At 39.4% G+C, this 57671-nt stretch carries 49 protein-coding genes (2 of these 49 cut by a window edge); 21 read left to right on the top strand and 28 right to left on the bottom strand.

The window, feature by feature from the left end; translation table 11 throughout:
• The 7 genes from IEE83_RS11510 to IEE83_RS11480 form a co-directional block, all read left to right on the top strand.
• Positions 1 to 621: the final stretch of a hybrid sensor histidine kinase/response regulator gene (locus IEE83_RS11510; protein ID WP_194120720.1), read on the top strand. 987 nt of this gene lie to the left of the window's left edge; 621 of the gene's 1608 nt are visible here — the last part of the coding sequence; the start codon falls outside the window, past its left edge; its stop codon occupies positions 619 to 621.
• Positions 622 to 625: 4 nt separating this feature from the next.
• On the top strand, positions 626 to 4234 hold the full coding sequence (locus IEE83_RS11505; RefSeq protein ID WP_194120719.1) for a response regulator: 3609 nt from the start codon (positions 626 to 628) through the stop codon (positions 4232 to 4234).
• A 46-nt stretch (positions 4235 to 4280) separates the two neighbouring features.
• The gene (locus IEE83_RS11500; protein ID WP_194120718.1) at positions 4281 to 4646 is read left to right on the top strand and encodes a response regulator; all 366 of its coding nucleotides are present in this window, start codon (positions 4281 to 4283) and stop codon (positions 4644 to 4646) included.
• Positions 4647 to 4654: 8 nt separating this feature from the next.
• Complete coding sequence (locus IEE83_RS11495) at positions 4655 to 5464, top strand: CheR family methyltransferase (protein ID WP_194123378.1); 810 nt, start codon at positions 4655 to 4657, stop codon at positions 5462 to 5464.
• Entirely contained in the window at positions 5446 to 6030 is a 585-nt protein-coding gene (locus tag IEE83_RS11490) for a chemotaxis protein CheB (RefSeq protein ID WP_194120717.1), read from the top strand. The genes IEE83_RS11495 and IEE83_RS11490 overlap by 19 nt, the downstream gene beginning before the upstream one ends.
• A gap of 305 nt (positions 6031 to 6335) precedes the next feature.
• Positions 6336 to 7961 (top strand): NADP-dependent glyceraldehyde-3-phosphate dehydrogenase, encoded by a 1626-nt coding sequence (locus tag IEE83_RS11485; protein WP_194120716.1) that lies wholly within the window; start codon positions 6336 to 6338, stop codon positions 7959 to 7961.
• Between the two features lie 426 nt (positions 7962 to 8387).
• Positions 8388 to 8810, top strand: a complete 423-nt coding sequence (locus IEE83_RS11480; protein ID WP_228101774.1) for a hypothetical protein — start codon at positions 8388 to 8390, stop codon at positions 8808 to 8810.
• Between the two features lie 59 nt (positions 8811 to 8869).
• Here IEE83_RS11480 and IEE83_RS11475 read toward each other — a convergent pair whose 3' ends face one another.
• Positions 8870 to 9166: a hypothetical protein gene (locus IEE83_RS11475; RefSeq protein WP_194120715.1), complete on the bottom strand. Its 297-nt coding sequence runs from the start codon at positions 9164 to 9166 to the stop codon at positions 8870 to 8872.
• Positions 9167 to 9371: 205 nt separating this feature from the next.
• On the opposite strand from IEE83_RS11475, the gene IEE83_RS11470 reads away from it, so the two are divergent.
• Positions 9372 to 10790 carry an SDR family oxidoreductase gene (locus IEE83_RS11470; RefSeq protein ID WP_194120714.1) on the top strand — a complete coding sequence of 473 codons (1419 nt, stop codon included), beginning with the start codon at positions 9372 to 9374 and terminating at the stop codon, positions 10788 to 10790.
• 58 nt (positions 10791 to 10848) lie between these two features.
• On the opposite strand, the gene IEE83_RS11465 is transcribed toward IEE83_RS11470, so the two are convergent.
• Entirely contained in the window at positions 10849 to 11652 is an 804-nt protein-coding gene (locus tag IEE83_RS11465) for an XRE family transcriptional regulator (protein WP_194120713.1), read from the bottom strand.
• 252 nt (positions 11653 to 11904) lie between these two features.
• Here IEE83_RS11465 and IEE83_RS11460 point away from each other — a divergent pair, with 252 nt between their 5' ends.
• The 5 genes from IEE83_RS11460 to IEE83_RS11440 all read left to right on the top strand — a co-directional run bounded on the left by IEE83_RS11460 (position 11905) and on the right by IEE83_RS11440 (position 16236).
• Positions 11905 to 12801: a MerR family transcriptional regulator gene (locus IEE83_RS11460; protein WP_194120712.1), complete on the top strand. Its 897-nt coding sequence runs from the start codon at positions 11905 to 11907 to the stop codon at positions 12799 to 12801.
• On the top strand, positions 12794 to 14293 hold the full coding sequence (crtID, locus tag IEE83_RS11455) for a bifunctional phytoene desaturase/3,4-desaturase (RefSeq protein WP_194120711.1): 1500 nt from the start codon (positions 12794 to 12796) through the stop codon (positions 14291 to 14293). Before IEE83_RS11460 ends, crtID begins: the two co-directional genes overlap by 8 nt.
• A gap of 3 nt (positions 14294 to 14296) precedes the next feature.
• The gene (locus IEE83_RS11450) at positions 14297 to 15133 is read left to right on the top strand and encodes a phytoene/squalene synthase family protein (RefSeq protein ID WP_194120710.1); all 837 of its coding nucleotides are present in this window, start codon (positions 14297 to 14299) and stop codon (positions 15131 to 15133) included.
• Positions 15134 to 15215: 82 nt separating this feature from the next.
• Positions 15216 to 15731 carry an isopentenyl-diphosphate Delta-isomerase gene (gene idi, locus IEE83_RS11445; RefSeq protein WP_194120709.1) on the top strand — a complete coding sequence of 172 codons (516 nt, stop codon included), beginning with the start codon at positions 15216 to 15218 and terminating at the stop codon, positions 15729 to 15731.
• A 7-nt stretch (positions 15732 to 15738) separates the two neighbouring features.
• Positions 15739 to 16236 (top strand): sterol desaturase family protein, encoded by a 498-nt coding sequence (locus IEE83_RS11440; RefSeq protein ID WP_194120708.1) that lies wholly within the window; start codon positions 15739 to 15741, stop codon positions 16234 to 16236.
• A 5-nt stretch (positions 16237 to 16241) separates the two neighbouring features.
• Here IEE83_RS11440 and IEE83_RS11435 read toward each other — a convergent pair whose 3' ends face one another.
• The 5 genes from IEE83_RS11435 to IEE83_RS11415 all read right to left on the bottom strand — a co-directional run bounded on the left by IEE83_RS11435 (position 16242) and on the right by IEE83_RS11415 (position 21016).
• Positions 16242 to 17387, bottom strand: a complete 1146-nt coding sequence (locus IEE83_RS11435; RefSeq protein WP_194120707.1) for an NAD(P)/FAD-dependent oxidoreductase — start codon at positions 17385 to 17387, stop codon at positions 16242 to 16244.
• On the bottom strand, positions 17371 to 18066 hold the full coding sequence (locus IEE83_RS11430; protein WP_194120706.1) for a methyltransferase domain-containing protein: 696 nt from the start codon (positions 18064 to 18066) through the stop codon (positions 17371 to 17373). Before IEE83_RS11430 ends, IEE83_RS11435 begins: the two co-directional genes overlap by 17 nt.
• A complete protein-coding gene (locus IEE83_RS11425) occupies positions 18059 to 19081 on the bottom strand; it encodes a type III polyketide synthase (RefSeq protein ID WP_229251520.1) in 1023 nt (340 codons plus the stop codon). The genes IEE83_RS11430 and IEE83_RS11425 overlap by 8 nt, the downstream gene beginning before the upstream one ends.
• A gap of 56 nt (positions 19082 to 19137) precedes the next feature.
• Positions 19138 to 20013, bottom strand: a complete 876-nt coding sequence (locus IEE83_RS11420; protein WP_194120704.1) for a UbiA family prenyltransferase — start codon at positions 20011 to 20013, stop codon at positions 19138 to 19140.
• Positions 20014 to 20179: 166 nt separating this feature from the next.
• Entirely contained in the window at positions 20180 to 21016 is an 837-nt protein-coding gene (locus IEE83_RS11415) for an SDR family oxidoreductase (protein ID WP_194120703.1), read from the bottom strand.
• A 97-nt stretch (positions 21017 to 21113) separates the two neighbouring features.
• Between IEE83_RS11415 and IEE83_RS11410 the strand changes: the two genes are divergently transcribed.
• Entirely contained in the window at positions 21114 to 21473 is a 360-nt protein-coding gene (locus tag IEE83_RS11410; RefSeq protein WP_194120702.1) for a winged helix-turn-helix transcriptional regulator, read from the top strand.
• A 39-nt stretch (positions 21474 to 21512) separates the two neighbouring features.
• Here the strand turns inward: IEE83_RS11410 and IEE83_RS11405 are convergent, their stop codons facing one another.
• Positions 21513 to 22742, bottom strand: coding sequence for an MFS transporter (locus IEE83_RS11405; protein WP_194120701.1), 1230 nt, complete (start codon positions 22740 to 22742; stop codon positions 21513 to 21515).
• A gap of 247 nt (positions 22743 to 22989) precedes the next feature.
• On the opposite strand from IEE83_RS11405, the gene IEE83_RS11400 reads away from it, so the two are divergent.
• A complete protein-coding gene (locus IEE83_RS11400) occupies positions 22990 to 23223 on the top strand; it encodes a hypothetical protein (RefSeq protein ID WP_194120700.1) in 234 nt (77 codons plus the stop codon).
• A 70-nt stretch (positions 23224 to 23293) separates the two neighbouring features.
• On the opposite strand, the gene IEE83_RS11395 is transcribed toward IEE83_RS11400, so the two are convergent.
• Positions 23294 to 23833 carry a DUF2911 domain-containing protein gene (locus tag IEE83_RS11395; protein ID WP_194120699.1) on the bottom strand — a complete coding sequence of 180 codons (540 nt, stop codon included), beginning with the start codon at positions 23831 to 23833 and terminating at the stop codon, positions 23294 to 23296.
• A 214-nt stretch (positions 23834 to 24047) separates the two neighbouring features.
• On the opposite strand from IEE83_RS11395, the gene IEE83_RS11390 reads away from it, so the two are divergent.
• Positions 24048 to 24848, top strand: a complete 801-nt coding sequence (locus IEE83_RS11390) for a sulfite exporter TauE/SafE family protein (protein WP_194120698.1) — start codon at positions 24048 to 24050, stop codon at positions 24846 to 24848.
• On the opposite strand, the gene IEE83_RS11385 is transcribed toward IEE83_RS11390, so the two are convergent.
• Positions 24808 to 25182: a DUF7674 family protein gene (locus IEE83_RS11385; protein WP_194120697.1), complete on the bottom strand. Its 375-nt coding sequence runs from the start codon at positions 25180 to 25182 to the stop codon at positions 24808 to 24810. The genes IEE83_RS11390 and IEE83_RS11385 overlap by 41 nt on opposite strands.
• A 279-nt stretch (positions 25183 to 25461) precedes the next feature.
• On the opposite strand from IEE83_RS11385, the gene IEE83_RS11380 reads away from it, so the two are divergent.
• On the top strand, positions 25462 to 25731 hold the full coding sequence (locus IEE83_RS11380; RefSeq protein WP_194120696.1) for a hypothetical protein: 270 nt from the start codon (positions 25462 to 25464) through the stop codon (positions 25729 to 25731).
• Between the two features lie 80 nt (positions 25732 to 25811).
• On the opposite strand, the gene IEE83_RS11375 is transcribed toward IEE83_RS11380, so the two are convergent.
• The 4 genes from IEE83_RS11375 to IEE83_RS11360 all read right to left on the bottom strand — a co-directional run bounded on the left by IEE83_RS11375 (position 25812) and on the right by IEE83_RS11360 (position 31274).
• Entirely contained in the window at positions 25812 to 27758 is a 1947-nt protein-coding gene (locus IEE83_RS11375; RefSeq protein WP_228101773.1) for a CocE/NonD family hydrolase, read from the bottom strand.
• A 77-nt stretch (positions 27759 to 27835) separates the two neighbouring features.
• Positions 27836 to 28843 (bottom strand): CobW family GTP-binding protein, encoded by a 1008-nt coding sequence (locus IEE83_RS11370; protein WP_194120695.1) that lies wholly within the window; start codon positions 28841 to 28843, stop codon positions 27836 to 27838.
• A gap of 86 nt (positions 28844 to 28929) precedes the next feature.
• Complete coding sequence (locus IEE83_RS11365) at positions 28930 to 30039, bottom strand: glycoside hydrolase family 26 protein (protein ID WP_194120694.1); 1110 nt, start codon at positions 30037 to 30039, stop codon at positions 28930 to 28932.
• A 56-nt stretch (positions 30040 to 30095) separates the two neighbouring features.
• Positions 30096 to 31274: a glycoside hydrolase family 130 protein gene (locus IEE83_RS11360; protein ID WP_194120693.1), complete on the bottom strand. Its 1179-nt coding sequence runs from the start codon at positions 31272 to 31274 to the stop codon at positions 30096 to 30098.
• Between the two features lie 277 nt (positions 31275 to 31551).
• Here IEE83_RS11360 and IEE83_RS11355 point away from each other — a divergent pair, with 277 nt between their 5' ends.
• Positions 31552 to 32436, top strand: a complete 885-nt coding sequence (locus IEE83_RS11355) for an AraC family transcriptional regulator (RefSeq protein ID WP_194120692.1) — start codon at positions 31552 to 31554, stop codon at positions 32434 to 32436.
• A gap of 18 nt (positions 32437 to 32454) precedes the next feature.
• On the opposite strand, the gene IEE83_RS11350 is transcribed toward IEE83_RS11355, so the two are convergent.
• The 4 genes from IEE83_RS11350 to IEE83_RS11335 form a co-directional block, all read right to left on the bottom strand.
• Positions 32455 to 36681 (bottom strand): PAS domain S-box protein, encoded by a 4227-nt coding sequence (locus tag IEE83_RS11350; protein ID WP_194120691.1) that lies wholly within the window; start codon positions 36679 to 36681, stop codon positions 32455 to 32457.
• Positions 36682 to 37165: 484 nt separating this feature from the next.
• The gene (locus tag IEE83_RS11345) at positions 37166 to 37501 is read right to left on the bottom strand and encodes a hypothetical protein (RefSeq protein ID WP_194120690.1); all 336 of its coding nucleotides are present in this window, start codon (positions 37499 to 37501) and stop codon (positions 37166 to 37168) included.
• A 14-nt stretch (positions 37502 to 37515) separates the two neighbouring features.
• Positions 37516 to 38064 carry an RNA polymerase sigma factor gene (locus IEE83_RS11340; RefSeq protein WP_194120689.1) on the bottom strand — a complete coding sequence of 183 codons (549 nt, stop codon included), beginning with the start codon at positions 38062 to 38064 and terminating at the stop codon, positions 37516 to 37518.
• A 230-nt stretch (positions 38065 to 38294) separates the two neighbouring features.
• The gene (locus IEE83_RS11335; RefSeq protein ID WP_194120688.1) at positions 38295 to 39476 is read right to left on the bottom strand and encodes a putative sensor domain DACNV-containing protein; all 1182 of its coding nucleotides are present in this window, start codon (positions 39474 to 39476) and stop codon (positions 38295 to 38297) included.
• Between the two features lie 184 nt (positions 39477 to 39660).
• Between IEE83_RS11335 and IEE83_RS11330 the strand changes: the two genes are divergently transcribed.
• Positions 39661 to 40140 (top strand): Lrp/AsnC family transcriptional regulator, encoded by a 480-nt coding sequence (locus tag IEE83_RS11330; protein ID WP_194120687.1) that lies wholly within the window; start codon positions 39661 to 39663, stop codon positions 40138 to 40140.
• A 2-nt stretch (positions 40141 to 40142) separates the two neighbouring features.
• Complete coding sequence (locus IEE83_RS11325; protein WP_228101772.1) at positions 40143 to 41099, top strand: EamA family transporter; 957 nt, start codon at positions 40143 to 40145, stop codon at positions 41097 to 41099.
• A gap of 164 nt (positions 41100 to 41263) precedes the next feature.
• On the opposite strand, the gene IEE83_RS11320 is transcribed toward IEE83_RS11325, so the two are convergent.
• From IEE83_RS11320 to IEE83_RS11275, 10 genes are all read right to left on the bottom strand, one after another.
• Positions 41264 to 42559 carry an MFS transporter gene (locus IEE83_RS11320; protein WP_194120686.1) on the bottom strand — a complete coding sequence of 432 codons (1296 nt, stop codon included), beginning with the start codon at positions 42557 to 42559 and terminating at the stop codon, positions 41264 to 41266.
• Between the two features lie 53 nt (positions 42560 to 42612).
• Positions 42613 to 43257, bottom strand: coding sequence for a bifunctional 4-hydroxy-2-oxoglutarate aldolase/2-dehydro-3-deoxy-phosphogluconate aldolase (locus IEE83_RS11315; protein ID WP_194120685.1), 645 nt, complete (start codon positions 43255 to 43257; stop codon positions 42613 to 42615).
• Positions 43254 to 44270: a 2-dehydro-3-deoxygalactonokinase gene (locus IEE83_RS11310; protein ID WP_194120684.1), complete on the bottom strand. Its 1017-nt coding sequence runs from the start codon at positions 44268 to 44270 to the stop codon at positions 43254 to 43256. The genes IEE83_RS11315 and IEE83_RS11310 overlap by 4 nt, the downstream gene beginning before the upstream one ends.
• Before the next feature lie 78 nt (positions 44271 to 44348).
• The gene (locus IEE83_RS11305; RefSeq protein WP_194120683.1) at positions 44349 to 46571 is read right to left on the bottom strand and encodes an outer membrane protein assembly factor BamB family protein; all 2223 of its coding nucleotides are present in this window, start codon (positions 46569 to 46571) and stop codon (positions 44349 to 44351) included.
• A gap of 121 nt (positions 46572 to 46692) precedes the next feature.
• Complete coding sequence (locus IEE83_RS11300; RefSeq protein WP_194120682.1) at positions 46693 to 47670, bottom strand: hypothetical protein; 978 nt, start codon at positions 47668 to 47670, stop codon at positions 46693 to 46695.
• Positions 47671 to 47783: 113 nt separating this feature from the next.
• Positions 47784 to 49268, bottom strand: a complete 1485-nt coding sequence (locus tag IEE83_RS11295; protein ID WP_194120681.1) for a RagB/SusD family nutrient uptake outer membrane protein — start codon at positions 49266 to 49268, stop codon at positions 47784 to 47786.
• Between the two features lie 19 nt (positions 49269 to 49287).
• Complete coding sequence (locus IEE83_RS11290; protein ID WP_194120680.1) at positions 49288 to 52275, bottom strand: SusC/RagA family TonB-linked outer membrane protein; 2988 nt, start codon at positions 52273 to 52275, stop codon at positions 49288 to 49290.
• Between the two features lie 94 nt (positions 52276 to 52369).
• Positions 52370 to 53614 carry a galactonate dehydratase gene (dgoD, locus tag IEE83_RS11285; RefSeq protein WP_194123375.1) on the bottom strand — a complete coding sequence of 415 codons (1245 nt, stop codon included), beginning with the start codon at positions 53612 to 53614 and terminating at the stop codon, positions 52370 to 52372.
• Between the two features lie 116 nt (positions 53615 to 53730).
• Entirely contained in the window at positions 53731 to 54972 is a 1242-nt protein-coding gene (locus tag IEE83_RS11280; protein ID WP_194120679.1) for a mandelate racemase/muconate lactonizing enzyme family protein, read from the bottom strand.
• A 68-nt stretch (positions 54973 to 55040) separates the two neighbouring features.
• Positions 55041 to 56084 carry a LacI family DNA-binding transcriptional regulator gene (locus IEE83_RS11275; RefSeq protein WP_194120678.1) on the bottom strand — a complete coding sequence of 348 codons (1044 nt, stop codon included), beginning with the start codon at positions 56082 to 56084 and terminating at the stop codon, positions 55041 to 55043.
• A gap of 695 nt (positions 56085 to 56779) precedes the next feature.
• Here IEE83_RS11275 and IEE83_RS11270 point away from each other — a divergent pair.
• Positions 56780 to 57671, top strand: partial view of a cysteine desulfurase family protein gene (locus tag IEE83_RS11270; protein ID WP_228101771.1) — the 5' portion only. Its footprint extends 266 nt past the window's final position; 892 of the gene's 1158 nt are visible here — the first part of the coding sequence; its start codon is at positions 56780 to 56782; the stop codon falls past the right edge of the window.

The following is a 57671-nucleotide window of genomic DNA, read 5'->3' as shown; positions in this document are numbered from 1 at the left end:
CTCGACAGGTCAATCAGTTCTTCGGCAAGGATGACCAGATTGATCAGCGATTTGCTTGATTATTCACGTTTATCAATTTCTGCCAATTTTCAGCCGACCGATTTAAATCTTCTGATCAGTGATATTCTAAGTGATTTTGACGATCAGATCAAAGAGAAAAATGCAGTGGTAAAGGTTGACAAATTACCGCTGATCGAAACAATTTCCAGCCAGATTCGTCAGGTATTCCAAAATCTGATCAGCAATGCATTAAAATTTGCAAAGAAAGATACCGCACCTGTTATCACGATTACTGCTGAAATTATTGAATTTAAAGAATTTGACAGCCAGCCATCTGAATCCGGAAAATTCTGCCGCATTACGCTGACTGATAATGGAATAGGATTTGATGAAAAATTCCTGGACAGGATTTTTGTCATTTTCCAGCGCCTGAATAACCAGAGCAGTTATGAAGGAACGGGAATAGGACTTGCCATAGCCAAGAAAATAATGGACAAACACAACGGCATTATTTCTGCAAAAAGCCATGAGAACGAAGGCGCCAGTTTTATAATCATTCTTCCGATTAATCAAGGTAACGAAAACATACAAACAGCCAATACAGAAAAGATTTACCAATAATAATATGCCTGCTACTTCCTCCAACTCTATAATCCGGCAACTGCAAATTGTATTTTCCGTCTCAGTTGTCCTTTTGGTTCTGAGTCTTTTTGCCTCCTTTTACAGTACTCAAAAATTAATTCTGAATTCCCAGCTTGTTAATCACACCAATCAGGTTTTGATTGAAGCAGAAAACATCATTTCCTACATTAAGGACGCGGAAACTGGTCAACGTGGTTTTTTAGTCACCCTGGATCCACAGTTTTTACAGCCCTACAACGGATCTTATGAAAAAGTATCAGCAAGTTACAACACGTTAATTTTGCTTACGAGCGATAATCCGGTTCAACAAAAAAATCTGGAAACGGCAAAATCATTGTATGAATCCAAATTCATGCAAATGCAAAAGGTCATTGACAAAACGAAGAAAAACGAGCAGGCTGCATTTGATACTGAGGCACGACAAAAAGAAATGCTGAAAGGAAAGCAGGTCATGGACGACCTTCGTGTTGTGATCGAAAGAATCAAAACCGAAGAAAATAAAATGCTCAAAGAGCGCACCGAAGCGCAGCAGGTATACATCACCTACACACCGGTTTTGCTGGTTATCGCCGCATTAATATCGATCATGATTACTGGATTTGCCTATTTCCGTATCAAAAAAGATTTGGATGACCGACTTAAAAAACAGAAAGAAGCTGAGGCAAAATATATTGAAACCACTCAAAGAATTAACGTAATCGAAGGTATTACAAAACTCGTTTCAGAAGGTGATTATTCTGTGAGAAGTTCGGATAGGATGGATGACGAACTGGGCAGGATTTCAATTGCACTGAATAGTATGACCGGCTCACTAGAGCAAACTTTTAACGATTTATCAAATAAAAACTGGCTGCAAACCGGAACTGTAAAGCTAAGTGACGCTATTCGCGGAGAAAGGATTTTAAAGAATCTGGCGGAAAATCTGATCAACACGATTACAGGTTATATCAATGCCCCGCTCGGTACGGTTTACATTCTCGATAAAGACTGGAACTACAAACTGACTGGAAACTTTGCCGCAACCCATGCGCCTGAAATTATTAAAGGTGGGGAAGGACTTGCAGGCCAGGTGATTAAGAATAAAAGTTCTGTCATTATCCGGGACCTGCCTGAAAATTACATTACAGTAAATTCTTCACTAGGAACAACTCCGCCGACTTGTCTGGTTATTTTACCTTTGGTTTATGCCAATGAATGTATCGGTATTATTGAAATCGGACTATTAAGAGAACCTGCACCATTGGAAATCCAGTTTTTGAAAGATAATCTTGAAATGCTTTCCATCGGTGTAAATGCCGCACTGGATTATGTTAAGTTGCAGGATTTCCTTGAAGAAACGCAGGCACAATCCGAAGAACTGCAAACGCAGCATAATGAACTTGAAAACCTGAATGCAGAACTGGAAGCGCAATCCCAAAAGCTCCAGGCTTCTGAGGAAGAGTTGCGCGTGCAGCAGGAAGAGCTTCAACAAACCAATGGTGAGCTCGAAGAACGGAGCAGTTTACTTGAAGAGAAAAACCTGGAAATTGAGAAAAAGGCGGAAGAGCTTGAACTAACCACCCGTTACAAATCGGAGTTTTTGGCAAATATGTCGCACGAATTGCGTACTCCCCTCAATTCAATATTGCTGCTGAGCCGATTGCTGGCAGAAAACGACGAGAAAAATCTTAATAGTGATCAGGTGGAATATGCCACCGTTATTCAGTCGTCCGGAAATGGATTGCTGGGTCTGATTGATGAAATTCTGGATCTTTCCAAAATTGAAGCCGGAAAAATGGATCTGGATTTTGCCAGAGTTTCTGTACGGGATATAACAAATGACATCAGGGCTCTTTTCAATCAGGTAGCCAAAGAGAAAAATCTGGAATTTAAGATTACTGTTGATGACAATGTTCCGGCATTCATCGAAACGGACAGAATGCGCCTTGAACAAATATTGAAAAACCTGATTTCTAATGCACTTAAATTCACCTCAAAAGGTTCGGTTGAACTGAGTGTAAAATCTAATCCGGATGATGCAAAGACGCTTTCATTTTCAGTTAAGGATACCGGAATTGGAATTCCTCCTGAAAAACAGCAGCTTATCTTTGAAGCATTTCAACAAGCGGACGGCTCGACAAAAAGAAAATATGGCGGAACTGGTCTGGGCCTTTCTATCAGCCGTGAGTTGATAAAACTGCTTAAAGGAGAGATTACACTGGTAAGTGAATCGGGTAAAGGCAGTGAATTTATTTTATATCTGCCGGTTTCTCCCAACCAAAATCATCAAATTCAGGAAAGCAGAAGTTTCTTCGGAACATCCAAACCGGAGGCCTTCGTCGCCAAAAAAGAGGAAATCATAGATACACGGTTTGTAAGTACGGTAATACCGGAAAGTATTCCTGACGACAGGTCATCAATCTCTGAAAAAGATAAATCTATCCTAATCATTGAAGATGATACCAATTTTGCCAAATCGCTTCTGGATTATACCAGAAAAAAAGGCTACAAAGGAATAGTTGCTGTGCGGGGCGATGAAGGACTGGAACTCGCTGAGAGTTTCAAACCGCAGGGTATTTTACTTGATATACAACTGCCTGTGATGAGTGGCTGGGATGTGATGGACAGGTTAAAATCCAATCCAAAAACGAGACATATTCCTGTGCATATCATGTCTTCGCACAAGCTGAAAAATGAAAGTTTAATGAAAGGTGCAGTCGATTTCATTGATAAACCGATGGCGCTGGACAAGATGCAGGAGATATTCAAAAAGATCGAATATGTATTAAGCCGGAAGTCCAAGAAGGTTTTGATTGTTGAAGATAACCCACAGCACGCCAAGGCTTTGGCATACTTCCTGGAAACCTTTAATATCAATTCAGAACTGAGAAGTAACATTTCAGAAGGTATTGAAGCGCTAAAAAATAAGCAGGTCGATTGTGTGATACTGGATATGGGAATCCCCGACAAACAGGCCTATGAAACGTTGGAAGAAGCCAAAAAGAATCCAGGTTTTGAAAATCTTCCTATCATTATTTTCACTGGCAAAAGTTTATCGATGACCGAAGAGCTGCGTATTAAACAATATGCTGATTCCATCATCGTGAAAACGGCACATTCCTATCAACGTATGCTGGACGAGGTATCGCTTTTCCTACATGTTGTTGAAGAAAGTAAAAAACCACAGGTGCGGGATGGAGATTTCAAGAAACTGGGAGCTTTGGAACAAATATTACAAGGAAAAACTGTTTTGGTAGCAGATGATGACGTCCGTAATATTTTCTCGCTGACCAAATCGCTTGAAAATTATAAAATGAATGTAATAACTGCGCTGGATGGCCAGGAGGCTTTACAAAAACTCCATGAAAATCCGTCAATAGATGTAGTTTTGCTTGATATGATGATGCCTCAAATGGATGGTTACGAAACTGCACGAAGAATACGCGAAAATTATCAATGGAAAAATTTGCCGGTAATTGCAGTTACTGCCAAGGCAATGACTGGCGACAGAGAAAAGTGTATCAACGCGGGCGCGTCAGATTACATCACCAAACCGGTTGATATTGACCAACTTATGTCATTATTACGTGTTTGGCTTTACGAAAAATCCTGATTTTAAAACATTCCTAAATAGTATAGACCAATAGCAGCTAAAATTTATGCACAAAAAAAGGGTATTGATCATTGACGATGATGCCAGAAATATTTTTGCACTCTCCGCTACTTTACGTTCAAAATCATTTGAAAGTATTTCATGTACTGGTGCACGTGAAGCGTTGGAATTGTTGAAAACGGACGAGGTGGTGGACGCTATCCTCATCGATATGATGATGCCGGATATGGATGGCTATGAAGCTATTCCGCTAATCAAAAATATTGAATCGAGACGGCAAACACCCGTTTTTGCCGTTACTGCCCAGGCTATGGTCGGCGATAGGGAAAAATGTCTGCTGGCAGGTGCAGACGACTATATTTCCAAGCCTATCAATGTTGACCATTTATTGCAACTGTTAAGAAGTATTTAAAATTTATGATGATCGAGGACGAAGACATAGATCTTCTTTTGAATGACGTATTTGAAATTTACGGATATGATTTTGCCAATTATTCGAGGGCATCATTAAAAAGACGTATTATAAGATTATTCGCGCTGGACAAGTTTCCAAGTTTTGCAGAACTGCGTTATCGTGTGCGAACGGAAGAAGATTATTTAAAGAGATTCATTGAAGAAATTACGGTGAACGTAACCGAAATGTTTAGGGATCCGTCATTTTATAAAGTGTTAAGAAATGAAATTCTGCCAAATTTAGGTACCAAACCGTTCATAAGAATCTGGCACGCAGGGTGTTCAACAGGTGAAGAAGTTTTTTCGATGGCGATATTGTTACAGGAAGCCAATTTGTTAAAAAAGTCGCTGTTATATGCCACCGATCTGAATCCCAGTGTTTTAGAAAAAGTCAGAAAGGGAATTTTCCCTCTAAACCAGATGAAACAATATTCCGAAAGTTATATAGCCTCGGGAGGAACAAAAGATTTTTCTACTTATTACACCGCAAATTACGGGCAGGCAAAATTGAACGAAGATTTATCGGAAAAAATTATTATTTCGACACACAACCTTGTTTCTGACAGTTCTTTTAATGAATTTGACCTTATTCTATGTCGTAATGTTCTTATCTATTTTGACAAGGATTTACAGGAAAGAGCTTTGAAATTATTTGATGAAAGTCTGGGACCGCTGGGATATCTTGCTTTGGGATCAAAAGAAACTTTGAAATTTTCGACCATACAATCAAGATACAAGCAATTGGATAAGGAAAAAATATGGAAGAAAACGATGTAAAAAATAAATTTAAAGCCATTGTTATCGGCGGTTCGGCCGGCAGCCTTACTGTTTTGTTTGAAGTTTTCCCGGCCTTGAATCCTGTTTTGAATGTTGCTATAATTCTGGTGCTGCACCGTAAGTATTCCGGCGACTCGTCCCTATCCGATCTACTTTCTACCAAAACATCATTGCCTACCAAAGAAATCGATGACAAAGATCCCATTCTTCCAGGCCATGTTTATCTCGCTCCCGCAGATTATCATTTACTGATAGAGAAAAAAAATATTTTTTCTCTTGATGTATCCGAGAAAGTGAATTTCAGCCGGCCAAGTCTGGATGTTACTTTCGAGTCTGCCGCAGATACTTTTGGGCCTTCCCTTGTGGCAATCCTTTTATCAGGTTCAAATGACGATGGAACGGCAGGTCTGAAAGCTGTTAAAAATGCCGGTGGACTTATTATTGCACAAAAACCGGAATCCGCGCAAATGGCTTATATGCCTCAAAATGCAATTAACAATCTTGAAATAGACCTTGTACTGGATTCAAAAGAGATCAGTGACTTTATTAATAATTTAAATCAATAAAGTCACTAAATCTGCCTTCTATTTTCTTTCAAGTGTAAATTCCAGATCAACATAATTTTACAATCCTAACTTTATTTCCCACATCCACGATATTTCTTAATCAACTTTTCAAATACCTTTTTGGATTTATACCATAAGAGCCGTGAAGTTGACATTGCAATTCAAAATCCTAAAAAATACTTTTGCTTTACAGCAATTCCCATCAATTATGGTCTTAAATTGATGAATGAATTAATGCCTGGGTAAATAATTTTCCATGCAATAATTCGGGCATTCATTAACGTGTACCTTTCAAAATTTTAAAAATGGATTTCAAAACCGCATTAGAAAACATCTTTGTTGAGGCAAAGGATGTTCCTGCTGAATTTTCCCTGCCATCGGAAATTTACCAGCGGGAATACCTTAGTAATGGAGAAATGAAACAGTGGAACGGGCAAGTTCATGAAGTATATTCGCCAATCTGTATTAAAACGGAAAACGGGCTTGAAAGAAAACTAATCGGCAGCTATCCGGTTTGTACAGAAGATGAAGCGCAGGCTTCACTGGAAGCCGCCGTTCAGGCATACGACAATGGCCGCGGCGAATGGCCCATCATGAGTGTTGAAGAACGAATTCACCACGTCGAGAAATTCACTGGTAAAATGATTGAGCAAAAGGATATTATCGTAAAGCTCATCATGTGGGAAATTGGAAAATCGTTTGCCGATTCTACCAAAGAATTCGACCGTACGGTTGAATATATTTATGCAACCATTGATTCTTTGAAACATCTGGACAGGGATTCGTCCGGGTTTGAAATTGTAGATGGTATTGCAGCACAGATACGCAGGTCACCTTTGGGTGTGGTTTTATGCATGGGACCATTTAATTATCCTTTGAACGAAACTTTCACAACGCTTATTCCGGCGTTGATTATGGGAAATACAATTTTGTTTAAACCACCGAAATTTGGCACATTGCTGCATTATCCTTTGCAGGAAGCTTTCAGGGATTGTTTTCCAAAAGGCGTGGTCAACGTAATTTACGGCCGTGGAAATGCGATTGTTCCAGGTTTGATGCAATCAGGAAAAATCAATGTGCTGACCTTGATCGGTTCCAGTAAAGTTGCGAATGAACTGAAAAAACAACATCCAAAAGTGAACCGTTTGCGGGCAGTTTTGGGTCTTGATGCCAAAAACGCTGCTATTGTAACAGCTCATGCCGATATTCCTTTGGCCGTTAAAGAAACAATTACAGGTTCTCTTTCATTTAATGGTCAGCGCTGCACCGCTTTGAAAATCGTATTGGTACACAGAAGTATAGCGGATGAATTTATCAAACAATTTAACGCCGCTGTGGGCCAGCTTAAATTTGGTATGCCCTGGGAAAAAGGCGTATCTCTCACGCCATTGCCAGAACCTAATAAAATTGATTATCTGAACGAATGTATTGCGGATGCGGAAAAGTTCGGGGCTAAAATCATGAATGAAAACGGAGGTACATCACTGGCTTCCTTTTTCTATCCAGCTGTTGTTTACCCGGTAAACGATCAGATGAAATTATATCATGAAGAGCAATTCGGTCCCATTATCCCGATTGTTCCTTTTGATGATCTGGAAGAAACGATTGATTTTCTGATTGCATCCACTCACGGACAGCAGGTTAGTATTTTCAGCAATAACGCTCAGGAAGTTTCCTGGCTGATAGATCCCCTTGTAAATCTGGTAAGCCGGGTTAATATTAACACCCAGTCACAACGAGGCCCGGATGCTTTTCCATTTACCGGACGCAAAGACAGCGCAGAAGGAACACTATCCATTCCTGACGCAATACGCTCTTTTTCAATACGTTCGCTTGTTGCTTTTAAAATGAATGACAGCAACAATCAGCTGATTAATGAAATTGTCAGAGAAAACAGTTCTAATTTTTTAAGTACCAAGTTCATTTTCTAAAATTCAATATTGGCCAGGTTATTTATCCTCCGGAAACTTTCGTCTTCACATTAACTCGTGAAAAAGGATTTCCGGGGGATATTTTTTGCAAATTTCTACAATTTAGATTTAATCAAAACGGTTCTCAATTGCAGTGCTTAATCCCTCAAAAATCTTTGTAAAGTATTGAAATAAAATATTTTACAAATGACTTTTCAAAGCCCAATTTTTCAAGATCTTTTTAAATCCAACATATATCTAAATTTTTTTCATATTTTACCACTAAAAACACTAATAAAAATGGTGGTTTGTGTTATAGATATAAGGGCATTCCTATATTTGCAAATATTCACAAATTGAAAGTCAGACTTTTGGCCTAAATACAATGTGAGGATTACCAGTCAGTCTAAATCACTGGAGTCAGTGATAAGATTTTTTAAAAACGAAATGTTTAACAAAGCCGTTACTACCATGGACCAGGATACGAAGTTAAGTGCAGATTATATTGATTCTCAAATTGGAAATGTGATAGAATACTACGATCGCTGGGAATTTGGTGAAGAACCTTTTTTCGGAAAAGCGCGTATTAAAGGCCTCGCAGATGATGAGTTTGGAAAATTAAGAATTATCTGTGAAGTATTGGAAGGAAGCGACCTTGAATTGGCTTACGAAGAAGAAGATAATTTTGTGCACTCTGATAATCGTCCGATTTATGCCGGTGCACCTCCTTTTGAAATTTATTCGGCCAACTGGATTACAACTGATGGGAAAAAGAAAAAACAAACTTTTATTTCCCTGCCAAACGAAAACGCACGCGCTTATGCTGCCCAGCTGACTAATAGTAAAGTGGTTGTGAAACGCATCTACTAACAAAAAAGCCAACTTCTTTCATTATAGAAAGAAGTTGGCTACAATAAAATAACTTGTTTCTAAGCCGGCACGAGCATTAGCTGGTTAAATTCATTCTCTGCTATTTGCACCTGTTTACGGCTTATTCCACTATATAATAAAATAAGCTCCCTCCCCTGTTCTTTTGTAACTGTCTGTAATTTCCAATATTTGGGATGACTGATACCAATAGGCGTCCGAAACGATTTTTCTCCCGGTTCCCTTATCAGAATTTCATATTCAGTTTTTAATTTCTGTATGGTTGGATGATACGTTGCCTCAAAGATTACCTTAACCTCCCGGCGATTTTTCAAAGTGAAAACTTTTTCATGTGTCATGACTATTCTTTCTTTTTTTATAACAATACAAAGTTAATCTACTAACGGAATATACTTGAAAATTGTATTGATTTTTTATTAAAAAGTTATTAAACGTAAGGCCAGAATATAAAAATGCCACAGATTTGAGACGTTAACTTTGGTTGTACGTCACTTGAACAGGTCGTTTAATAAAAATTTATTCATTCTTTCTAAATTTCACCCCATGAAAATCCTGCTTACCGGTGCCACAGGGTATATAGGCAAACGATTATTGCCGGTATTACTTGAAAACGGGCATGAAGTTATTTGCTGTGTACGGGATAAGGGGAGATTTACTCCGCCAGAAAATTCTGAAAATCAGGTTACTGTCATTGAAGTGGATTTTCTGAATCCGGGCACGCTTAAAGAAATACCTGAAAATGTTGACGGAGCCTATTATCTGATCCATTCGATGTCCTCAGATTCCAAAGATTTTGCTAAACTGGAAGATCAGTCGGCAGAAAATTTCCGAAACCGAATGAATCAGACGGAGGTCAAACATATCGTATATCTGAGTGGAATCATTAACGACCATAATTTATCCAAACACCTTGCATCCAGAAAAAAAGTCGAAGATATTCTGGCTGCGGGGAAATACCATTTTACAACTTTAAGAGCGGGAATAATTATCGGCTCCGGAAGTGCTTCTTTCGAAATTATTCGAGATCTGATTGAAAAACTGCCGGTTATGATCACACCAAAATGGCTGCAAACGAAATCCCAGCCGATTGCAATCAGAGATGTGATAACGATGCTTGAAAAGGTACTTTTTAATAAGGATACTTTTGGTAAAAGTTTTGATATCGGCGGGCCAGATATTCTTACTTACAAACAAATGCTTTTAGCGTTTGCAGCAATCCGGAATTTAAAGCGTTTCATCATTACATTACCAGTGCTTACGCCGAAACTATCTTCTTATTGGCTTTATTTTGTTACTTCTACTACATTTTCCCTGGCAAAAAAACTTGTTGACAGTATGACGGTTGAAGTGGTTTGTCGTGATAACAGACTTTCAGAATTACTTCATCTTAAACCTATGAGTTATAAGGAAGCTATCGAAGCGGCCTTTACCAAAATTGAACAAAATGCAATCATATCCAGCTGGAAAGATTCTCTGATCAGCGGAAGAATTAATACCAGACTTTCGCAATATGTTCAAGTTCCTGTTGATGGTTGTTTTAAGGATATTAAGAAATTTCCGATCCATGATGTCCAAACTGTACAATCCAGGATCTGGAAAATCGGAGGACAAACGGGCTGGTATTATGCCACCTGGCTTTGGCAGCTGCGCGGCTATTTTGATAAGCTGGCCGGGGGCGTTGGTATGCGAAGAGGAAGGACTTCGGCGATCGACATTCACTCGGGAGATACACTTGATTTCTGGCGCGTTTTGCTGGCTGACAAAAAACAGGGACGATTATTATTGTTTGCAGAAATGAAACTTCCCGGAGAAGCCTGGCTGGAGTTCAGTATCAACGGGCAGGAATTAACACAAACCGCCACTTTTCGGCCAAAAGGTTTGTACGGAAGACTTTACTGGTATTTTTCCATGCCCTTTCACTTTTTTATATTTAAAGGCATGATCACGGCGATTACAAAATAAAGGCCTCCGGTAACTATACCCAAAGCCTCTATTCGCCACTACACACACCCAATCTCAATTACTTTTTCAGTTCTTTAATTTCAAACTGAACTTCCTGTAACATTTTAAGCAATTGCTGCATATCTGTTTGCGGTTCTGGCAGTTGCTTGCTATGGAAACTGTAATACTCCCATAACTCCAAAACCTCGGATACCGGAACCGTATAAGCAAAATATTGTTTGTTGAACGACTGCAAAAGCATCGTTCCGTCGTCATTTATAGTAACCTGTTTAAAAACAAAATCCTGCTCCCCTTTCAAAATCACGATACACGGAGTTTCATTTTTAAGCAATCGCCAATCCTGAACATATCTTGTAATAATATCACTGCCTTCAGGAACCGGAAGCATAGAATCCCCTATTGTAGGAAACATACGGAAAGTGCCATTTTTAGGCAGATTCGGAAGATTAAACCTTGGTAATCCAGCTAGAAATTCAGGATCGCTGTATCCCGAACGATAGCCGGCTTTCGCCTTTACAGGAACATATTCCACATTTTCTTTCTCATCTTTATCCACCGTAATAGCCAGGACCCGGATCTTACTTCCCGACATGTATGCCTGACTCCCCTCTTCCAGATCTTTGAGTTTTTGCTCACTGAGTTTTGACAGATCCATCTTTAAAAGACAGTCAATACTCATCTTGAAATAACTGGAAGTATTCACCAGATCTTCTACCGTCGGGTTGACGGTTCTTCCGCTTTCATGCGCATTAAGCTTTACACGCGAAATTCCCAGCTTTTCGGCTAGTACCTCCTGGCTCATCTTTTTCCTTAGCCGTAAATGCTTAATGTTTCCTGACCAAAATATTTGTTGCGTTTCCATAACGGTATGATACTTTTGAAATCAATCAGTAGATATTTTCAATATCAAATGTAATAACTTTTTAAATAAAACATACAAAACCTGAAAATTTTTTTTCTGTATTTTATTTCAAACCAATAAGTTATAAGACAGTCACAAAATCAGCTCTCTAAATTGAAAAGATTTAAAAGTCATAGCTTTTATTAAAACTATTTTTTCAAAACATGACATAAGTCATTTTGTTTAACTATTTTTGAAAAACGTTAAACAAAAATGGCTTTATACTCTATTAAAGATCTTGAAAGGATCAGCAACCAGAAGGCCCATACCATCCGTATTTGGGAGCAACGCTATGGTTTGCTGGAACCTGAAAGAACGGAAACCAACATCAGGTTTTACGACGACATTCAGCTCAAAAAGCTGCTGAATGTTTGCACCCTGATGAGTAAGGGTATGAAAATTTCGCATATTAGTAAGCTCAGTAAGCTGGAAATGGCTATTGAAATTGACAAGATCATTACAGAATCCTTTCAAAATGAAAAACATGTTGAAGTTATTATCAACCAGGCGTTAATTTCTCTTTCTACTTACGACCAGCCTCTTTTTGATGAGCTTTTTTCAAACGCTGTTACGCGTTTTGGGATGGCTAAAACTTATACAAAAATTATTTACCCGCTTCTGGTACGGACTGGATTAATGTGGGTAAAGGACGACCTGCTTCCGGCTCAGGAACACTTTTTATCTAACCTTATTAAACAAAAACTTTTTAGCGCCATTGATGCACTTCCGCTGCCGAGAAATGCAGACCAGAGCTGGATTCTTTTTCTAAATGAGTCTGAGGATCATGAAATTGGACTTCTTTTCGCAAATTATCTTATCCGTCAGCATGGAAAAAAAGTGATTTATCTGGGACAGCGTGTTCCTTATGATAACTTGACCAACGTGGTGAAACATTGTAATCCGACGCATATTTATTCATTTTTCGTGCGGAATCAGTATGAAAACGATCTGGCTGAACTGATCACAAAATTATCAGCCGACTTTGGATCCAGTATGATCTGCATTTCCGGAGGTGATCAAAATATTCAAAAGATTGCCGAAGAAAATAACATCATGCAGATCAAAACGATTGATAGTCTCATCGAAATTTTAACATCAGCCCATGCCTAATCAGACTGAAAAAATAAATAAAAAGGAAATTGCCGTTATTGGGTCCGGTTTTGCCGGAATGGCTGCCTCAGCTGTGCTGGCTGCAAATGGAACCCGGGTGACAGTCTTTGAAAAAAATGCGAAAACCGGTGGAAGGGCCAGATCTTTTGAAAGCAATGGTTTTGTATTTGATATGGGCCCAAGCTGGTATTGGATGCCGGATGTTTATGAAAACTATTTCAATTTGTTTGGCAAGACAACTTCCGATTTTTATGAACTAAAAAAACTGGATCCAGGATTTGCCGTGATTTTTGGTGAAAGTGAGGTCATTGATATTCCGTCAGATTTTAATGAAATATGTGAATTATTTGAAAGTATTGAAACCGGAAGCGGGGCCAAACTGAAAAAATTTATTGAAGAAGGTGAGTTTAAATACCGGGTTGGAATGGGTGAAATGGTTTTCAAACCAGGCCATTCGGTTTCTGAGTTTTTTAGTCTGAAATTGTTCAAAGACGCGCTGCAAATCCAGCTTTTTTCCTCTTTCAGCGATCACGTCCGAAAATATTTCAAGAATCCGAAGTTACTCTCAATCATAGAATTCCCTGTGCTCTTTCTTGGTGCAATGCCAAAAGATACGCCGGCCTTGTATAGCCTGATGAATTTTGCCGGACTAAAACAAGGTACATTTTATCCTATGGGCGGTTTTGGAAAAGTAGCTGATGCTTTTAAAACAATTGCTGAAAATCAGGGGGTCAATTTCAAAACCTCCCATAATGTTGATTGGCTGGAAATTAAAGCAGGTGCAATCAGTCATTTGCACGCCAACGGTAACAGTCATCAGGTAGATGCCATTATTGGCAGCGCAGATTACCACCATATTGAAAATGACCTGCTTCCCGACTATTTACAGTCATATAGCGAATCCTATTGGTCTGCCAGAACTTTCGCGCCATCATGCCTGCTGTTTTACCTCGGTGTAAATAAAAAAATAGACAAACTCAGACATCATAATTTGTTTTTTGATGAAGATTTTGAACAGCATGCAATTGAAATTTATAAAGAAAAAAAGTGGCCGACAAATCCTCTTTTCTACGTTTGCTGTCCTTCAAAAACGGATGATTCTGTGGCACCGGAAGGAAGCGAAAATCTCTTTGTACTAATGCCGATTGCCATCGGACTTCCTGATTCTGAGAACATTCGTGAAGAATATTACAATGCGCTGATGAAACGGCTTGAAAAGTTTGCTGGCGAAGATATTACCAGCCATGTCGTTTATAAGAGAAGTTATTCCGTTTCGAATTTCATCAATGATTATAACGCTTATAAGGGCAATGCTTATGGGCTGGCTAACACTTTAATGCAAACAGCAATCTTCAAACCAAAAATGAAAAGTAAAAAAGTGAAAAACCTGTACTACGCGGGACAGCTGACAGTACCGGGACCGGGTGTTCCTCCTTCCATTATTTCAGGTCGAATTGCCGCACAAGAACTTTTGAAATTCCTAAAGAAATAAGATATGAAAGCGATTTTTGATAATCTGTCTGCCTCTTGCAGCAAGACAACGACACAATTATATAGCACTTCATTTTCATTGGGAATTCAGTTTCTTGATAAAAAATACCATGAGCCGATTTACGGAATTTATGGTTTTGTAAGGCTGGCCGATGAAATTGTTGACAGCTTTCATGAATATGACAAGGAATTTCTGATGCGGAAAATCAGAAAGGACACGATGGAAGCTATTTCCCTGAAAATCAGCATCAACCCGATCCTTAACAGCTTTCAGCATGTCGTTCATACATACAAGATTGAATGGGCACTGATCGATACTTTCTTAAGAAGTATGGAAATGGATCTTTATCAAAAAGAACATACCGAAGACTCTTACAATCAATACGTTATGGGCTCGGCAGAAGTTGTGGGACTCATGTGTTTGCGGGTTTTCACACAAGGCAACCTTGTCGTCTACGATGAACTGAAACCCTATGCAATGAAACTTGGAGCGGCGTTCCAGAAAGTAAATTTTCTTAGAGATCTGATGGCGGACTATCAATTATTAGGCAGGAATTACTTCCCGGATGTCAATTTTCAGCACTTTTCTCATAGCGACAAACTTAGCATACAAAAAGAAATAGAAGCTGATTTTGAAGAGGCGCTCATTGGTATAAAACAGTTGCCCGCCGGAGCCAGAAGAGGAGTTTACCTTGCTTATTTTTATTACAAAAAATTATTTCTGAGGATCAAGGAATTACCGCCTGAAAAAGTAATGACAGCCCGGATCAGAATTCCTGATTATGATAAAATCGGATTAATGTTTCAGTCATTATTTAGGCATGAATTTGATCTTTTATGACAATAATTTGTTAGATAAAGTAGTAGTATAAGTAGCATTTTAAAAATTTGCTTCTTGTTCTAAAACCTAAATCTGTTAACTCATGAATGATCACGTTGTCCTTGTAAATGAAAATGATGTCGAAATTGGTTTGATGCCAAAACTGGAAGCACACCAGAAAGGTGTTTTACATCGTGCGTTTTCAATTTTTATTTTCAATACAAACGGAGATTTGCTTTTACAGCAGCGCGCTTACGGAAAATATCACTCGGAAGGATTGTGGTCAAATACCTGTTGCAGCCATCCTTTCCCGGATGAAACTACCTCACATGCCGCTACAAGACGCCTGAAAGAGGAGATGGGCATTGATGCTTCGTTGAATTTTTTGTATTCATTCAAGTATGAGGCTGGTCTGGATAATGGGTTGACTGAGCATGAACTTGACCATGTTTTCTGGGGAATTACGGATAAAACTCCTGTAATTAATCCTGATGAAGTTTTAAGTTATCAATACATTTCGGAAGAAAACCTTCGCATAGATATGCGGGAAAATCCTGCAAAATATACTGAATGGTTTAAAATCTGCCTCGATGAAGTTTTGGACAGAATAAGAATTTAATCAACATATGAATCCTGTTATTGCAAATATCCTGACCGTCATTGTAACTTTTATAGTGATGGAATGTGTGGCCTGGCTGGCTCACAAATACCTTATGCATGGTCTTTTCTGGTTTCTTCACCACGACCATCATCAAAGAGACGACAAGGATTTTTTTGAAAAAAACGACTACTTTTTTCTCATTTTCGCCACCCCAGGGATATTGTGTCTTTATTTCGGACTTGAACAAAATTTCAGCATGCTATTCTGGATCGGTACCGGAATCACTTTATATGGCATGGCGTATTTTTTGGTGCACGACATTTTCATTCACCAACGTTTCAAGATTTTCAGAAATACTGATTCCTTTTATCTGAAAGCAATACGCAAAGCGCATAAAGTGCATCACAAACATTTGGGAAAAGAAGAAGGAGAATGTTTTGGTATGCTTTGGGTCTCGTTCAAGTACTTTAAGGAGGCAAAACAATCAATGGCTAAGCAAAATAAGGTACCACGCTCTGTATAAGATTATTAAAACTTTTCACCATGTGTTAAGCTGATAATTCCGCGCATTAAACCTGGCGTTTTACTCAAAAATTTCAGCGCCAGATGCGTTGTATTTTTCTTACCAAACAGGTTTTGCAAATAATATCCCGCACGGATTCTGGTATTTAACGCTTCATTCCATGACTTTTTGTAGGCTGATGTTACTTCTTCCAGTGAAGATTTATTTTCAAAATATTTGATCAACTCTACTGCCAATAATTTCGAAGCTCTCATACCCATACTCATGCCATTTCCACAAAGCGGAGTGATAGATCCCGCCGCGTCACCCAGAAGGAAGATATTTACAACGTCAGTTTGTTTTTTATTGAACTGAATATTGCTGATTACCAACGGATTAGAATGAATAAATTCCGATTTTGTAAAGTAATTTTTTAAAAAAGGATTCTTGAAAAGAACATGCTCCTCCATCTTTTTTATATCCTTATTGTTGTTTTGAAGATTCTTAGCAGTAGTAAGATAACACAGACAATGCCAATCCTGGTCTACCTTTGAAATACCGCAATAGCCATCTTTAAAGTTATGAAGCTCAATTCGGTTGCTGGCAAGATCACTCTTGATATGATACTTTACACCAATATAATTTGTACCACTTTTATCTTCCCGGATTAAATAATTATCATTTTTTTGGATAAAAGAAGGTGTATATTTCCCATAACTGCCGCAAATAATTGTAGCCCGGAATTTTCCCTGATTCGTGTCAATTTCCTGAAATTCAGTGCTGATCTGATTGACAGCGGTAACTTTACAACTTTGAAGAATTGTAACTTTTTTGTCAATCGCAAGTTGATAAAGATAATTATCCAGACTGTATCTGCTTATACCAAATCCGCCCATTTCCAGGGTTTGATTTAACATAAATCCTTTTTCTGAACTGATTCCCAACGAATCAATGATGGGCAAGTCGTAAGTATCAAGTGGTAAACCAAGCCTCATCAGAAAATCCCAGCTTTCCATAGAAATGTATTCGCCGCAAACTTTGTGAAACGGATATTCATTTCGCTCGAACAAAACAACCTTAATGCCTTGATCTGCAAGTTGTATTGCCAAACATAATCCGGCTAAACCTCCACCGATAATGGCACAATCGTATGTTTTATTCTCTGGTTCCATCCATTATGATCTGATGCCGAAAAGCCCATTTATTTTTTACAGAATAATGACTTGCCCGCGACTGTTCCAAAATCGAAATCCATTCTTTCCTTTTGAAACCTCGTAAAACAGAAAGTGGGGCATCATTTTTTACAAGGTAAGATTTTGAAAACAAAGAGGTTAACAATTTTATCGAATAATAAGCCAATGGATTTCTTTCGAGGTCGTTGATGATGAGAATTGATTTATTTTCAACTGCAAAACCTATTAATTCCAAGAGCTCGCTTTCGGTAAGATGATGACAAAACAGGCAGGCGTGAATAATATCTATTTTTTCAATGTGCTTGTAAATGTTTTTATAATCATCACAAAGGAACCTGATTCCGGTATTTTCAGGATTACTTTCTGCGTATTTGATGCAAACCGGTTTTAAATCAACACCATGTAAATCAATAGAATACCCCTGTTTCGTTCTCCATTTTTTTATGTGCTTTAACGTGTCTCCTCCACCACAACCGATATCAACAAATGAATAACGATGGCCCGGTTTTACAATCGTTTTTAAAGCTGAAAAGGAAATATTATAGCCACCAAGCCAGTGATTAACGAAGTCAAGTTCCCTTAGATTTTGAAATAAATCATCTTCCGGAATTTCTTCCTGGTCCAGCAGTTCCTTTTCGGTACTTCTGAACTTAAACATATTGCAGCTGCATGGTTTCAATACTTAATCCTGGCCCAAAGGCAGCCGCGAAAAGCTTTTCACCAGCCGTTGCCTTTTCAGCTTTTTCCAATACCTGTTTCAAAACAAATAAAACTGTCGGCGAAGACATATTCCCGTAATCTTTAAGCACTTTATAAGTTTCTGCAAGTAAAGATTTATCAAGGCTCAAAGCAGCTGCAAAATCATCAACAATTTTCTTTCCGCCGGGATGAATTGCCCAATGCTCAATATCAGAGGGTATTAGGCCAATTTTATCTAACATCGGTAGAATATTTTCCTTTATTAACCCAGGCACATAAGAGGTGAGATTCATGATAAATCCGGTTTCGGATAATTGCCAGGCCATGTCTCTGTATCCGTTGTGAAGGATCATGGAATTGAATTTATTAACCTGAACTCGTTTACCAAAACTGTTTTGTTTAGGCTGAGAAGTCATGATAACAGCAGCAGCTCCGTCTCCAAAAATCAAATTTGAAAGGATGTAATCGTCGTTAAATCTTTTCTGGAAATGAATTGTACACAATTCTGTGCAAACAATTAAAACAGTGGCATCCGGTTGACTTCTGCATATGGCGTCTGCATTTTTTAAAGCGATGATCGCTGCATTACATCCCATGAAATTAACGCTGCTGCGCTGGGTTTCCGGATTCAGGTTAAGTTCCCTGATAAGTTCAATATCAAGCCCAGGCGCAAACAAACCTGTGCAGGTAACTGTAATGATATGGGTAATGTCTGGTTTGAGAAAGGTTACATGGTCAATTTTTTCAATTGCTGCAAGCGAAAGTGATGTTGCATATTTTTTATATAACATCATTCTTTCATTAAGTCCTGGTTCAACGGAAGAAGTTTTCGGAAACAATTCAAAATCGGAAGTGCTTTCGTCAAAATCTTGTAATACGGAGTACCGCTGGCTGATCCCGGTTTTCCCTGCAACGATTTTGATTTTACGCTTAAAAGTGTCATCATTCGTTGAATTCATATAAAATGAACTCAATATTTCTTGTGAAAAACAATTTTCAGGAACGGCGGTCCCAATAGCGGTGATATAACTCAAAGGAAAAATTTGATAATAATGAGTACAAAAAAACAACTGTTCATACAAAGCGCCGCAATCCAGTTCATGCGCATTGTATTTGTAAAATTTGCATTTTCCGTATTTTTAGAGACCAGATAAAACCAGTAAAAAAAATAAAGAACGATTGGTACAAAGAACAGTTGGATTATAAAAAAAATCATTCCAGAATCCCTGCTCTGAAAATATAAATAGTAAAAAAGATTACACAAGACAAACATCAGTGCCGTGAAAATAAATGTCCCCCTATACCCAAGTTTATAACTCAAAGTGACAATACCATCCCGCAGATCCTGTTTGTGCTGATATATCTGCGTTAGCGGATAAGCGCCGGCGATTTGAAATGAGCATCCCAAAAGAATAAAGACCGTATCACGATTGAGAGGTAAAGGATTGCCGGTTATTCCGGCCATCGACATGTAGTAGGTAAAAGCCCCCTGGAAAATCGTAACGACCAGAAAACCAATAACTGCATATTTCTTCAACCGGATTTGCTTTGAACTGTATGCGCGTGAGGCGGCGATGTAAAGGACCAAACAGAATGCAAAGAATTGAGCTACAAAAAAATAGGCCAATGAAACTGCCAGCGCGTCCAGAAAAACCGTAACATAAAAAAGACTTTCCGTTGGCATTGGCGGTTTTTCAATGCCGCCAATACTGTCTTCGTCACGATCTATGTAACTATTGTAACCATTACTGGCCGGATATACCAAAAAATGAATGATAAAAAAGGAAAGTGAAGCCTGAAACCAAGCAATGTTTTTTGCCTGACTAAATGCAAACAAAAACAAAGGCATCAAAAAAAACGAGAATGGAATTCTCAGAAGTTTAATAGTATTCCTATCAATTTGCATGGGGTGATTTACTCTTCAATATAAATCAATATACGTACAAATTACGTGCCCGGTTGCTTTTTTGATAAAACTAATTGGAAAGATTACCACATTAAGGAAAACCTGTAATCTAAACTGGAAGGAAAATCAGAATGCCGTACAACCTGCCGACATTCTGATAAATGGATCATATTCCAAAGTTGGAGGCAATCGTTTCAAGATATTCTTCTATCGGAACCGAATTTCGCATGGACACTAAATTGTTTCCCATTTCGCCGATCACCGTTCTGAATTTGTTGCTTTCGCCCGTTGCCAGGCTATAAATTGCTTTTGTGATGACCATAGGATTATCTTTCAAACGATCGTCTGCCGTGTCGAAAAGATTTTTAACAGTGTTAGTAATTGCTTCGTATGCATTAATTTCCGGATCCTGATGCCAGATAACACTGTCGTTAAAATTATTATCTTTTGAACCGCCCTGCTCAATCAGGCGCAAATGAATATTAAATGGTTTCAGTTCATAATACAAACCTTCTGTCAAACCTTCCAGTGCAAACTTGGACATGTTGTAAAGCGAACCAATAGGCACGGCAGTAGTCACTCCCATAAAAGAACTGATATTGATAAACATCCCGCCATTATTCGATCTGAAATGTGGAAGAAAAGCACGGATAATGTTAATCGGTCCTCTTGTATTAACCGCAAATTGCCAGTCAATATCTTCCTCCTTAGCCAGTTCCAAAGCACCATAGGTTCCCATTCCAGCGTTGTTTACTACAACATCGATTTTACCAAAAATTGTAATAGCCTGCTCAACAGCGCTTTTAACCTGCTCCAAATTGGTAACATCCAACTTGAATATTTTAATATTCTCAACATTCGTAAGTTCCGTTTCCTTTTCAGGTGTGCGCATCGTCGCTGCTACATTCCATCCTTGTTCGGCAAAATATTTGGCTGTTAATTTTCCCAGTCCACTGCTTGTTCCTGTGATGAAAACCGTTTTGTTATTTTTTAAATTTTCCATTTCTTCCTAATCATTAAAATATTTAATTAACGATGCAAATATAAAAGTGAATTGGTGTAACTTTGTAACCAGTATCACAGAGTATACCAGTAAAAATATGGAAACGACAGAAATTATCAATGTAAATAAAAGAAGTCAGTCTGAGGAAGTGAAGGCTTTACAGGACACTATTTATGTGATCGGAGGTAAATGGAAACTGCCGATCATCAATTCTATTTGTAATGGAAATAAACGTTTCAGGGAAATAGAACGAAGTATTCCGGGTATTACTACACGAATGTTGTCAAGGGAATTGAAAGAAATGGAAATGAATAAACTGATCACCAGAACAGTATATCCTGACTCCCCTGTTCTGATTGAATATGAATCTACCGATTATTGTAAAACATTTGCTCCGATCATTTTATCGATGATAGCCTGGGGGAAAGAACATAAAAAGGTGGTTATGGAATCGTAAGTAAAAAAAGATATTACGTCGCAATGATTTTGGTTAAGACTATACCTGATCAAAAACTCTCATATCATTTTGTTTCCGAAAAAGTATTTTAAAGCCAAGCGCACAGCCAAAGCTCATCAGAACCAATACCAACCACAAACTATTGTAGCCCCAATGGGCAGCAATATAACCACCGCCGGCCGGACCGATAATTTGCGCCACAGCCCATGACATGGAGTATGCAGCCGAATATTTCCCGCGATTCAGTTCTGTGGCCCTGCTCATAATCATGGTGCTGATATAAGGCAAGGTCAGCATTTCGCCCAATGTGAAAAACAACACTGCGGCAGCCGCAATTATAACGGGGGCCACACCCGGGACAACCAGAAACAGGAATGCTATGGCCGTTAACAAGATACCTGAAATAATATAAAATGCATCCGTTTTCCGGCTGCCCAGATTTTGGATCAGAACCATTTCGAAAAGGGCGATAATAACGCCATTCATCCCTAACAAAATCCCGATTGTAGATTCTCCTATATTCCATTGCTCTTTCCAGTAAACCGGAACAAGGCGGAAAATTAGCACAAACGCAATCATGTAAATCGTTACGAGTATGATAAAACGAACAAAAAATATGTCCTGCCAAGGGGATTGGCCAATTAAGGCTTCTTTTTCCTCTGTACTTTTTTCCTTGACTTTCACACCTTTTGGCAGCAAAACCAGAATAAGAATTCCGGCAAGAGTATAAACAACGCCATCAACCCAAAACAATAAATGATAATCAATGGCTGCAAGCAAACCACCGACTGACGTTCCAAAACCAAATCCGACATTCGTTGCAAGCCGGTTTAATGCGTAAGATCTTGTCAGATTTTCCGGTGATGAATAAGAAGCAACGGCAGTATTATTCGCCGGCTTGAAACCCTCTACAAAAAAACTCAATATAACGGTCACCCCACAGAGCACGTTAAAATCTTCAATATGGCCAAAGACCGCGAACATAGCGCCACTAAGAACCAGGCTGATCACCTGCACCGGACGAAAACCGATTTTGTCGGTAAAATAACCACCTGCCAGTGCACCCAGCACAGAACCTACACCAAAAAGAGTGATAATTAAACCCGCATCCGCTATACTCCGGTGCATGCTTTGGGTAATGTACATGCTCATAAATGGCACAGCCATGTATCCGCAGCGATTAATCAGTATTACGAAACTCAACAGCCAGGTTTCCCGGCTCAGTCCGCTAAATGAAACTTTATAATTTTGTATAATTTTTTGAACCATAGACTAAGAAAGCTGAAACCGGAAACCACCAAACGGGTACATACTTAAACATTTATGAAAACGGCAGCGTTCCGTACTGCAAAACAATATTACAACAAGCTGATAATTAATGTCAATCCAACGTTTTCTTCAACCTATTTTGCCGTTTGTAAAAATAAATGATGATTGGCATCCAAGCCATGCAACCTTTGTTTTATTGCATGCATCTGTTGTTCAGGCAAAAGAAACACTCCAATAAATAGTAGCCATGAAAGGAAAACAATTATTTGATCATTATCAGTCTGTTGCTCAGATCAATGGTTTCGGTTCCGAAGAATTTCAATACGGAAACCTGTTGTATCAGGCACTGAAAATTGAAGGAGAAGAGAAAATTTTCCAACTTTTAGAAGAAGCCGAAGAAACCGGGAAACGAATCGCGCTGGAATATCCTTTGGAATCAATTCACAGCTATCCTGAGCCAGATAAAGTTATTCTGGTTTGACAAGCCGATTAAGAGCAAAAAAGACGGGAATCTGCACAGTGCCAGATTCCCGTCTTTTGTTTTTTTTAAACTATTTTATAGAAACAGGTATTTCTATATTTTCCCAGCGAAGAACAAATCCTTTCGGAGTAACTTCATAAGCCAGTTTTTCAGTTAATGACGCGCTTTTCGCAGGTTTTGCTTTCACGCTCAAAACATCCTTTGAAGCATCTTTTGTCGTTTCACCCGTGCGTTTTATTCCCCATTGACCCACTTCTGAATTGAAGTAAAATGTCCATTCCTTTTCACCAGGCAAGGCATACAAACTATACTTTCCAGCTGGCAAAGATTTACCTTCTACTTTAATTGCTTTATCAGTTTCAAAAATTGTTGCTTCATTTGCACCCGCTCTCCACACTTTGTCGTAAGGAACAAGATCTCCGAATATTTTTCGTCCTTTAACAGAAGGGCTTGAATAGTTGATCGTTACCGTTGCTCCGCCAACTTTTCCGGTAGCCGTTTGAGGCGGACTTGGCCGGCTCGCTTTATCCTGCTGCGCCCAAACAAGTGACGACATAAGCATAGCCGTCAATGTCAGAACAATTCCTTTTGTGATGAATCCTTGTTTCATTTTGTCCTTCATTTTTGTTAGATAAAACTTTCAACAATTTCAGTCTGAATGGTTTCCAGACTATATTTCGACTAAAATAAACAAAATTTAATCATGTTAAAGCTACATTCTGAATTATAATGGAAGAATAATATTTTGAATGAAATACTTATCCTTTTTTATTCAAACTCTGCTTGCTAGCTTAGCATAAATACGCCTCATTATCGCTACCTGAATGTTTTCAAACCTGTTTTCAGATTACAATTCCTGGACTTTGCTTGCGCTGGGTTCTCTTGCTTTTATTGCCGGTTTTATAGATTCCGTTGTTGGTGGCGGCGGATTAATACAGATTCCTGCCTTGTTAATCAGTTTTCCAAATGCTCCTGTCGCTACACTTTTTGGCACCAACAAAATCGCGGCACTGGCCGGGACCTCTGTTGCTGCTTTTCATTATGCCAAGAGAATAACTTTTGACTTTAAACTTCTCTCTGTCATATCTTTTAGCTGTTTTCTTTCGTCATTTACCGGCGCAAGAATTGTTAGTTTGATCAATGTAGATGTACTGAAACCGCTCATACTTTTCATTCTGATTGCCATTGCTGTTTATACTTTTTTCAAGAAAGATTTGGGATCAGTCAAAACAAAAGATCTTCCTTATCGTCAGCAAATTATTTATGGAGCAATTATAGGCTTGCTTATTGGATTTTATGATGGCTTTTTCGGTCCCGGTACCGGAAGTTTCTTTGTTCTTGCTTTCGTAGTTGTCCTGGGCTTTGAATTTGTTCAGGCATCGGCTTATGCCAAAATAGTGAATTGTGTAACCAATATTTCAGCTTTGATTGTCTTTATCAGACAGGGAAATTATATGCTCGAACTCGCGCTGATCATGGCCGCGATGAACATAACCGGAAACATTATTGGCAGCAAACTCGCACTCAGAAAAGGAAATGATTTTGTCAGGATTATATTTCTGGTCGTAGTTGGTATTATGATTCTCAAATATGGCTGGGAGGTATTTGGGGATCAAGGTGTTTGAGATAAACTTTTTGAAGTGCAGGTGGAATCAGGCTTGCCAGATGATTTTTCTTCTTCACTTTTTTCGCCAGAACCAGCGAATCAATAAATACTTTTTCAATCAGAAGCTGTACCATAATATCTCCTTCAAGATAAATTTTTTCGGCCAATGCAAAACATTTTCTGGCAGTTTGGAAATGTTTCAGTTCAAGATTGATTCTTGTAAAATCCGACAAGGAATAAATCGCGGCATGAATCGATGAAAAAGCTCTTGGAATTTCCTGAAAATTTTCCCGTTCGGTAAGTTTCGGTAATTCTTCTTTCAATAAGCCAATAACCTGAAATTGCGTTATCATAATATAGAAATTTAAATCATAATATTGAGTAATTGCAATTGTATTGCCTAAGGATTTTTTAAATTATAATACCTTAATAATCAAGTATTTAAATTAAATAATAAATATTTCAAGGAAATAAACGTCTATCAATATGATAGTTAATTATCAAAATGAAATTAACTAATTGTTAACACCGGTTACAATTTAATGATTTTTAGCGATTAATACGTTAAAATCTCGACCAGAAATGCTGGTCTGGTTTTTGCTCAATATTTGAAAAGATTAAATTTTAAAACTATGCTAGACCAAAAAGAGCGGGAAATTAGAGAGCTGCAAGAAAAAATAATGGCAAAGAGACAACAGATCGAGTTTGATAAAACTGACATAGATCTGACGACTGAATATTCCTCGGAAAATAATGAAAATCCTGACGTAAGCGAAGATTTTAAAAACGTTTACGATCCGGCTGGAAACGTAATAGATACCGGTGAATTAAAGGAACTTAGCAGCGCAGAAAATGAACTTATTCACCTGATAGACAGGCTCAATAAGTTGAGAAACGAATAGAAAATTTCAGGTTATAAAAAAAAGAAAACATCCGCAAGAGAGACATTCTCTTGCGGATGTTTTTTTTAAAGGGTTAAATTTTATTCCATCACGCGGACACCAACATACGACGCGTTAGTGCCTGATGTATAGATCCGATGTTTTGCAGATTGAAAATCAGCTTCTGATGCCTTGTAAATATTGACAAATTTCTGAGGATTACGATCAACCAGAGGAAACCACGAACTCTGTACCTGAATCATGATTTTATGGCCTTTTTTGAAGCTATGAGCGGCATCCTGCATATCAAATTTAACATGCTCAATCTTGTTCGGAACCATTGCTTCGGGTTTTGAAAAGCTGTTTCTGAATTTGGCACGCATCACTTCACCCCTGATCAATAACTGGAAACCACCCATTTTCATATTGGGATTAACCGGGCTATTATTTGGTGCATCACCAGGATAAACGTCAATCAGTTTTACAATGAAATCGGCATCTGTACCTGTTGTCGATACAAAAAGGTTGGCAAAAACATTACCGGAAATTGTAACATCCTCTTTCAAAACATCAGATTCGTAAACAAGAACATCCGGCCTGGTTGCTGCAAAACGCTGATCTTCATACATATAATCACTGCCACGAATAATTCTTATTTCCGAAGTATAAGGAACCGGTTTTGAAGGATCACTAACGTATTCATCAAAAGCCGCTGTTTTTGTAGTTGGAGCATCAAATGAGAGTTTTCCATTAGGATGCAGAAACAATTTCTTTTCAACCGTATTTTTTGGCGGCCACTGGTCGTATTTTTTCCACTCATTAGAACCCGTTTCAAAGATATATGCCTTTGGTAAGGAAGGATCCTGTTTGTCTTTCAGGTAATGATTGAAAAATGGAAGTTCAATGGAAGTCTGGTAAAAGGAGCTTGTTTTAGACCCAAAACGAATATTTCCCAACGATTCCCCTGTTCCCCTCGCCCAGCCTCCATGAATCCACGGGCCCATAACGAGCAAATTCGGGGATTTTGGTTTATTGCTTTCAATGCCGCCATATGTTTTTAACGGACCGTATAAATCTTCCTGATCAAACCATCCGCCAACTACCAGCATGGCTGGTTTTACATTTTTCAGATATGGAACCGGAGTACGCGCCTGCCAGAACTCATCATAAGTTTCATGTTCCATCAACTGGTTCCAGATACGGTTTTCGTTTTTGAAAATTTTCTCATTTACGTTTTTCAGCGGTCCCAGTTTTTTGTAAAATTCATATGAATCAGGAGTTCCGTAGGCAGAAAAAGGTGGTGTTCCTTTTGTGGTTGGAACCGGACGCGGAGCCCCGTAAGATGAAATAAACGAAAAGGTGCCCATCAGAAAAAACGCTCCGTTATGATGCCGGTCGTCGCCCATGTACCAGTCCGTAACGGGCGCTTGCGGAGATGCCACTTTTAAGGCAGGATGTGCGTCAACTGCTGTCATCGTTGCATAATAGCCTGGCGCGGATATGCCCCAGGAACCCACACGACCATTATTATCAGGAATATTTTTAAGAAGCCAGTCAATGGTATCAAAAGTATCCGAGCTTTCGTCTATGTCTTTTGGGCTTTTTTTGTTTGCTATAAAGGGGCGATATGCTTCAAAATCTCCTTCGGACATATACTTACCACGAACATCCTGATATACAATAATATACCCTTCTTTTGCAAAACTCATGGAAGGACCAAGTGAAGTTTTAAATAGAGTTTCTCCGTAAGGCGCGCTGTTGTAAGGCGTCCGGTTCAGCAAAATCGGATATTTTTGACTAGCAGAAATATCTTTTGGAATGTAGATAGAAGTAAACAATTTGATCCCGTCACGCATCGGAATCATTCGTTCTATCTTGGAATAATGTTCCCTGATATAAATCGAATCCTCATTTATTTTTCCCTTTTGCGCATGCAGCACCGGGGTTATTGAAAGAAGAAAAAATAACAGAAAAACAAACTTTACAACATTGTAATTTTTTGCCTGGTCATAGCCGGGCTGATCTGATGAGAAGGTAGAAGTTTTCAAAATTAACGGGCTTTGAGTAGAGATAAGCCAATTTAGCAATTATCGCTGTTTAGAAAAAACGAACGATGTTTTTTTACTCAATTACCTTTTAAAATTGACAGCTTCATGGATTTCAGTTTCTCCACAGCTATTTTTTTGATAGCCGGACGCAGAATTCTTTGAATCGAGGACAGCTCCAGACCAAGACCAATAAATACCAGTTCTGAAACCGGCACTTCGCTTTCATTCCAGTTACCGCGGCTTTCCAGAGTAAGCCTTTTCCCGGTAGATTGTACCAGAATTTTTTCATTACTTCCTTCCAGCTTCACAAATCCTTTGATACGATAGATCTGCTTGTAATGTAACATCAGGGAAACATTCAAAGTATGGATCAGGTAATCTTTGTAAAACTCGTTTTCCGTTTTAAAGGTGACTGTCTTTATTTTATGACCAATTGTATGGGTAAAAATTGCCTCCGGTTTTTCCCTGATATCAAAATCCTCAGCTCTTTTGTTTTCCAGAATTTCCAGTGGAATTTGCCCATCCACCGATAGAAAAATTTCGGCAAAAGGATTTAGAGACAGCATAAGATTTTCCAGTTTTACAAGATAATCCGCTGAGACAAAATTGGTTTTATTGATGATGATCAAATCAGAAACGACAATCTGACGGATTGTCTCTTCGGTTTCGTTAAGATAATCTTCAACAGCTTCTGCATCTGTAACACAAATTACTTTTTTCAGTTTAAAAACCTTGCCGACGTCTTCGCGCTTGAAAATTTCTGCTACCGTTCCTGCATCTGCAATACCCGTTGTTTCAATAAAAAGATTCTCCGGACGTTCTTCGCTGAAAGCCAGCATGTTCAGAACATCATATAATTCTTCATCCAGTGAGCAGCAAATGCAACCGTTATTTATTTCATACAACTGGCTATATTGTTTGGCGATCAACGATCCGTCGATTGAGGCTTTGCCAAATTCATTTTCAATGACCACATTTCTGCTTCCTCCCAGACTTTTCAGCAGGTTATTAAGTAAGGTGGTTTTACCCGCTCCCAAAAAACCGGTGATCAGATATACATTTATTGTTGCTTGACTTTCCATCATTGAAAAAACTTTACACCTGCATCTATGTTGCAAATATAAAGTTTTTGATTGATATTTTGATAAGAAACAGAAATTCGTGGTTTCCTCTAATGGTATATGTTTTTCAGGTCCTTTTCAAATAAAGTATACGGATCATTGTAAAAAGTCATGAAATCCGGAGCGCTCACCTGCCCGGGGAAAGGTGCGTAAAAGTGGGTTGGACTTTTAGAGTCATTCCGCCATACCAAAATGTAGGCAAGATTAACTTTTTCCGCTTTCAGTGACTTTAAAAGTGATTCTGTCCACCAGTTTTTGTCAGGAATTGATTCAAGACCGGACTCTGTGAAAGCAGCAAGCTTATTTGCTTTTTTTGCATAGCCTGAAACAATTTTAAGCTTTTGAATACCTGCTTTGAGATTGTATTTTCCATCACGGCCAAAATCTGCATAATCGTCAAAACCTACCATATCCACCCATTTATCGCCGGGATATCTTTCCAAATATTCCTGCTCGGTCGTGAACTTACAGTCTGGTGAAAAAGCATAAATAAAATTATGAACGCCAAGCTCGTCCCGCAGGTAAGAAACAGTAAATTGCCATACTTCGATTAAATCCTCACGTGAACAATGCCCCTTGCCCCACCAAAACCAATCGCCATCCAGTTCATGATAAGGACGAAAAATCATGGGTGCCAATGTTCCGTCTTTCCCCTTAACCGAATGAGCAAAATCTGCAATGGTTTTTAAAATTTCTTTATACTTTTCATGATGAGATCCGCCAGGTTTAATCAGGGCTATCGCCTTTGCCGATACCGAATCTTTCCAGTAAAAACCACCTTCGGAAGCAGGATTGTTAAAATGCCAGGCCATTGTTGTGACGCCTCCCCTGTTGTATGTGTCCACGACATTTTTTCGCAGCGATGCCGCATTTTTCTCAATCTGATCTTTTGGATGTCCTGATAATCCGCTGAAATCAGCACCAACAATAGCGGGATGAGAACCCGTAACCGATTTCACATCCGAGCGGTTTTCATCACCAGACCAGCCGTGACCATATTCTGTGGCAGCCTGATGGCCGAACAAAATGTACTTTTTTGATAATTCACCAAGATTGCGATATAATGCTTTGGTTTCTTTGGTGGCTTTGCTGTCAATTTGTGAAAATCCTGAGTGACTTACCAATAAAGTAAATCCGGCAATAAGTAGGGGTTTTAACATAAAATATTAAGATAAAAAGAACTAAAATCTATAATGAAAAGGTTGGCAGCATTTTGTCATTTACGAATAAGGTCAAGATTTTTGTCAATAATGGTCATAAGTGTTTCCAAAGAAGCGGCGGAACTGAATCCGTCCGCCGTTGTATTAATTACATAATCAAGCAATTTTTCAAGTGAAGAAGTGGCAACATGCAAACGCGTATCGGAAGATGCATAATAAATGAAAACCGTTCCGTCGTCATCCAGAATCCAGCCGTTGGAAAAAGTTACATTGGATACATCACCAATTCTTTCTTCACCTTCGGGAGCGATAAAATATCCACCTGGTTTGTAAATCACTTTGGTCGGATCATGCAAATCGGTCATGAACATATAAAGTACATAACGTAAACCTGCGGCGGTATTTCTGACACCATGAGCCAGATGCAGCCATCCTTTTTCGGTTTTAATAGGCGCGGGTCCCTGTCCGTTTTTTACTTCGTAAACGGTGTGATATTGTTTTTGGTCAACAATATATTCTTTTTCAACAACCGCATTATCGATTGTTTCTGATAAACCAAACCCAATTCCACCGCCCGAACCTGCTTCAATAAATCCATCCTGCGGACGGGTATAAAAGGCATATTTTCCATCAACAAATTCCGGATGCAGAACGACATTTCTTTGCTGTGGCGAAGGCGTTACCAGATCAGCCAGACGAACCCAGGTTTTCAGATCGGACGTTCTTGCAATTCCGCATTGTGCGATTGCGGAAGATTCATCACCCGGTTTTGCGTTCGGATCTTTACGTTCTGTACAAAAAAGTCCGTAGATAAATCCGTCTTCATGTTTTGTCAGACGTATATCATAAATATTTCCATCCGGTTCATCCGTTTCAGGCATTACCACCGGATGGTCCCAGAATTTGAAATGATCAATACCATTTGGGCTTTCGGCAACGGCGAAAAATGATTTTCTGTCGGCGCCTTCCACTCTGGCTACAATCAGATATTTTCCGTCATGTTTGATCGCACCGGCATTGAAAGCTGCATTGATCTCAAAACGTTTCATCAAAAACGGATTGGTATCCGGATTTAAATCGTATTCCCAGAAGATAGGTGCATGTCTGGCCGTCAAAACCGGATGTGTGTAACGATCATAAATGCCATTTCCCGGCCATATGATCTGATTTTTAAGATCAAGTAATTGCCGGTGTTCTTCCTGTAATTGTTTTAGACGGGTGGTAAAAACTGACATAAGTTTATTTCATAAATAAGTCCATAAAATTATATACAATTCCAATCTTAAACATAGTACTATTTTATCAATCACTTCATAAATAAAAACTTTCCAACATGGCTATTTTAAGTATTAATGGTAAAATAAAAATAGATATAATGATCAAGGCATCCAGAATTATATAAAGCGACTAAATTTTATTCCTATTAAAATAAAATTAAAACCAATTGATATGGTACAAATAATCACTTTTAATATATATATTTGATTCTGCAAGACACCAAAATGAACTGAAATGATTGAAGTTTACCGCGAGATAACTCCATTAACGCAATACGATTGCTTTACCATTTTTACCAGAAAAAAGAAGTCGTTCGATTTTCCGCTTCATAACCACGACGAATTTGAGTTAAACCTAATCCTGGGTGGAAAGGGAGTAAAGCGAATTGTGGGGGACCATACAGAAACCATTGATGATGCGGAGTTGGTGTTGGTAGGAAATAATCTTCCGCATGGCTGGTTTACAAATCAATACAAATGGGAAGAAGGAATGCCTGAAGTTGAAGAGATTACCCTGCAATTTCACCGTGATTTGTTTGATGATAAATTGTTAAGGAGAAATCAGCTGTTTTTTATTAGATCGCTTTTGGACAAATCGGTTAGAGGAATTTCTTTTTCGAAAGAAACGATCGAAAGAATAATGCCGCGCCTGATGGCTCTAACCCAGAAAAGCGGCTTTGATTCTATGTTGGAACTGATGTCGATTTTGCATGATTTATCCGTTTCCAGAAATATGAAGGTACTGTCTAACAGCACTTTCACAGATGAAAATATTAACTTCAACAGCCGTAGAATTGAAAAAGTTTTCGCCTACATGCGTGATAACTACGACAAAGAAATCACGCTGGAAGGCGTGGCAAAACTGGCCGGAATGACGGAAGTTTCTTTCAGCAGATTTATAAAAAAAAGAACGGGAAAAACATTTATTGAGAGTTTAAACGAGATCAGACTGGGACATACTTCCCGCTCGCTGATCGATACCACGAATACAATTTCAGAGATTGCTTACAAATGCGGGTTTAATAATTTGTCTTATTTCAACCGGATTTTTAAAAACAAAAACGGTTGTACGCCAAAAGAATTCCGGGAAAACTATGCAGGAACCAGGACATTCGTATAACTACGAATGTCCTGAAACCTAGCTTAACCATTGAGCCAGAACAGCCTGAAGCGTTTCTTTCAAAATTGGCTTCGTGAGATAATCGTCCATACCTGCATCCACGCACCGCTCTTTTTCGCCTTTCAAAGTTCCGGCGGTTAAGGCAAGTATTGGAATTCTTTTTCCTTTTTCCAGTTTTCGAATTTCCGTTGCTGCTTCGTATCCGTTCATCTCTGGCATCTGCACATCCATCAGCACAAGATCCGGTTTTTCAGATTCGAATAGTTTTACTGCTTCTTTGCCGTTAGCAGCTTCAACCAACCGGGCATTTGCCAAAATTTTATTCAAAAACGTTTTGACTAAAATCATGTTGATTTTGTTGTCCTCTGCTATGAGAATGGTTATTTTTTCGGGCTTTACCTGATTATCTTCCAATTCCTTTGTGTTGGTGTCATGTTCCGATGGCTCCACATCGCGTCCATCCAGTTTTAGTAATACGTTAAAAAGTCTTTCAATTTTAACAGGTTTGTTCAGCTGAACAAGATTTAATTCCTCCGATAAAATGCTTATGTCCTTATCATCAGAAGACCTGTTCATGAGAAGAATTACCTGCTCAGTTCCTGATTGCCCAAAGGTTTCTCTTATCCTGCGACTCACCGAAATTCCGTCAAGATCGGGCAAATGGTAGTCCATCAAAATCACATCATAATGATTTCCTGCTGAAAGTTTTTCAATTACTTCACGGCCCGTTTGAACAATCTCCGATTCAATCTGCCGGTTTAACAGCATGTTTTTAAGGATAATACCATTGACAGTATTGTTTTCTGCAATCAGAACTTTACGAACTGATTCTATGTCAGACCAATCCGAAACCGGACTTTGGAACGACTTGAACGTCACGTCAAAATAGAAGGTACTTCCTTTGCCCGGAACGCTTTCGAGCTGCAACTCACTATTCATGAGCGCCAAAAGTTTATTTGAGATCGGCAATCCTAAACCGGTACCGCCAAATCTTTTTGTAGTGGATGCGTCTTCCTGTGCAAATGCCTCGAAAATCTTTTGCAGGTTCTTAGAATTTATTCCAATGCCGGTATCTCTCACCGAAAACCTGAAAGTCGTATCGTCTCCGGTTTCTGTTAATACATCAACTTTAAGTTCAATCTCACCTTTTTCTGTAAACTTGACGGCATTTCCCAGTAAATTGATCAGAATTTGCCGCAGTCGTACCGGATCTACACAAATATATCTTGGCACATTGGAAGCAATATTCAACAAAACTTCCAGGTTGTTCTGATGCGCCTGGTATGTGATCATGTCGGTTACCTGTCCACAGATTTCCAGCAAGTCTATTTTTTCAGTGGCCAGTTCCAGCTTTCCAGCCTCTATTTTTGAAAAATCAAGAATGTCGTTAATGATATCGAGCAAAGAATTTGCCGACTGAAAAACCATGGAAAGATACTGATGCTGCGTCGAATCCAGATCCGTTTTCATAAGCAAATCTGTAAAACCAATAACACCATTCAACGGCGTCCTGATCTCATGGCTCATGTTGGTAAGAAACTCTGATTTTGATTTACTGGCCGCTTCCGCCTGTTGCCGTGCAAGGCGTATTTCCTGCTCTGCAAACTTGCGTTCGGTAATATCACGAACCACAGATTGAAGAATTTGAGAACCATTTAAGTCGATGGCATTTAGTAAAATTTCTACCGTAAATGTCTCGCCCGATTTCATGCGTTTTTGTTCCCATTCAAAACGGCAGCTTCCATTTTGCAAAGCCACTACACAATATTCAAGAATAGTTTTCGCTGAATCCCTGCCGTCAGACTGATACGGATATGACAGATCCATCGGGCTCAAAGCGTAGAACTCCTCAAATGAATCAATTTCATACATCTCTAACGCAGAGGTATTGCAATCAAAAAATCCATCTCCATTGAGCAGCATCACGGCGTCGCTGGTAGAATTATATAAAGTCCTGTATTTTATTTCCGACTGTAAAATTTCCTGTTCTTCCTGTTTTCTTGATGTGATATCCTGCAAGTAGCCATGCCATAAAACACTATCCTCCTGCCTTTCAGGAATAGATTCCCCACGCAGCCAACGCTCCCCTAATGTCGGGCTTATTATCCTGTAATCCAGATCCCAATTTTGAAGGGTTTCTTTTGACAGCTTTATTGAATTGATAAATTTATCCCGGTCATCCGGATGAACAACAGCGGTCAGTGCCTGGACTTCAATAAATTTCCCGTTGGGAGGAAACGTCAGAAGACTGGAAAGATCTTTGGAGATATATGGAAATTTAATTCTGCCATCATCAAAAATCTGGAACTGATACAATGTTCCGGGCACTTGCTCCGATAATTTCCTCAGCATTTCAGAGTTTTTATGACTTAACTCCTCGGCCTTTTTCAGCTCATCAATATCCTGAAAAGTTCCAAAAATCCGTGTACAGGCTCCATCCTGATATTCAGCCTTCCCAACCAATCTGATCCAGATTTCTTTGCCTGAAACTGTGGTCAAGAGAATTTCTTCACTTATCGGAACACCAGAATTTATACACTTTGTAAAAGCAATTTCAAGTTTTTTCTTGTCTGCATCATTATAAAATTGTAATACATTTTCAATGTCCGGCACGAAGTCCGGAGATACTTCATGAATTTCCTTTATCAGATCAGACCAGGTAAGGATCTTTTGTTCAATATAAAACTCCCAGCCACCAATCCTGGCCACTTCGCTGGTTTGTTCGAGCAATTCTTTGGTCCGCCTGAGTTCCTCATTCGCTTGTTTGGAAACTGAAATATCACGCATCACGGCCACAAAATGGGTGCATTTTCCATGCTCATCAATAATCGGATTTATATTGAGATCTATCCAGTATTTTTCCCCTGACCTGGAATAATTCAGAATAACTTCGCTCATGGAAACTTTATCTTCCAGCCCTTTGCGAAGTCTTTTCCTGGTTTCAGCACTTGTTTCCGGACCTTGTACCAATTCTGATGGCTTTTTCCCAACAATCTCTTCCAATGAATATTCTGACCGTTTTTGAAAAGCTTCATTGGTCCAGGTGATGATACCATCAGCATCGGTCGTAATAATCATGTCGGTAGTATTCGCCGCTACCAAAGCCAGTTCTCTTAACTTTTCTTCATCAAGTTTTCTTTTGGTAATATCATGGCTGGTCAAAACCATTTCTCCGTTTGCAGGATCGATACTCGCCCTTGTGCTGCTCCAAAACCAGGAACCGTCTTTATGTCTGACGCGATGCTCGACGGACGGCAGCGAAATTCCTGATTCATAGGTTGCTGAAAGCGCCTGAAAACAACGTTCAACATCGTCAGGATGAACAAATTCGGTAAAAATACGGCCTATCGTCTCACTAACTTCATAGCCATAAATTTTCGTCCAGCTTGGTGATACATAGGTAAATACACCTTGTGGATTGATAATGAAAAGGACGTCAGTCATGTTTGAAACCAACGCGGAATAATCTCTTTCTATCTTGACTTTACCGGTTACATCAAAACCGACACAAAGTATCTCACTAAAATTTCCATCTTCATTTCTTATTCCGGTAAACTCCCATTCGCTTGCTTTGATATTCCGTGTTTTGTCCTGTTTATGCAGTACAATTTTGAAAGGTACACCAGGGTTGTCTAAACATTTTAGTCCAATTTCGAAACATTTTGCATGATCTTCCGGCACGATTGTCATCAATGAACTTTGCCCAACTATGTCCTCTTTTTCATAACCAAAAGCCTGGCAGAAATAATCATTTACATAAGTGTAGTTGCCTTCCCAGTTTATTCGGGTAATGTATATTGATTGACTATTTAAAACAGACTCATAGAATCTTGACTCTTCGCTGGTATTCTCAATTTGGTTTCTAACCAAACCACATAAAAACCGGAATGGTTTTCCATCTTCATCACGTATGCATTTGACATGGCATGACATCCGGATGGTTTGCTGACTTTTTTCAATGAATCTAACCGTTTGAGAAAAAACGGTTCCGGAAGTCTGAAAATGAATTAAAGCATTGTTATGACAATTTTCTAAATCCTTCTGAAAAGCGATGCCTGAGACACCACTATTGAATGGAGACAATTCTTCCGCAGTGTAACCTAATCCATTCCATAACTTCGGATTTATCCACTGATTACCAGGATGTCCAACTTCGTAATACCAAAAACCATCCAGTGCAAGGTTCTGGATAAAATCAAATATTTCTTCACTATTGCCAATTAAAGAATAAAGTTCTTTTTTCAAAAAGTCCATCGTTTGGGTTTACCTTACTAATACATTTTATCTATTACGTGGCTCTTTCTCTTTCGACACTGTCAGGTTTCTAAACTTATATTTTGAAGAATATTTCTCTCAATCAACAAATAAAATTAAGCCTGCCAGTCCCTTATTCTGATTTGTTGCCAATATTAAACTATTAGACAAATTTCGATATAATATAAACAAAAAGTAGTAATATTTATTCCGGTTATGATTATATGTTCGAATCAAATTATCAAATTTATTCTATTACTATTTTACAACTTACGGGAATAATTGAAACCAAAAAAAGCAATCCTTTTAAAAGGATTGCTTTTTCTATATAAATACTATTCCAGTAACTTTAATTCTTCCCTTCTCTATTTTAACTCCTCACTAATTCCACAGTTTAATATTGGTTTCGATCAATTAACATAACAACACTTTCACTATTGACCACGAAAAATTCAGAAAGATTATTGACAATACCTCAGTCCTCTTTTTTCCACTGACGACAGCGCTTTAACCATTCCTCTCTCACTTTCTGCCTGTCTTCGCCGCTCATCCTGTGCATCATCCATTTTTCCCTGAACTGCGCTCCCGGTCCTCCCTGGTTCTTTGCAAAACCAAAACCGCCAAAAAGTATTTTACATAAAACCAATAAACCTGCCGACTGCCAGAATGTAATGTGTTTTACACCCAGCAACTCAGGTAAAATGTTGTTCCATAACATCATAACAATAGTACTAACCAACGCAAGTATAAGCGGAACGAATAGAAAAAATTTGGCTTTGTTTCTTCTAAAATCCTTTGGTTCCATATTCATATTAATAAGTTTCTTTAATTAAAAAATTCGTCATACACGGTTTTCATCCGCTTTCGCAAATGTTTCACTGCATATCCTTTTCTGGAAATAATTGTTTTCAGATTTTCATTTGTTTTCGTGGCAATGTCCTGCAAAGTAACATCCTCCAATTCATTCCAAACAAAAACCTGACGCTGATTTTCCGGCAATTCTTCCAAAGCAATAAACAATTCCTTCCAGAAAACTTCACGAATGTATTCGGTTTCCGGCGTGTAATTATCTGCCAGCAGTATGTCGCTTATACTGAAATTATCTTCCTCATTTTCATAAGTGAAGTCATCCAGTAATTCAGGTGTTTTTTTTCTGTATTTGTCAATTATTTTGTTGCGCGCAACCTGGTGCAGCCAGCCGCTCATCTGATCAATTTCTTCTATATTGATGACATTACTCAGCTGATACCAGACGTCCTGCAAAATGTCCTCAGCATCCTGCTCAGACCGCACCTTATTGCGAATAAAACCAAAGAGACGTTTCCCGTATTCTTTGATCGTACTGGCAATAGCATTTCCGGTATCTGTAGTCATTCCCTGGCTTAACATTTCCTCATTTTTTATGGAAGACGCACAACTTTTAAGATTACTTTAAATTTTTTGAAAATATTCTGTCAAACATCCGGAATATTTTTCAAAGCTTCCACGCTGAACGTTATACGAATAGGCTAATAATCTGATATACAAATAGCAAAATCAGCTTATCACAAAATATTCAATGTTGTGACAAACTGATTTTTTAGGTTATAATACCATCATTTATATCAAAAAAGCAATGCATCAACCCGGTGCGACTGAACGATATTATCACAGGGCGACCATGAAAATATAGTAAACCTTCCGTCCTGCGAAGCAACCAGAGCAAGGCTATCGCGTTGATCGAAAACAAATTGTGCAGCAGATAAATGTCTGGTACCGCCATTTTGAACAGGCGGAACAATGGATGCGACGTTACCAACAATCGGCTCGGTAACCATAATTTTATCAACACGGGATGAAAAAGTAGAGCGGCCGATTTTGACACCAAATGCCAGTAATTCGAAACGGTCATTGATGATCGTAGCGCCATCCACCGCGGTTAGTCCTGCAATATGGTTTACTGCATTGGTTATTTTATTAATCCAGATCGGGTGATCCGATTCTGTCTCGTGCTTTTGGTATAATTCCGCAAGTTCAGAAAACGTGGGTGTAATAGAATAGGAAATCGGATGAATAATGGAGTCACGCCAGGTTTCTCTGCCCGATGGCACAACCAGCAAAATTCCACCTCTTTTGTGGTCGCGCATGGAAACGGCCAGCTGGACCATAACATTCAGAGAGTCATTCCAAAGGGAAGAGGAATTGAACCCGATGAGTGAGGTAACCAGATTTGGACAATCAGGAATTTTTCCGCTGATGTCATCAACAATTTTAATCTGATCACCTTTCAGCACTGCCACATTCACAAATTTCCCGAAACCGTCAATCCTGCGATGTTTGATGACCAGCATTCCAGGTTCAATCACTTCCAGTACAAAACAAAGATTTGGAATCACGCGCGTTGTACCCCATATATAGAGTTCGTCACCGTCCATCCATATACCCAAATGAATTCCCGACCGCTCAACCGCCGGTGCAAGTTTTGTTAAAATTGCCGGTGTAAAAGTCAGTCTTTTTTCAAAAATAAGTGGCTGTCCGGAAAGTTCGGGAGGCAAAAAGGCTAGGGAAATTGAAGGAGAATGCCCTTCTTCTCTGCGCAAACTTGCCCAGAAAGTTGTATCTATAATTGACTCAATCACCTGGGCGTCAGGCTTTGGAGCAAAATCATCTTTGTTATGACGTTTAGCATTTTCATGATGGAAGATAAAATGCTCCTCCACCGTTTTTGCCACCGATTGTGCTGCCTGATATGTTGTCGTGGAAATTGTGCTATTCACGTTCACCGGTTCATTAAAATTACGAGCCATGGAATTTTGGACCAACTTATATGTGGAATCTTTCAACTGATACTACCAAAACGAAGCTTCTTGAAAGAAAATTCCAGTTCTGAAAAATTATCGAATTGCCTTAGAAAGTAGCAAATAGAATATTTATAAATTTTTTAAGTCATTTTTTGAATATAATTCTGAATTTCAATAGATTTACCGAACAATGAACGGAAACGATATCATATTAGACAAAGTGGATTTGAGCATCCTGAAATTGATGCAAGAAAATGCACGTATTTCCAATGCTGATTTGGCAAGAGAGTTGGAAATGGCTCCTTCCGCTGTATTGGAACGGGTTAAAAAACTTGAACAGAAAAATGTGATTTTGCAATATACAACCCGGCTGAATCCTGCTCCTTTGCAGCAAAAATTACTGGCTTTCATTTCGATGAAAGCAGCCGATGGGTTAGGTTGCAGCAACACAGGTCAGGAATTGGCAAAGATCCCGGAGGTACAGGAAGTACATCACATAGCCGGCGAGGATTGTTATTTGATAAAAGTCAGGACTGCAGATTCGTCATCATTAATGGATCTGATGCGAAATTCTTTTAGCAAGATTCCTAACATTTTATCAACCAGAACAACCATCGTTTTAGAAACTGTGAAAGAACAACAACAATTGGTAATACCTGAAAAATTCTAATTATGGAAGCCGCCCAAAACAAAAGTGCCTCAACCCTAATGGTGGTACTGGCCTATGCCACGGTTTACATCGTGTGGGGATCAACTTATTTTTTTATTCAAAAAGCGCTTACAGGATTCCATCCATTTTTTCTGGGAGCGATGCGTTATATTGCGGCAGGTTTGCTGATGATGATCTGGTGTATTATTAAAGGTGAAAATATATTCGACATTCCTACTATTAAAGTGGCTGCTGTAAGTGGTTTAATGCTGCTTTTTTTCAGTAATGGTATTGTGATATGGGTAGAGCAATTTTTACCGAGTGCGATGGTTGCGATTATGGTTTCAACCGCACCCATGTGGTTTATTCTTTTGGACAAACCCAAATGGACAGAAAATCTGGGCAGCAGATCGACGATTGTTGGACTCTTGATCGGGTTTGTCGGGGTGATTGTTCTTTTCAGTGAAAGAGTTATAGGCGCTTTCTCCACAATTCAGAACAAAACAGAATTAGTAGGATTAGCTATGCTGGTTGTTGGCTCCATGTCTTGGGCGGGCGGTTCTTTATATTCCAAATATAAAACCACCGGCGGATCTATTGTTGTTAAGAGTGCATGGCAAATGTTTGTTGCCGGTATTGCATTTCTGCCATGTGGTGTTGTCAGCGGGGAATTTACAGATATTCAGTGGGGGGCAATTCCGCTTAGTGCCTGGATGTCTGTTCTTTATCTTATTATTTTCGGGTCAATTGTTGGATTTAGCGCTTATGTTTGGTTATTGAAAGTTCAGCCTGCGACAAAAGTGAGTACACATGCCTATGTAAATCCGGTAGTAGCTGTGCTTTTAGGGATTTTCTTCGCCAACGAAAGTATTACTTCAGTTCAAATTTTAGGATTGGTAATTATTTTGGGCAGTGTACTGCTTATCAATCTGGATAAATACAGAAAAGAATCCAGGGCTTTGCAAACTGCGAAGGCTTAGGTATAATTTTTCTTTATTGTAAAAAGCCAGAATAGCAAAATACGCTGTTCTGGCTTTTTTACAATCTTATGAGTTTTCGACTCCTCCGTTCTAATTTAATTACTCAACATTATTGAAACAAAACATCTTTAACATCTGATTCACAATATTATTGTGTCAAAAACTTAAACCAATTCCTCAACATCAACCAAAACAGATTTCCTGGTTAGTAAATGAATAATCAGCCAGGCCGTCAGATAAGTGAATCCGCAAATGGTAAAAATAATGTTATATCCACCGGCCAGATTTCCTGCTGCTTTATAGGAATCAAGCAAGCTGCCTATCAGCATTGGAAACAAAATCCCTCCCACTGCCCCGGCCGTTCCGCCAATACCAACAACCGAACTCACCGCTTGTTTTGGGAACATATCCGACGCCAGCGTAAAAACATTTGTTGCCCATGCCTGGTGAACCGCCACAGCAACGCTGATCATTGCCACCGCCATCCAAACCCCAGTCGCAAACTGAACCAGAATAATGGAAAGTTCAACGACAGCAAAAATGAATAAAACCGTTTTCCTGGCTTTCAATGTCGGGTAACCTTTTTTAATTAAAATTGAAGAAAAATATCCTCCCAGAATACTTCCCGCAGTAGTAGCTCCATAAATAATCATCAATTCCAGACTCGGCTTTTTAAGATCCAGATTGAAAGTCGAGGCGAAATAAGACGGAAGCCAAAACAAGAAAAACCAGTAAATCGGATCGATCAAACCTTTTCCTGTAATATAAGCCCAGGTTTGGGGTAATGTAAATAATTTCAGCCAGTTAACTTTTACCTTTCCGTCTTCTTTTATCTCCTGGCCACTTTTGATATATTCGAATTCTTCCTGTGACAATCGTTTTTGCTTGGAAGGAACATCATAAAATATCCACCAGAAAATCAGCCATACAAAACCCAGCGCGCCGGTAATAATGAATACTTCATGCCATCCATAATGATTCAAAATCCATGGAACGATCATCAGCGCTACAACAACACCGATACTTGTTCCAGCATTGAAAAGTCCTGTCGCCAATGCCCTTTCCTTTTTGGGAAACCATTCTGCCACCGTTTTAACAGCCGCCGGGTAATTCCCAGCTTCTCCCAATCCTAAACCCACACGGGCAAGTCCAAAACCGAAAGCACTTCTGGCCCAGGCGTGCAACATACCTGCGACACTCCAAAAAATTATCGTAATGGCATATCCGGATTTTGTACCTATTTTGTCAATAATCCATCCAAAAGTTAAAAGCCCGATTGCATAGGCTGCGGTAAATGCCATGACAATCCTGGCGAAATCCGTTTCAGTCCATTGAAATTCCTTTTCCAAAAGTGGTTTCAGCAAACCGATTATCTGCCGGTCCAGGTAGTTGATCGTTGTGGCCGTAAATAAAAGAACGACAATAATCCAGCGATAATTTTTTGTTTTTGACTGAGCCATAGAGAGAAAATCGGAAATGAAATACTAATCTTATCAAGTTCAAAAACAGGGTATTATCTGTGACTATTCAATTTATTAACGAATTTTAGAAAATGCAGTTTCAATCCGGCCCAGTCTTGTTTCTTTATCAGTTGTTTGTCAAATAGCTGACCGCCAATTCCCAATCCATCCGCTCCGGCTTTTAAAAAGCTATCCATATTTTCAAGATTAATGCCGCCTGTCGGCAGTACTTTCATCTTATCCAAGGGTGCTTTTAGATCTTTAATATACTCTGGTCCAAGTGAGGTAGCAGGATAAATTTTCACCATTGCTGCACCGTATGACCAGGCATTATAAAGCTCGGTCGGTGAAAATCCTCCCGGAAAAACAGGGATACCCTTTTTTACAGAGGATTTGATAACTTTCTTACTGATTATCGGTGTCACAATAAACTGTGCACCCGCTTCCAACGCATTGTCAAGATCATCTTTTGTACAAACAGTTCCGGCCCCAATATTCAGTCCTTCACTTTCATATTCTCTTGCATAGCGGATAATATCCTCTGCACCAGGCGTATTCATGGTAATTTCAATCGTTGTCAATCCCGATTCACGGAAAATGGGGAGAATTTGTTTCACTTCATCCAGCGATAGACCCCTTATAATACCAACAATAGGTGCTTTTTTAAATAATTCGTTTGAAAATGAATCCTTACTCATGAGTTTATACTATTCAATTTAAATGTCTGGTTTTCGTATATTTTGATTTGTCCGGCAATTGTTGCCAGGTTAATTAAAACCGATGATATTGTGGTGGTTCTCTCCGACAGCCCAATTTCGTCAGCGGCCATTTTATATAGTTCATAAAGATTATTTCCACTGCATAAAACCAGGTTATAATCTGTATCTTTTTTCAAATATTCCAATTCGTTTCCAATCAGCAAGCCGCTTAAATAACAGGCATTTTCAGTTTTCGACATTTTATCAAAAAGCTGGTTGGTTCTTACTTTGAACAAACTGTTTAAAAGATTGGAATCTCCCGCCTGCCTGATACCTTTTTTAAAAGCTGCCGTCTCATCAGTTGTAAAACCAACGTCCTTTCCGCTTTCTACCGAATCTTTCAAAATGCTATGATTTATCATGATCTTGAAAATTTCGCCGGTCATAAATGTTTGAAAATCATCAATTTGATTTCGTTTTACGTAAATATGTTTGGAATGTGTTCCTGGAAAAATAAAAGTGGCTTCTTTATTTTTTAAGGGTGACAATTGTTTAAGATTTAAAAGTCCTACCAGCTGTGTTTCTTCACCACGCATCACATCGGTATCACTTTTCACTCCCGATATCAAAATGATTTCATGCCGGAAATCATCATGTGCCTCAAAACTTTTGACATCTGCCTTGCTGCCATCTACTGCATAAGGCAAATCCGAATAAGGAATTTCCTCCATACCTATCGAAGAGGAAGCCATTCCGGAAATGATGATGGTTATACCATCCAAGTCAAAAGACAACCGCCGGGATAATATATCGATTTGTGTTTTTAAAAATTTCTTAAAAAACTGGTCTCTGGTTATCTTTCCACTTCCCGACTTTGTCTTCCATTCGTTAAAAATACTGGCAATCCCGTCTGGTGAAAGTATTTCGCCAATTAGCTGATTATCAATCATTTTTACAAGTCGCAACCTGAACGATGAAGTTCCCCAGTCACAGCATAACAGATACTTTTTCATTGACCGATTCAGGGATTAAGGTTCTCAAAACTTGTCAGAATGAATTATTTAAGACGATGACTTTTATTAAAAAGACAATCAGGGTAATGCGAATGCCACATAAGTTCCGCCGGATTTCAATCCATAGCGGGTACCTCCCGCGGCAATGGCTATGTACTGTTTTCCTTTTACCATGTATGTAATCGGGGTTGCAAATCCACCGGCTGGAAGTTCATATTCCCAAACAATTTTACCCGTTTTACTATCAAAAGCTCTGATTTTTTCATCATAAGTCGCGGCAATAAATACAAGTCCACCGGCAGTTACCACAGGACCGCCATGATTTTCTGTTCCGGTGGGAGGAATTCCCTTTGCCTTTAATTCCGGATATTCTCCAAGCGGGACTGTCCATAAATATTCTCCTGTATTCAAATCAATCGCATTCATTGTACCCCATGGAGGTTTGATTGCCGGATAATTATCCGGATCTCGGAATTGCACATTTCCATTATTTAAATAAGGCGGCATATATGGGAAATCTGAACCTGATCTATTTGAAACCTGCAAAGCGGAATTGTGAATATCATTCGGATTCCCGGACTTAACAACTGGCTGAGAGTCCACTTTCAACAAAAAATTTATGATTGCATTCCTGTCTTCTTTTGATATATGTTGAAATGATGGCATTCGACCACGGCCCGTTTCCAGAATCGTCGCAATTTGTTCTCTTGAAAGTCTTTTGTCAACATCTGTAAGATTTGGATAAGCTTGTGCAGTAGCTGTTTTCCCGGAATTTGCGTGACAGGCAGTACAATTGGTATTAAACAAAGTTGCACCTTTTATTAAAGTCGCTCCGTTATTCTGATTTTTGGTGTCCCTCATTTTGAGCCACCAGAGCATGTTATTAGAATTTTGGTATAAAATTCCATTCGGATCGGCTGCATTTCCACCCCATTCCGCTCCTCCGCCAAAGCCATAATAAAGTGTTCCTTCCAGACTTGGAGGCAAATATTTACTTCCTTTTTTACTATTTTTAAATCGATCTAAAACATAAGCATGTGCTTCTGGTGTACGGTCTGTGATATCAGCTTCGGTTAATTCCTGGTTTGCAAATGGCGCTGGCTTAACCGGAACAGGCTGCGTTGGCCAGGGATTTTCGCCTGGTAAAGCAGGTGAAACAGGCACCGGGATTTCGTTTACCCGAAACAATGGTTTTCCTGTGTCACGGTCAAAAACAAAGATCAAACCATCTTTCGTTGCCTGAGCTACGGCATCGGTCATTTTCCCGTTATCTTTGACCGTTATCAAATTCGGCGGACAAGGTGCATCCCGGTCCCACAAATCATGGTGAATGGTTTGGTAGTGCCATACACGTTTTCCTGTTTTCGCATTGAGCGCGATTACACAGTTTGCAAAAAGATTTTTACCTTTTCTGGCTCCTCCGTAAAAATCAACCGACGGAGATCCGGTTCCAGCATAAACCATTCCGCGCTTTTCATCGACCACCATACCGGCCCAGCAATTGGCACCACCGATTTTTTTGTACGAATCTTTCATCCAGGTTTCATAACCATATTCGCCCGGAAGCGGGATTGTATGAAATACCCAGGCCAATTTTCCGGTCACAACATTGATGGCCTGAATATAACCCGGAGGGGCATCACCGCCTTCGGACACACTGGATCCCATGATTAAAAGATCATCGAAAATTACACCTGGTGTTGTACTTCTGATAGAAAGATTTGCTGTTTCATGACCAAAAATTTCTTTACCGCCCAACCCGATACGCAGATCAACCTCTCCTTTATTTCCAAAACTTGAAATCTGTTCTCCGGTGATTGCATTGATTGCATAAAGTGTAGGCCCGACGGAATACAAAATCCTTTTGTCAGCACCTTTTTCCCAGTAAGCAACTCCCCGAAGCGGATGAAATCTTTGTCTGGTTTTGGGATCAGAAAATGGATTGAATTTCCATATTTCTTTTCCGGTTCCGGCATCAATGGCGAAAAGTTTCATCTTTGGTGTTGTGCCGTAAAGTACGCCATTAACAACGATGGGTTGACATTGAATGTCCATTCCACGATCCTGATCTGCTTTATTTTCGTCCGTATCATAACTCCACGCCAGTTGCAGATTTTTGACATTTGCCGTATTAATCTGCCTTAAAGTTGAATACCTGTTACCTGCTTTGTTTCCTCCGTAAGTTGGCCAATCCTGATTTTCTGACTCATCATAACTGATATCTTTTTCTCTCCTTACACTCCCGCAGAGTACAAGAAAAATCAACAAGACGGAAAGATATTTTAATGAAAAATATTTCATTTTATATTTTTTTAGACACAACAATCCCATGCTCACTTTTACAGTGAACTGCTAAACCGTACACGAAATCTTTTATTTTATAACAGGCCGGAAATCTTCATTTCCCGGCCTGATTCAATGATTATTTCCTGGCGTTGGCGAAAAATTCATAATTAATTTTCCACTTCACTTCTTTTCCTGGCTCCACATTCAACTTAATATAAGGTTCCGGACAAGCGGTTGTCGGGCACGACCAGTAAACCAGTTTTTCAATCGGTTGGTCACTGGTAATTTTGACACCCGCTCCTGTTTTAACATTTTCAATTTTCAGATCATAATCCTTTGGAGAAGATGTCAATCCTTTCAATCCGGCACTGAACACATTTTCTTTATTTTCAAGAGGTCGTGAATAAATAATAGACTTTCCTTCCACGTTAGCGATCGTTCCAAAACCTTTGCCCTCGGCAGCTACGTCAAACGGAAAAGTAATTTTAATCCCTGGTCCGGTTGGCTCATTATCAATCATGAAAAAGTTGTGATCATACACGCTTGTTGAGATCGTTTTCTTGCCTGTATTTTTCAGACTATGCTCCAAAACAAGTTCGGGTTTTCCTTTTACCAGCTTTACAATTTTGGTATAAACATAGCCGTAACCGGTCTCGTCCGTCAGCTCATGGGTAAATTCCACAATATCATTTTTCCTTTTAATCGTGCGTTTTCCGTGGTTTACTACTTCATAATTTGTAGCAAAAGAATAGGGTTTGTCGTCCGGTTTTTTCAAAACGCCAACGCCGATTTTCACAAAATCAGAACCCGCTTTGGTCTCAGCAAAATCCAGTGCAACAAATTCTTCTACCGGGCCGCTGATGGCATCATGAATTTTCGGATCGTATTTATCAAACCATTTTCCGAAATAAGTATGTCCCTGATATTCAAGACTTGGTATCACGCCGGACCAGTCAAATCGCGTTCCCTGATAATAGCCGTTGCTAACATCAGGCAAGTATAATTTTGCCTTCACAATACCATTTGTAATATCGGCTTCCGGAAAATCGGTTGCTGTAAAAACCCCACTGCAAAGGCCGACTAGTAATCCTATGCTTAAAAATTTCTTTTTCATCACTGCATTTTCTTGGTTCAATGATAAAAGTGTTCAAATTCGTGTTTTACTTATGGGGCGAATCAATGAATACTATTTCATCTGAAAGATTCATTAACTCGCCCCGTAAATAATTAATTGTTAAGATTCGGATTTAGCGAAGTATCCGAATAAGGTAGTGGAAACCAGTAATTTGCTTTCGTAATAGCTCTGATCGGTTGCAGATCATCAGCACTTTTGTTTTTGTTAGCTTCTTCCACTTTTTCCAGACGAACCAGGTCAAACCAACGGGTTCTTTCACAGGCAAATTCCCATGCACGTTCCTGAACCACAGCGTCCGCAAATTGTGTTGCAGAAAGTCCGTCAGACATAGATAATGCCTTTGTACCAGTTGCCCATCCTCTCAAACGCACCTGATTCAGCGCATCATAAGCTGCCTGATCCGGCCCACTTTTGCCGCGTGCTTTTGCTTCTGCATAGATTGTCAATACGTGTGCGTAACGCAGCATAACGGAAGGCAACGAAGCCTGGTACGTCGAAATATCACCTTTAATATACCATTTTTTGTAATATGGATGTTTTGTCAAACTTTGCTGCCATGGAATTTTTGTTCCCGACAAACCAAATTCAGTACGGAAAGTAGCATCTTTTCTCGGTCCGGCCGGAAACGCGTTGAAAAAATTAAGTTCAGCATACATATCATCCCAACCGCCTTCTTCACCCGGCATTGTGGTTAATCCATAAGTTGAATTACCAGTATCACCACCACCTGTAAATCCGTTTAATTGAAAAACTGCTTCTGCTGTTCCTGTTGAATTAGGGTCGTTTTCGAAAACGGCTGCAAAAGTAGGCAACAACTGAAAGCCGTACTTTTCTTTATTGTCAATTACTTCTTTCGCTTTTGCCGCTGCAAGATCATATTTGTCAGTTTGTTTTAGCGGCCAGCCCGCCATAGTCAAATACACATCGGCAAGAAATGCCTTGGCAGAACCACTGTTCGGTCTTCCCGGATCACGTTTTGTATCTGGTAAATTCACTTCGGCAACTTTCAAATCCGCGACGATCAATTCATAGATTTTGTCCGGAGCTGTTTTACCAACTGTCAAAAGATCAGCAGAATATTCTCCTGCAAGAATCAAAGGAATATTTCCGTAAAAACGGGTCAGCCAATAGTAAGAAAACGCACGGATAAAGTAGGCTTCGCCAACAATAATGTTGATCGTGGCCTTATCTCCGGAAGTTTTTTCGTAGTTGTTAATTACATTATTCGCACCCTGGATCGCCTTGTAGCATCCGTTATAAACCGCACCAGAACGCTGGTTTGTAGTGGAAACGTTAAACTGGTCAAATTCCCGCCAGTCAGCTTTGTTACTTGCCGGGTGGGTCGTTACATCGTCACTTCCAATTGTGGCTGCATTAGCAGATGGATGGATAAAACCCATATTCCATTGCCAGGCAAGTCCTTTGTAAGCACCGGTTAGGGCAGATTCCAGACCATCCTGCGTTGACAAAACATTGGCTCCATATAACAAACCAGTTGTATCTTCTTCCAGGTAATCTTTGCAGCTGGCACCTGCAAAAAGCAATCCAGCAAGCATGAGTAAATTATATTTTTTCATTTTCTTAAAAATTGAATATTTAGAAAGAAAGATTAAGTCCAAGCGTGTAAACTTTGGCATTTGGATAAGATCCGCGGTCGATACCGATGGCAGTATCCGTGCCTGAACCTACGTTGCTTGATTCCGGATCCGGTCCTGAATATTTAGTAATAGTGAACAAATTCGTAGCACTTCCAAAGATTCTGATTGAGCCTACATTTTTAAGCTTCGCAGAAGGAATAGTATAAGAAAGACTTACGTTTTTCAATCTAACAAAACTTCCATTTTCGATAAAACGGCTTGACTGTGTAAAGGGCTGGTAAGTACTAGTAAAGGCCGGAATATCGGAAGTTTCATTGCCTGGACGATAGTATCCGCGAATTTCAGTTAACAAAAACTGGCGCGCTTCCCCCGATCCAGACATGGCTCCTGCGCGAGTATAGTTCAGTTTATCGACTCCAAAAACCGCATTCATAAATACGTTCAAAGTAAATCCGCCGTAAGTAAATGTGTTATTCCAACCACCTGTCATCTTTGGAAATGCGTGTCCGATAATCTGGAAATCATCCGTGGTGATACTGTTATCGCCATTTAAATCCTGATAATGAGGATCTCCCGGAACGCGGCCTTGTTTTGCAGCGATATCAGCTTCATTTGGTTTAAATGTTCCAAGATATTTCAAACCCCAGTATGAACCCAGCGGTGCACCTGGCATCAGCATAAATTCGTTCGTAATGGACATACCGCCACCTGTTCCTGTTCCAGTTCCCAAACGAGGTAAGCCGCCAAGATCCAGTACTTTATTTCTCAATGTTGAAAAATTCAGGTTCGTTTCCCAGCCAAATTTTCCTTGTACCGGTGTTCCACCAATTGAGAATTCAAAACCTTTATTTTCGATTTCACCGACATTTCGTGTCTGGGTTCCGCCACCGGCATAACTTGGAATCGAAACATTCAAAAGCAAATCCGTTGTGTTTTTGTGGAAATAATCTGCTTCTGCCCGAACTCTTCCGTTGAAAAATTCCATTTCAATACCAACGTCAGTTTGTTTTGTGGTTTCCCATTTCAAATCTGTGTTTCCGGCATTTCCCTGAATCACACCCGCTGTGATCGAGTTGTTATTGTAAGAAACAAAAGTTGTATTATAAGAAGAAAGTGTAGCGTAAGGATTGATAGCCTGGCTACCCGTCATACCCCAGCTTCCTCTTAACTTCAAATTGCTGAATACATTCAGATTTTTGATAAATTCTTCCTCAGACAATCTCCATCCCAAAGCAACGGATGGGAAAACGCTATAACGGTTTGCAGGACTGAATTTAGAAGAACCGTCACGTCTCACGGCCGCAGAAACAAGATATTTGTCTTTGTAAGCGTAATTCACGCGTCCTAAAAGAGATAACAATGTCCATTTTTGGAAACCTGATGAAACTGATGATGCGGAATTACCGCCAATATTGTCATAACCAAGTTGAGGAAAACGAAGTCCGCTGGCGTTGGCTGTGAAATTTTTATTGGTATACTGCTGCGTTTCAAGTACAGCTACTGCATTAATTGAATGGTTTTTAATGGTGATGTTATAATTTAAAGCATTTGTATTTTGCAGTGTCACCTGATCAGAAGAATAGCGGGATGCATTGGGCACATTGTTCGCAATTCTTGGTCCGTTGAAGTTTTTATTTTGCTGATCGAGAAAGTTGATCGCATACTGCAAATCAAGCGTCAGTCCTTTTATCGGAAGCTGATAATTTAATCCACCAATGGCATTAACATTCGTTTTGAAATAATCATACGACTTGTCATACAAGTTATCCAATGGACTTCTTGATACTGAACCAGTTGGATCTGAGTAAGTTGGCAGTCCATCAGGACCATATGCAGGCGTAGTAGGCGCCCATTGCAAAGCCTCAATCAAAGCACCGCCACCATCAGTATTATGATTAAAAGAATTTGCCCCGTTCAGATTAAAACGCAACGCAAGTTTATTATTAACCTGTGTCGTAAGATTTGTTCTGAAAATATAACGTTTGAAATTGCTGTTTTCAACAATCCCTTTTTGATTGACATAGTTTCCGGAAACCAGAAAAGTTGTTTTGTCATTTCCACCCGTTACGGTAATCTGATGCTGCTGTCCTGATCCCGTTCTATACACAAGATCCTGCCAGTCCGTACCACCATTTTTCTTATAATCAGCAATTTGTGCGTCTGTAAAAGGTGGCGTTGAACCCGTTGCAGCGGCACGTGCGTTAACGATTTCCGCAAATTCACCGGCAGGCAACAGATCGAATTTTTTGATCACATTTGAAACACTTCCTTGTCCTTCATAAGTAACCTTTACTCCTTTTGCTCCTTTTTTTGTTGTGATAATGACGACACCATTTGCGCCTCTGCTACCGTAAATTGAAGTAGATGCGGCATCTTTCAAAACCTGAAGGGATGCAATATCACTCGGATTCAGCAGGTTGTAATCTGCACCGATAAAACCGTCGATTACATACAAAGGATCATTATTTCCCAAAACCGAATTGGCTCCGCGAATACGAATCCGGGAATCCCCACCTGGCGCTCCATTCGACTGCGTTACCTGAACACCTGTGGCCCTACCTTGTAAAACCTGATCCAGACGTGTTACGGGCTGCTGCGCAAATTCCTTTGTCGAAATGACAGATAACGAACCCGTTACATCTGTTTTTTTCTGGGTTCCATACCCTACCACAACCACTTCATTCAACGTTTTTGATTCCTGCGTCAGCTGCATATCAATGATCGAACGACCATTAATTTCAACAGTCTGACTGACATAACCGATGAAGGAAAATACCAGCGAACCTTTGGATGGGGCGTTAATCGTGAACTTTCCATCGGCGTCCGTGGCCGTTCCCTGCGAGGAACCGCTGACAAGAATATTCACGCCAGGTAACACGGCATTATCGGCATCGGTGACTTTACCTGAAATTTTGATGTCCTGGGCATGAGCAAAACCCAGACACAAACACAGGTTTAAAAAAACGAGACTTACAACTTTTTTCATACCTTAAATTTTTAAGAGGTACATAATGAGTTAAGAAAATTTTCGACTGATTTATTATTCAAGAAGTAGGGGTTTCAAACACAAAATTTTCTGATTACCAATCGACTACCGATCCGTCGAATGGATTATAAGATTCCGGATTTTTCCAGTCGTGGCCTATTTTGTCAGCCAGTCTGTCTTCATCAAGTTCTACGCCCAGGCCAGGGCCGCGGGGGATCAAAACACTTCCGTCCTTTTCCAGTTCGAACGGATTTTTTAGGTATCCTTCACCGAGCGAAACCTGCTCCTGCACAAGAAAATTGGGAACACTTGCAGCCAAATGTAACCCAACAGCAAGGGAAATCGGCCCCATTGGATTATGCGGCGCAATGGGTACATAATATGCCTCAGCCATTCCGGCAATAATTCTGCCTTCGGTGATTCCCCCGGCGTGACAAAGATCAGGCTGAACGATACTTACTGCCCGTTTTTCCAGCAACTCCCGAAAACCCCATTTGGTAAAAATCCGCTCTCCGGCAGCAATTGGAATATGGGTTCCGCGCGCGATATCTGCCATGATATCAACGTTTTGCGCCTGACAAGGTTCTTCAATGAACATGGGCTGATATTGTTCCAGTTCTTTGATCAAAACCTTGGCGGTCTGCGGCGAAATAGCTCCGTGAAAATCAATGGCGATGTCCATTTCTGCACCTCCCGCCTGTCTCAAAGAAGCAAAATTTTCAGAGGCATACTTGATAAAAGCAGGATTTTCGACAATGTTGGCCGGGTTCTTTTTCGCTACGCCTGTTTTGATAACGGTATATCCTTCCTTTTTCCTTTGCTTCATTTCCTCCGCATTGGCGGCACGACCATAAATCCGGACACGGTCACGTGTTGGTCCTCCGAAAAGTTCGTATACCGGAACGTTCAAAAGCTTGCCTTTAATATCCCACAAAGCATGGTCAATTCCGCTCAAAGCACTGGTTAAAATCGGTCCGCCGCGATAAAAAGCGTGACGGTAAATGGCCTGCCAGTGATGAATAATATGTCTTGGATCTTTGCCGATTAGATAAGGTTCAATCTCCTTTATTGCCGTTTGTATGGTTAAAGCGCGACCTTCCAAAAGCGGTTCGCCAAGGCCAGTAACGCCAACATCGGTATGTATTTTCAAAAAAATCCAGCGCGGCTTTATCAAAATCGTTTCTAGTTTGGTGATTTTGACGTTGCTGTAATCCTGAAAATGTCCGGGATTTGAAGCGTATGAAGATTGAGGTAAAACCATGGTTGTCATGGCGGTAACACCCAATACGGATTGGATTGCGTCACGCCGTGAAATTCCTGATTCGGTAGAAGATTTCATCATTTTACGAATTAAGATAAATAAGTAAATTCTGAGCTTGCCGGATATTAAGTCCGGCAAGTCTGATCTTTAGGGATCAACTTCTGAAATTCCTTCTTACTACATTATATTATTGATTACCAGGCATGTATTGCCCCATCCGGGCTTTTTAAATACGGATGTGGGAATTTGGTTTTTTCGGTCACTTCCATAACAAATGTTGCCTTCTTCGGATCAAACTTCACACCCAGGCCAGGACTTGGATTCAGGTATAATTTACCATTTTTGAAATTGATAAAATCCTCGTTGAAGTATGCCGGTCGTTCTGGTTCTCCTCCCCCCAACTCCATCAAACAACGCGAAGGACTGCTTGATCCCAGGGTGTGCACCAAAGCAGCTGTTGATAATGGCCCAGTAAAATGAGGAATCATACCGACATAATGTGTCTCACATAATCCGGCAATCTTTTTGAATTCACCAATACCACCCGTGTTGGGTAATGTTACGCGCGTATAATCTATTAATCTGCTTTCTATCAGCTCATTAATATCCCATCTGTCGCCAAATTGTTCGCCAACGGCAATAGGTACTTTGGTCATCGAACGTACCGTTTTGTAAACTCCCGGATTCTCGGAACGAACAATATCTTCAACAAAATAAGGTTCAAGATTTTCAATTCCATTACAGATTTTCAGTCCATCCGTCATATCAAAACGGGTATGCAAATCAATCGCCCATTTTCCTCCACCGCCTACTGCCGCATCAATTCTCTTGCTGAATTCTATGGTTTTTTTGACATTATCATAAAAGTCAAAAGGCTCCTCACCGTTTCCACCGGTAGGCCCTATACGATATGCTCTCAGACCTGCTTCTATACAATCTCTTGCCCGCTCCTCTTCTGTTTTTGCCTTGGAAGCTTTGAAGCCCGTAGCGTAACATTCAACATAATCTCTCGTAGCTCCTCCCAACAAATCATAGACCGGAACACCTAATGCTTTTCCCTTGATATCCCAGAGCGCCATTTCCAATGCGCCAAGTGCATGAAGTTTTTCTCTTCCCGGAGGATAAAACATTCCCCGGTAAACATATTGCCACAAATGTTCAATACGGAAAGGATCTTCACCGATCATCATTTGCGCACATTGTTCGATCATATCTTTGCTGCCACCTTCTCCAATACCGATAATGCCCCCGTCCGTTTCAATTTCAACAATACCACGTGCCTGGTTAAAAAGCGGTTTGTTATAACCGGGCGCACTATAATATCTAATTTTTGTGATTTTCATTTTAGATGCGGCTTCTGCTTTAAACTGAGGAAATCCAACAAGCGCAGCAGCCGATCCCATGACAGCAGATTTAAGAAAATTTCTCCTTTGCATCGGGTAATATTTTAGGTTTAGGAATAGTATCAGGCAATCTTGTTAATCGATTAAGCAAATTTTTAAATTCAGGAAACCTTCTGTAAAATTTTCGCCGCAGAGGATTCACGGGCAATCAACTTTGCTTCCATTAATATCTGTTTCATACCAACATCAGGGTTTTTGAGCTTTTCCAGCAAGAATTCTACCGAAGTTTTTCCGAGCATTTCCAATGGCTGTTTCAGGTAAGTTATCGGACAATAATATAAATCAAAAGCCTCCGCCTGTCCGAAACTTACAATACCCAGATCTGACGGAACCTTCAATTTTAATTCGTTAATATATTTTAATCCATTGATAGCCAACCCATAAGTAGCGAAAATAATCGCATCAACTTTATCTTTTGAAGATATCATTTCGTCTATTGCAATTTTAACTTCCATCTCAATATTTTCAAATCTGACTTGTTTCAACCAGTTAGGATTGAGATCAAAATGATGATCTCTAAGTGCCTGCTGGTAGCCCCGGATTCTTTCCTTCATGTGATACATATCCGACTTATAGGCTATCAATCCAATGCGTTCGTAGCCGCCTTTCACTAAATGAACCCCGGCATCGTATGACGCTTTGTAATTATTGGTTGCTACAAAATCTGTTTGTAAATCAGGAAAATGTCTGTCTAGTAGTATGAAAGGAATGTTTCGCTCTTTCAGGTAACGAATGTGAGATTCGGAATGCTCGGATGATACAATGATAAATCCATCTACTTGTCTGTTAATGAGTACATTTAACAAATCCCAGGCCTTTTCGGCCTTTTCGTCAGAACTTCCAATAATAACTGTATATCCGCTTTTCTTTGCTTCATCCTCCACCACCCGGGCGATATTTGCAAAAAATGGATTGGATATATCCGCGATAACCAGGCCAATCGTATGCGTTTTGCCGCTTCTTAAACTTTTAGCCAGATGATTTGGCTGATAATTAAGCTCGCTGGCTATTTCTTTGATCTTTTTGGCAATTTCATGTCCCACCCTGCTCTCCTTTTCCTTTCCATTCAGAACGTACGAAACAAGTGCAGTTGATACGCCGGCTTTCACAGCAATGTCCTTTAACGAGATCTTTTTTGTATTCATAAAGTACATCTTTAAAAGCGATTCAAATGTAAGTTTAATCGATTAAACAAAAAAACATTATTTAAAATATTTTTACATTTTTTCCACGAATAACACCAAAATGGCAAATTTGAAGTTTTTTCAATATTTTATAAAAAACCAGGAACAAATTTATAAGATTAAAAGGAAGCGCTTTGATTGTAAATTGATTAACACTTTTATGAAATTTTTTTCAGAAAAAACCTGCTCTGATTTCGCTATGTGCAGATTTTTATACCGTTCACAGGTTTTTACAACATTTCTTGTCGCCATAAATTGCTATTAATGAACATCCATTGCAGCACATCAAACCTTGAAGATTGACTGGAAGTTGATTTCATAGATTTAATCTGATGAATTAATCGTTTAAGCAATACATTAGAATTTATTACAAACGTATGAAGTATGAAATATCGACGCATGCGATCAAAAACAGATCCGAAATTGTTCTCTGAATGGGCTTTTTGCTTTCAAAGTTTCCGGGTGAGAGAATTTGAAGGAAAGCAATTTTAATCGTTTAAAACCACTTAACCATCTTCCATGTTTCTTACCATATAAAATCAGTTAGTTATCCAATCGGAACTTCGAGATTCATTTCTTCAAGGGAAGTTTGTTTAATCGTATCAAAAGCCTCAAATTCGAAATAAGATTTTTATTTAATGCTAACTAATAATTCCTTGAAACAACCCATATATCTGGACAATGCCGCTACAACGCAGATGGACCCCAAAGTGCTTGATGCGATGCTGCCTTATTTTTTGGAAAATTTCGGGAATGCATCCAGCAGTTCACACGTGTATGGATGGACTGCTGCCGAAGCTGTGGATATAGCAAGGGAACAGGTAGCAGAACTGATTGGTGCACATAGTTCTGAAATTATTTTTACTTCCGGTGCGACGGAATCAATAAATCTGGCAATAAAAGGCGTTTTTGAAAATTACAAAGAAAAGGGAAGTCACATTATTACCTGCGTGACTGAACACCGGGCTGTTCTGGATACTTGTGAGTGGATTGAAAATACAGGCGGAAAAGCCACCTATTTACCGGTGAATACAGAAGGATTTATTGATCTGGCCGAACTCGAAAAAGAGATTACGAGCCAGACCATTTTGATCTCTATTATGTATGCTAATAATGAAACAGGAACGATCCAGCCTGTCAGGGAAATTGGTGAACTTGCGAAAAAACATGGTGTCTTATTTTTTACGGATGCAACTCAGGCAGTTGGAAAAACTCCAATTGACGTTAATGAAGATGATATTGATATGCTTTCTTTAAGCGCACATAAAATTTATGGTCCAAAGGGAATCGGAGCATTATATGTGCGAAGGAAAAATCCGAAAGTGAATATTTCATCTCAAATTCATGGCGGCGGACATGAAAAAAATATGCGGAGCGGAACGTTGAATGTGCCGGGAATCGTTGGATTGGGTAGAGCTTGTGAAATCTGTCAGATGGAACTGGAAAGTAAACAAGATGCGGTCGGAATTTTACGAAACCTGCTGGAACGGGAATTGCTTAAAATTGAAGGAACAAGTATAAATGGCAGTCAGAAACACCGTTTGCCTA

This window comes from Dyadobacter subterraneus (assembly GCF_015221875.1).
In the GTDB taxonomy this organism is placed as follows: Bacteria; Bacteroidota; Bacteroidia; order Cytophagales; family Spirosomataceae; genus Dyadobacter; species Dyadobacter subterraneus.
This window is presented reverse-complemented; position numbering and strand designations above follow the sequence as displayed.

What these genes read in the sequence shown, in the direction of transcription:
- IEE83_RS11505 (WP_194120719.1), top strand. Translation starts at nt 626, where the DNA reads ATGCCTGCTACTTCCTCCAACTCTATAATCCGGCAACTGCAAATTGTA.
- IEE83_RS11500 (WP_194120718.1), top strand. Translation starts at nt 4,281, where the DNA reads ATGCACAAAAAAAGGGTATTGATCATTGACGATGATGCCAGAAATATT.
- IEE83_RS11495 (WP_194123378.1), top strand. Translation starts at nt 4,655, where the DNA reads ATGATCGAGGACGAAGACATAGATCTTCTTTTGAATGACGTATTTGAA.
- IEE83_RS11490 (WP_194120717.1), top strand. Translation starts at nt 5,446, where the DNA reads ATGGAAGAAAACGATGTAAAAAATAAATTTAAAGCCATTGTTATCGGC.
- IEE83_RS11485 (WP_194120716.1), top strand. Translation starts at nt 6,336, where the DNA reads ATGGATTTCAAAACCGCATTAGAAAACATCTTTGTTGAGGCAAAGGAT.
- IEE83_RS11480 (WP_228101774.1), top strand. Translation starts at nt 8,388, where the DNA reads ATGTTTAACAAAGCCGTTACTACCATGGACCAGGATACGAAGTTAAGT.
- IEE83_RS11475 (WP_194120715.1), bottom strand. Translation starts at nt 9,166, where the DNA reads ATGACACATGAAAAAGTTTTCACTTTGAAAAATCGCCGGGAGGTTAAG.
- IEE83_RS11470 (WP_194120714.1), top strand. Translation starts at nt 9,372, where the DNA reads ATGAAAATCCTGCTTACCGGTGCCACAGGGTATATAGGCAAACGATTA.
- IEE83_RS11465 (WP_194120713.1), bottom strand. Translation starts at nt 11,652, where the DNA reads ATGGAAACGCAACAAATATTTTGGTCAGGAAACATTAAGCATTTACGG.
- IEE83_RS11460 (WP_194120712.1), top strand. Translation starts at nt 11,905, where the DNA reads ATGGCTTTATACTCTATTAAAGATCTTGAAAGGATCAGCAACCAGAAG.
- crtID (WP_194120711.1), top strand. Translation starts at nt 12,794, where the DNA reads ATGCCTAATCAGACTGAAAAAATAAATAAAAAGGAAATTGCCGTTATT.
- IEE83_RS11450 (WP_194120710.1), top strand. Translation starts at nt 14,297, where the DNA reads ATGAAAGCGATTTTTGATAATCTGTCTGCCTCTTGCAGCAAGACAACG.
- idi (WP_194120709.1), top strand. Translation starts at nt 15,216, where the DNA reads ATGAATGATCACGTTGTCCTTGTAAATGAAAATGATGTCGAAATTGGT.
- IEE83_RS11440 (WP_194120708.1), top strand. Translation starts at nt 15,739, where the DNA reads ATGAATCCTGTTATTGCAAATATCCTGACCGTCATTGTAACTTTTATA.
- IEE83_RS11435 (WP_194120707.1), bottom strand. Translation starts at nt 17,387, where the DNA reads ATGGAACCAGAGAATAAAACATACGATTGTGCCATTATCGGTGGAGGT.
- IEE83_RS11430 (WP_194120706.1), bottom strand. Translation starts at nt 18,066, where the DNA reads ATGTTTAAGTTCAGAAGTACCGAAAAGGAACTGCTGGACCAGGAAGAA.
- IEE83_RS11420 (WP_194120704.1), bottom strand. Translation starts at nt 20,013, where the DNA reads ATGCAAATTGATAGGAATACTATTAAACTTCTGAGAATTCCATTCTCG.
- IEE83_RS11415 (WP_194120703.1), bottom strand. Translation starts at nt 21,016, where the DNA reads ATGGAAAATTTAAAAAATAACAAAACGGTTTTCATCACAGGAACAAGC.
- IEE83_RS11410 (WP_194120702.1), top strand. Translation starts at nt 21,114, where the DNA reads ATGGAAACGACAGAAATTATCAATGTAAATAAAAGAAGTCAGTCTGAG.
- IEE83_RS11405 (WP_194120701.1), bottom strand. Translation starts at nt 22,742, where the DNA reads ATGGTTCAAAAAATTATACAAAATTATAAAGTTTCATTTAGCGGACTG.
- IEE83_RS11400 (WP_194120700.1), top strand. Translation starts at nt 22,990, where the DNA reads ATGAAAGGAAAACAATTATTTGATCATTATCAGTCTGTTGCTCAGATC.
- IEE83_RS11395 (WP_194120699.1), bottom strand. Translation starts at nt 23,833, where the DNA reads ATGAAACAAGGATTCATCACAAAAGGAATTGTTCTGACATTGACGGCT.
- IEE83_RS11390 (WP_194120698.1), top strand. Translation starts at nt 24,048, where the DNA reads ATGTTTTCAAACCTGTTTTCAGATTACAATTCCTGGACTTTGCTTGCG.
- IEE83_RS11385 (WP_194120697.1), bottom strand. Translation starts at nt 25,182, where the DNA reads ATGATAACGCAATTTCAGGTTATTGGCTTATTGAAAGAAGAATTACCG.
- IEE83_RS11380 (WP_194120696.1), top strand. Translation starts at nt 25,462, where the DNA reads ATGCTAGACCAAAAAGAGCGGGAAATTAGAGAGCTGCAAGAAAAAATA.
- IEE83_RS11370 (WP_194120695.1), bottom strand. Translation starts at nt 28,843, where the DNA reads ATGATGGAAAGTCAAGCAACAATAAATGTATATCTGATCACCGGTTTT.
- IEE83_RS11365 (WP_194120694.1), bottom strand. Translation starts at nt 30,039, where the DNA reads ATGTTAAAACCCCTACTTATTGCCGGATTTACTTTATTGGTAAGTCAC.
- IEE83_RS11360 (WP_194120693.1), bottom strand. Translation starts at nt 31,274, where the DNA reads ATGTCAGTTTTTACCACCCGTCTAAAACAATTACAGGAAGAACACCGG.
- IEE83_RS11355 (WP_194120692.1), top strand. Translation starts at nt 31,552, where the DNA reads ATGATTGAAGTTTACCGCGAGATAACTCCATTAACGCAATACGATTGC.
- IEE83_RS11345 (WP_194120690.1), bottom strand. Translation starts at nt 37,501, where the DNA reads ATGAATATGGAACCAAAGGATTTTAGAAGAAACAAAGCCAAATTTTTT.
- IEE83_RS11340 (WP_194120689.1), bottom strand. Translation starts at nt 38,064, where the DNA reads ATGACTACAGATACCGGAAATGCTATTGCCAGTACGATCAAAGAATAC.
- IEE83_RS11335 (WP_194120688.1), bottom strand. Translation starts at nt 39,476, where the DNA reads ATGGCTCGTAATTTTAATGAACCGGTGAACGTGAATAGCACAATTTCC.
- IEE83_RS11330 (WP_194120687.1), top strand. Translation starts at nt 39,661, where the DNA reads ATGAACGGAAACGATATCATATTAGACAAAGTGGATTTGAGCATCCTG.
- IEE83_RS11325 (WP_228101772.1), top strand. Translation starts at nt 40,143, where the DNA reads ATGGAAGCCGCCCAAAACAAAAGTGCCTCAACCCTAATGGTGGTACTG.
- IEE83_RS11320 (WP_194120686.1), bottom strand. Translation starts at nt 42,559, where the DNA reads ATGGCTCAGTCAAAAACAAAAAATTATCGCTGGATTATTGTCGTTCTT.
- IEE83_RS11315 (WP_194120685.1), bottom strand. Translation starts at nt 43,257, where the DNA reads ATGAGTAAGGATTCATTTTCAAACGAATTATTTAAAAAAGCACCTATT.
- IEE83_RS11310 (WP_194120684.1), bottom strand. Translation starts at nt 44,270, where the DNA reads ATGAAAAAGTATCTGTTATGCTGTGACTGGGGAACTTCATCGTTCAGG.
- IEE83_RS11305 (WP_194120683.1), bottom strand. Translation starts at nt 46,571, where the DNA reads ATGAAATATTTTTCATTAAAATATCTTTCCGTCTTGTTGATTTTTCTT.
- IEE83_RS11300 (WP_194120682.1), bottom strand. Translation starts at nt 47,670, where the DNA reads ATGAAAAAGAAATTTTTAAGCATAGGATTACTAGTCGGCCTTTGCAGT.
- IEE83_RS11295 (WP_194120681.1), bottom strand. Translation starts at nt 49,268, where the DNA reads ATGAAAAAATATAATTTACTCATGCTTGCTGGATTGCTTTTTGCAGGT.
- IEE83_RS11290 (WP_194120680.1), bottom strand. Translation starts at nt 52,275, where the DNA reads ATGAAAAAAGTTGTAAGTCTCGTTTTTTTAAACCTGTGTTTGTGTCTG.
- dgoD (WP_194123375.1), bottom strand. Translation starts at nt 53,614, where the DNA reads ATGAAATCTTCTACCGAATCAGGAATTTCACGGCGTGACGCAATCCAA.
- IEE83_RS11280 (WP_194120679.1), bottom strand. Translation starts at nt 54,972, where the DNA reads ATGCAAAGGAGAAATTTTCTTAAATCTGCTGTCATGGGATCGGCTGCT.
- IEE83_RS11275 (WP_194120678.1), bottom strand. Translation starts at nt 56,084, where the DNA reads ATGAATACAAAAAAGATCTCGTTAAAGGACATTGCTGTGAAAGCCGGC.